Source organism: Demequina sp. NBRC 110056 (assembly GCF_002090155.1).
Lineage (GTDB): Bacteria > Actinomycetota > Actinomycetes > Actinomycetales > Demequinaceae > Demequina.
The window spans coordinates 282293-338839 of the sequence record NZ_BBRM01000004.1 but is presented as its reverse complement, the minus strand read 5'-3'; the positions used below and the strand labels follow the sequence as shown (position 1 = coordinate 338839).

The 56547-nt window shown below is 71.2% G+C and carries 55 protein-coding genes (2 of these 55 only partly in view); 35 read left to right on the top strand and 20 right to left on the bottom strand.

The genetic code is table 11. From position 1 onward, the window contains the following. Window positions 1-1453 carry the 3' portion of a glycosyltransferase family 8 protein gene (locus B7K25_RS07950; protein WP_084105184.1) on the top strand. Its footprint begins 1220 nt before the window's first position, so 1453 of the gene's 2673 nt are visible here — the last part of the coding sequence; the start codon falls outside the window, past its left edge; the stop codon is at window positions 1451-1453. Window positions 1454-1474: 21 nt separating this feature from the next. Here B7K25_RS07950 and B7K25_RS07945 read toward each other — a convergent pair whose 3' ends face one another. Beyond that, window positions 1475-2134: a TrkA family potassium uptake protein gene (locus tag B7K25_RS07945; protein ID WP_084105183.1), complete on the bottom strand. Its 660-nt coding sequence runs from the start codon at window positions 2132-2134 to the stop codon at window positions 1475-1477. Beyond that, window positions 2127-3500 (bottom strand): TrkH family potassium uptake protein, encoded by a 1374-nt coding sequence (locus tag B7K25_RS07940; protein ID WP_144018926.1) that lies wholly within the window; start codon window positions 3498-3500, stop codon window positions 2127-2129. Before B7K25_RS07940 ends, B7K25_RS07945 begins: the two co-directional genes overlap by 8 nt. Before the next feature lie 175 nt (window positions 3501-3675). On the opposite strand from B7K25_RS07940, the gene B7K25_RS07935 reads away from it, so the two are divergent. After that, window positions 3676-3915, top strand: a complete 240-nt coding sequence (locus tag B7K25_RS07935) for a helix-turn-helix domain-containing protein (protein ID WP_084105181.1) — start codon at window positions 3676-3678, stop codon at window positions 3913-3915. 67 nt (window positions 3916-3982) lie between these two features. After that, window positions 3983-4081, top strand: coding sequence for a 30S ribosomal protein bS22 (locus B7K25_RS07930; RefSeq protein ID WP_005504750.1), 99 nt, complete (start codon window positions 3983-3985; stop codon window positions 4079-4081). A gap of 127 nt (window positions 4082-4208) precedes the next feature. Here the strand turns inward: B7K25_RS07930 and B7K25_RS07925 are convergent, their stop codons facing one another. Continuing rightward, window positions 4209-5036, bottom strand: coding sequence for an HAD family phosphatase (locus B7K25_RS07925; protein WP_084105180.1), 828 nt, complete (start codon window positions 5034-5036; stop codon window positions 4209-4211). A gap of 50 nt (window positions 5037-5086) precedes the next feature. Here B7K25_RS07925 and B7K25_RS07920 point away from each other — a divergent pair, with 50 nt between their 5' ends. Genes B7K25_RS07920 through B7K25_RS07890 form a run of 7 tightly spaced genes read left to right on the top strand, consistent with a single transcriptional unit; the run spans window position 5087 to window position 11143 of the window. Then, window positions 5087-5323: a glutaredoxin family protein gene (locus B7K25_RS07920; protein WP_084105179.1), complete on the top strand. Its 237-nt coding sequence runs from the start codon at window positions 5087-5089 to the stop codon at window positions 5321-5323. Window positions 5324-5344: 21 nt separating this feature from the next. Continuing rightward, on the top strand, window positions 5345-5965 hold the full coding sequence (locus B7K25_RS07915) for a histidine phosphatase family protein (protein WP_084105178.1): 621 nt from the start codon (window positions 5345-5347) through the stop codon (window positions 5963-5965). Beyond that, on the top strand, window positions 5962-6570 hold the full coding sequence (locus B7K25_RS07910) for a TlpA disulfide reductase family protein (protein WP_084105177.1): 609 nt from the start codon (window positions 5962-5964) through the stop codon (window positions 6568-6570). Before B7K25_RS07915 ends, B7K25_RS07910 begins: the two co-directional genes overlap by 4 nt. Next, window positions 6570-7343 (top strand): cytochrome c biogenesis CcdA family protein, encoded by a 774-nt coding sequence (locus tag B7K25_RS07905; RefSeq protein ID WP_084105176.1) that lies wholly within the window; start codon window positions 6570-6572, stop codon window positions 7341-7343. The genes B7K25_RS07910 and B7K25_RS07905 overlap by 1 nt, the downstream gene beginning before the upstream one ends. Continuing rightward, on the top strand, window positions 7343-9034 hold the full coding sequence (locus B7K25_RS07900; RefSeq protein ID WP_084105175.1) for a cytochrome c biogenesis protein ResB: 1692 nt from the start codon (window positions 7343-7345) through the stop codon (window positions 9032-9034). The genes B7K25_RS07905 and B7K25_RS07900 overlap by 1 nt, the downstream gene beginning before the upstream one ends. Further along, the gene (ccsB, locus tag B7K25_RS07895; protein WP_084105174.1) at window positions 9031-9996 is read left to right on the top strand and encodes a c-type cytochrome biogenesis protein CcsB; all 966 of its coding nucleotides are present in this window, start codon (window positions 9031-9033) and stop codon (window positions 9994-9996) included. The genes B7K25_RS07900 and ccsB overlap by 4 nt, the downstream gene beginning before the upstream one ends. A 19-nt stretch (window positions 9997-10015) precedes the next feature. Beyond that, window positions 10016-11143 (top strand): glycosyltransferase family 4 protein, encoded by a 1128-nt coding sequence (locus B7K25_RS07890; RefSeq protein ID WP_084105173.1) that lies wholly within the window; start codon window positions 10016-10018, stop codon window positions 11141-11143. A gap of 67 nt (window positions 11144-11210) precedes the next feature. On the opposite strand, the gene B7K25_RS07885 is transcribed toward B7K25_RS07890, so the two are convergent. Then, window positions 11211-11504: a PLD nuclease N-terminal domain-containing protein gene (locus B7K25_RS07885; RefSeq protein ID WP_084105172.1), complete on the bottom strand. Its 294-nt coding sequence runs from the start codon at window positions 11502-11504 to the stop codon at window positions 11211-11213. Between the two features lie 32 nt (window positions 11505-11536). Between B7K25_RS07885 and B7K25_RS07880 the strand changes: the two genes are divergently transcribed. After that, the gene (locus tag B7K25_RS07880; protein WP_084105171.1) at window positions 11537-11809 is read left to right on the top strand and encodes a DUF4229 domain-containing protein; all 273 of its coding nucleotides are present in this window, start codon (window positions 11537-11539) and stop codon (window positions 11807-11809) included. Here the strand turns inward: B7K25_RS07880 and B7K25_RS07875 are convergent. Both B7K25_RS07875 and B7K25_RS07870 read right to left on the bottom strand, forming a co-directional pair. Further along, window positions 11806-12702 (bottom strand): 1,4-dihydroxy-2-naphthoate polyprenyltransferase, encoded by an 897-nt coding sequence (locus B7K25_RS07875; RefSeq protein ID WP_084105170.1) that lies wholly within the window; start codon window positions 12700-12702, stop codon window positions 11806-11808. The two genes, B7K25_RS07880 and B7K25_RS07875, sit on opposite strands and share 4 nt — an antisense overlap. Then, a complete protein-coding gene (locus B7K25_RS07870) occupies window positions 12699-13730 on the bottom strand; it encodes an AMP-binding protein (protein ID WP_084105169.1) in 1032 nt (343 codons plus the stop codon). The genes B7K25_RS07875 and B7K25_RS07870 overlap by 4 nt, the downstream gene beginning before the upstream one ends. 32 nt (window positions 13731-13762) lie before the next feature. Here B7K25_RS07870 and B7K25_RS07865 point away from each other — a divergent pair, with 32 nt between their 5' ends. After that, a complete protein-coding gene (locus tag B7K25_RS07865) occupies window positions 13763-14845 on the top strand; it encodes a DUF3048 domain-containing protein (protein WP_159450160.1) in 1083 nt (360 codons plus the stop codon). Between the two features lie 121 nt (window positions 14846-14966). On the opposite strand, the gene B7K25_RS07860 is transcribed toward B7K25_RS07865, so the two are convergent. Then, a complete protein-coding gene (locus B7K25_RS07860; RefSeq protein WP_084105167.1) occupies window positions 14967-15899 on the bottom strand; it encodes a 1,4-dihydroxy-2-naphthoyl-CoA synthase in 933 nt (310 codons plus the stop codon). Window positions 15900-16203: 304 nt separating this feature from the next. On the opposite strand from B7K25_RS07860, the gene B7K25_RS07855 reads away from it, so the two are divergent. Continuing rightward, on the top strand, window positions 16204-17112 hold the full coding sequence (locus B7K25_RS07855) for an o-succinylbenzoate synthase (RefSeq protein WP_084105166.1): 909 nt from the start codon (window positions 16204-16206) through the stop codon (window positions 17110-17112). Beyond that, window positions 17109-18776 (top strand): 2-succinyl-5-enolpyruvyl-6-hydroxy-3-cyclohexene-1-carboxylic-acid synthase, encoded by a 1668-nt coding sequence (gene menD / locus B7K25_RS07850; RefSeq protein WP_084105165.1) that lies wholly within the window; start codon window positions 17109-17111, stop codon window positions 18774-18776. The genes B7K25_RS07855 and menD overlap by 4 nt, the downstream gene beginning before the upstream one ends. A gap of 112 nt (window positions 18777-18888) precedes the next feature. On the opposite strand, the gene B7K25_RS07845 is transcribed toward menD, so the two are convergent. After that, window positions 18889-19542 (bottom strand): bifunctional 2-polyprenyl-6-hydroxyphenol methylase/3-demethylubiquinol 3-O-methyltransferase UbiG, encoded by a 654-nt coding sequence (locus tag B7K25_RS07845; protein ID WP_144018925.1) that lies wholly within the window; start codon window positions 19540-19542, stop codon window positions 18889-18891. A 92-nt stretch (window positions 19543-19634) separates the two neighbouring features. Beyond that, complete coding sequence (locus B7K25_RS07840) at window positions 19635-20900, bottom strand: isochorismate synthase (RefSeq protein ID WP_234988124.1); 1266 nt, start codon at window positions 20898-20900, stop codon at window positions 19635-19637. A gap of 154 nt (window positions 20901-21054) precedes the next feature. Here B7K25_RS07840 and B7K25_RS07835 point away from each other — a divergent pair, with 154 nt between their 5' ends. After that, window positions 21055-21972, top strand: a complete 918-nt coding sequence (locus B7K25_RS07835; protein ID WP_084105164.1) for an aldo/keto reductase — start codon at window positions 21055-21057, stop codon at window positions 21970-21972. Between the two features lie 67 nt (window positions 21973-22039). Here B7K25_RS07835 and B7K25_RS07830 read toward each other — a convergent pair whose 3' ends face one another. Genes B7K25_RS07830 through B7K25_RS07820 form a run of 3 tightly spaced genes read right to left on the bottom strand, consistent with a single transcriptional unit; the run spans window position 22040 to window position 24508 of the window. Beyond that, complete coding sequence (locus tag B7K25_RS07830) at window positions 22040-22927, bottom strand: aldo/keto reductase (protein ID WP_084105278.1); 888 nt, start codon at window positions 22925-22927, stop codon at window positions 22040-22042. A gap of 53 nt (window positions 22928-22980) precedes the next feature. Next, entirely contained in the window at window positions 22981-23949 is a 969-nt protein-coding gene (locus B7K25_RS07825; protein ID WP_084105163.1) for an aldo/keto reductase, read from the bottom strand. Between the two features lie 49 nt (window positions 23950-23998). Further along, the gene (locus tag B7K25_RS07820; protein ID WP_234988123.1) at window positions 23999-24508 is read right to left on the bottom strand and encodes a flavodoxin; all 510 of its coding nucleotides are present in this window, start codon (window positions 24506-24508) and stop codon (window positions 23999-24001) included. A 465-nt stretch (window positions 24509-24973) separates the two neighbouring features. Between B7K25_RS07820 and B7K25_RS07815 the strand changes: the two genes are divergently transcribed. Further along, window positions 24974-26107, top strand: a complete 1134-nt coding sequence (locus B7K25_RS07815) for a sorbosone dehydrogenase family protein (protein ID WP_234988122.1) — start codon at window positions 24974-24976, stop codon at window positions 26105-26107. A gap of 11 nt (window positions 26108-26118) precedes the next feature. After that, on the top strand, window positions 26119-26499 hold the full coding sequence (locus B7K25_RS07810; protein WP_084105160.1) for a nuclear transport factor 2 family protein: 381 nt from the start codon (window positions 26119-26121) through the stop codon (window positions 26497-26499). Between the two features lie 12 nt (window positions 26500-26511). Here B7K25_RS07810 and B7K25_RS07805 read toward each other — a convergent pair whose 3' ends face one another. The 3 genes from B7K25_RS07805 to B7K25_RS07795 all read right to left on the bottom strand — a co-directional run bounded on the left by B7K25_RS07805 (window position 26512) and on the right by B7K25_RS07795 (window position 30285). Further along, a complete protein-coding gene (locus tag B7K25_RS07805; RefSeq protein WP_084105159.1) occupies window positions 26512-27921 on the bottom strand; it encodes a sorbosone dehydrogenase family protein in 1410 nt (469 codons plus the stop codon). An 81-nt stretch (window positions 27922-28002) separates the two neighbouring features. After that, entirely contained in the window at window positions 28003-28830 is an 828-nt protein-coding gene (locus tag B7K25_RS07800) for an SDR family oxidoreductase (RefSeq protein WP_084105158.1), read from the bottom strand. Window positions 28831-28878: 48 nt separating this feature from the next. Next, window positions 28879-30285 (bottom strand): MFS transporter, encoded by a 1407-nt coding sequence (locus tag B7K25_RS07795; RefSeq protein WP_234988121.1) that lies wholly within the window; start codon window positions 30283-30285, stop codon window positions 28879-28881. 232 nt (window positions 30286-30517) lie between these two features. Between B7K25_RS07795 and B7K25_RS07790 the strand changes: the two genes are divergently transcribed. Next, window positions 30518-31423, top strand: coding sequence for a helix-turn-helix transcriptional regulator (locus tag B7K25_RS07790; RefSeq protein WP_084105276.1), 906 nt, complete (start codon window positions 30518-30520; stop codon window positions 31421-31423). A gap of 78 nt (window positions 31424-31501) precedes the next feature. Here B7K25_RS07790 and B7K25_RS07785 read toward each other — a convergent pair whose 3' ends face one another. Next, window positions 31502-32755, bottom strand: a complete 1254-nt coding sequence (locus tag B7K25_RS07785; RefSeq protein WP_084105156.1) for a D-arabinono-1,4-lactone oxidase — start codon at window positions 32753-32755, stop codon at window positions 31502-31504. Between the two features lie 198 nt (window positions 32756-32953). Between B7K25_RS07785 and B7K25_RS07780 the strand changes: the two genes are divergently transcribed. Genes B7K25_RS07780 through B7K25_RS07705 form a run of 16 tightly spaced genes read left to right on the top strand, consistent with a single transcriptional unit; the run spans window position 32954 to window position 50861 of the window. Then, complete coding sequence (locus B7K25_RS07780; protein ID WP_234988120.1) at window positions 32954-34237, top strand: geranylgeranyl reductase family protein; 1284 nt, start codon at window positions 32954-32956, stop codon at window positions 34235-34237. 49 nt (window positions 34238-34286) lie between these two features. Next, entirely contained in the window at window positions 34287-34649 is a 363-nt protein-coding gene (locus B7K25_RS07775; RefSeq protein ID WP_084105154.1) for an NADH-quinone oxidoreductase subunit A, read from the top strand. Window positions 34650-34655: 6 nt separating this feature from the next. Then, window positions 34656-35207 (top strand): NADH-quinone oxidoreductase subunit B, encoded by a 552-nt coding sequence (locus B7K25_RS07770; RefSeq protein ID WP_084105153.1) that lies wholly within the window; start codon window positions 34656-34658, stop codon window positions 35205-35207. 14 nt (window positions 35208-35221) lie between these two features. Next, the gene (locus B7K25_RS07765; protein ID WP_084105274.1) at window positions 35222-35899 is read left to right on the top strand and encodes an NADH-quinone oxidoreductase subunit C; all 678 of its coding nucleotides are present in this window, start codon (window positions 35222-35224) and stop codon (window positions 35897-35899) included. Continuing rightward, the gene (locus tag B7K25_RS07760; RefSeq protein WP_084105152.1) at window positions 35896-37239 is read left to right on the top strand and encodes an NADH-quinone oxidoreductase subunit D; all 1344 of its coding nucleotides are present in this window, start codon (window positions 35896-35898) and stop codon (window positions 37237-37239) included. The genes B7K25_RS07765 and B7K25_RS07760 overlap by 4 nt, the downstream gene beginning before the upstream one ends. After that, window positions 37236-37889 carry an NADH-quinone oxidoreductase subunit NuoE gene (nuoE, locus tag B7K25_RS07755; RefSeq protein ID WP_084105151.1) on the top strand — a complete coding sequence of 218 codons (654 nt, stop codon included), beginning with the start codon at window positions 37236-37238 and terminating at the stop codon, window positions 37887-37889. Before B7K25_RS07760 ends, nuoE begins: the two co-directional genes overlap by 4 nt. Then, window positions 37886-39211 (top strand): NADH-quinone oxidoreductase subunit NuoF, encoded by a 1326-nt coding sequence (gene nuoF, locus B7K25_RS07750; RefSeq protein WP_084105150.1) that lies wholly within the window; start codon window positions 37886-37888, stop codon window positions 39209-39211. Before nuoE ends, nuoF begins: the two co-directional genes overlap by 4 nt. After that, entirely contained in the window at window positions 39208-41718 is a 2511-nt protein-coding gene (locus tag B7K25_RS07745) for an NADH-quinone oxidoreductase subunit G (protein WP_084105149.1), read from the top strand. Before nuoF ends, B7K25_RS07745 begins: the two co-directional genes overlap by 4 nt. After that, the gene (gene nuoH, locus B7K25_RS07740; RefSeq protein WP_371328293.1) at window positions 41718-43067 is read left to right on the top strand and encodes an NADH-quinone oxidoreductase subunit NuoH; all 1350 of its coding nucleotides are present in this window, start codon (window positions 41718-41720) and stop codon (window positions 43065-43067) included. Before B7K25_RS07745 ends, nuoH begins: the two co-directional genes overlap by 1 nt. Continuing rightward, window positions 43064-43843 (top strand): NADH-quinone oxidoreductase subunit NuoI, encoded by a 780-nt coding sequence (nuoI, locus tag B7K25_RS07735; protein WP_084105148.1) that lies wholly within the window; start codon window positions 43064-43066, stop codon window positions 43841-43843. The genes nuoH and nuoI overlap by 4 nt, the downstream gene beginning before the upstream one ends. Further along, a complete protein-coding gene (locus B7K25_RS07730; RefSeq protein WP_144018924.1) occupies window positions 43836-44600 on the top strand; it encodes an NADH-quinone oxidoreductase subunit J in 765 nt (254 codons plus the stop codon). Before nuoI ends, B7K25_RS07730 begins: the two co-directional genes overlap by 8 nt. Continuing rightward, a complete protein-coding gene (gene nuoK / locus B7K25_RS07725; protein ID WP_084105146.1) occupies window positions 44597-44896 on the top strand; it encodes an NADH-quinone oxidoreductase subunit NuoK in 300 nt (99 codons plus the stop codon). Before B7K25_RS07730 ends, nuoK begins: the two co-directional genes overlap by 4 nt. A 4-nt stretch (window positions 44897-44900) precedes the next feature. Further along, the gene (gene nuoL, locus B7K25_RS07720; RefSeq protein WP_084105145.1) at window positions 44901-46781 is read left to right on the top strand and encodes an NADH-quinone oxidoreductase subunit L; all 1881 of its coding nucleotides are present in this window, start codon (window positions 44901-44903) and stop codon (window positions 46779-46781) included. Window positions 46782-46784: 3 nt separating this feature from the next. Beyond that, the gene (locus B7K25_RS07715) at window positions 46785-48281 is read left to right on the top strand and encodes an NADH-quinone oxidoreductase subunit M (protein ID WP_084105144.1); all 1497 of its coding nucleotides are present in this window, start codon (window positions 46785-46787) and stop codon (window positions 48279-48281) included. Then, window positions 48278-49858, top strand: coding sequence for an NADH-quinone oxidoreductase subunit NuoN (gene nuoN, locus B7K25_RS07710; protein ID WP_084105143.1), 1581 nt, complete (start codon window positions 48278-48280; stop codon window positions 49856-49858). The genes B7K25_RS07715 and nuoN overlap by 4 nt, the downstream gene beginning before the upstream one ends. A gap of 4 nt (window positions 49859-49862) precedes the next feature. Beyond that, window positions 49863-50861: a polyprenyl synthetase family protein gene (locus tag B7K25_RS07705; RefSeq protein WP_084105142.1), complete on the top strand. Its 999-nt coding sequence runs from the start codon at window positions 49863-49865 to the stop codon at window positions 50859-50861. Between the two features lie 203 nt (window positions 50862-51064). Here B7K25_RS07705 and rarD read toward each other — a convergent pair whose 3' ends face one another. From rarD to B7K25_RS07685, 4 genes are all read right to left on the bottom strand, one after another. Further along, complete coding sequence (rarD, locus tag B7K25_RS07700; protein ID WP_084105141.1) at window positions 51065-52003, bottom strand: EamA family transporter RarD; 939 nt, start codon at window positions 52001-52003, stop codon at window positions 51065-51067. Between the two features lie 125 nt (window positions 52004-52128). Beyond that, window positions 52129-52866: a phosphoadenylyl-sulfate reductase gene (locus B7K25_RS07695; RefSeq protein WP_084105140.1), complete on the bottom strand. Its 738-nt coding sequence runs from the start codon at window positions 52864-52866 to the stop codon at window positions 52129-52131. Further along, window positions 52863-54554, bottom strand: a complete 1692-nt coding sequence (locus B7K25_RS07690; protein ID WP_234988134.1) for a nitrite/sulfite reductase — start codon at window positions 54552-54554, stop codon at window positions 52863-52865. The genes B7K25_RS07695 and B7K25_RS07690 overlap by 4 nt, the downstream gene beginning before the upstream one ends. A gap of 320 nt (window positions 54555-54874) precedes the next feature. Further along, window positions 54875-55945 carry a phosphatidylserine/phosphatidylglycerophosphate/cardiolipin synthase family protein gene (locus B7K25_RS07685; protein WP_159450159.1) on the bottom strand — a complete coding sequence of 357 codons (1071 nt, stop codon included), beginning with the start codon at window positions 55943-55945 and terminating at the stop codon, window positions 54875-54877. 215 nt (window positions 55946-56160) lie between these two features. Between B7K25_RS07685 and B7K25_RS07680 the strand changes: the two genes are divergently transcribed. Continuing rightward, window positions 56161-56547: the 5' portion of an FAD-dependent oxidoreductase gene (locus tag B7K25_RS07680; protein ID WP_234988119.1), read on the top strand. It continues 996 nt past the right edge of the window; the window shows 387 of its 1383 coding nt (coding positions 1-387); its start codon is at window positions 56161-56163; the stop codon falls past the right edge of the window.

Genomic DNA, 56547 nt, shown 5'->3' with positions numbered 1-56547 from the left:
CCGCGACTGGACCACCGTGTACCGCCTGCGAGACGTGGGCGTCAGCGCCTTCTTCTCGGGCTGCGTGACGACCACGGTCGGCCAGGTCATCCCGCCGGCGGCCGGGCGCGGCGCGAACCGCCTCGCGCTCGTCGAGACAGCGCTGGACGCCGACAGGTACGCGGGGTGGAAGGTCGACGAGTTCACCCAGGTGGGCCCGCAGGTGCGCGACTTCTCTCTCGTGGAGGGCCTCGAGGACGCCCGGACCATGCTCGCGGGCTACGCGCCGTACGACGCCGTCGCGACCTCGCGGCTGCACTGCTACCTGCCCGCCCGCTCGATGGGCCTGCCCGTCGACTTCCGCCCCAAGAACCGTGCGGACGTGCGGTTCGAGGGCTTGCTCGACCTCAGCGACGACGAGCTCGCGGCCATCCGCGGCAGGATCGAAGGGCTCCTCGAGGTCCTGCTGCGCTCCATCCTGTCCGGCGCCTCCCGCGACGAGGTGCGCCGCCTCTGGGTCGAGCTCACGGCGGACGAGGTGGCCCGAGCCGAGCGCTACTGCACGACCTACGAGCCCGCCCCGGCGTCGTCCATCGACGTGCCCGCCGCCGTGGCGCGCCTGCGAGACACTCGAGTGCGCATCGGCCGCGTGCCAGCTGACCCAGCCACGGAGGTGCACGTGGCGCTCGCGCTCGACCAAAACCTCGAGCACGAGCTGCCGGTCGTGCTCCAGTCGGTCCTCGACCACACCGACCGCGACGTGACGTGCCATGTCATGACCCGAGGGCTCGGGCAGCCGTACCGCGACCGTCTCGCCGGCCTCTTCCCGGCCCTCGCGTTCGAGTTCTACGACTTCGACGCGATCGACTACGGCGCGGACGTCAACCTGCTCAAGCACATCTCGGTGTCCACGATGGACCGGCTGTTCCTGCCGGAGATCCTCGCGGACGTCGATCGCGTCGTCTACCTCGACATCGACATCCTGGTGCAGGCCGATGTGGGCGAGCTGTGGGACGCCGAACTGGGCGACAACGCGTTCGCGGCCAAGCGCACCCGCCTGCGGACGTGGGCGAACCTGGTGAAGCCCATCACGCGCGCGTCCCTGCGGTTCGAGCCGGAGAAGGCGTGGGACGTGCGGCGCAGGATCCACGACGAGTCGGTGCTGACCGCACGGACGTTCAACGCGGGCATCCTCGTCATCAACCTCGCCCTGATGCGCGCCGAGGACTTCACCGCGACGCACCTGTTCCTCGTCGAGTCGTGCGCCATGAACGATCAGGACGTGTTCAACATCTACTCGCGCGACAGGGTCGTCGAGCTCGACACGCGCTGGAACACGGTGCCGAGCCAGGACTTCGAGCCGGAGCCGTGGATCATCCACTGGGCGGGGCCGGCCAAGCCCTGGAACGACCACTACGTGCCGTTCAAGGAGCGGTTCGAGGCGACGCGTCGGGCGGTGGAGGCTCGCGGCTGACGGCCGCCGTCGAGAGCAGAGCTACGGCCGGTTGGCGAACCTCATGACGAGGTCCTCGTCGCCGCCGATGACCAGTACGTCGTCGGGGTGGATGACCGTCGCCTTGCGGCCGTACTCGAACTCGCCGTCGGGCGACATGACGCCGATCACCTGGACGCCGTACTTGTCGCGCAGCTGCAGGTCCGCGAGGGAGAAGTTGTGGGTCTCCTTGGGTGGGCGCATCTTGATGATCGAGAACGACTCGTCGATCTCGATGTAGTCGAGCATCCGGCCGCCAACCTGGTGGGCGACGCGGTAGCCGGACTCGGACTCGGGCAGCACCACGTGGTGCGCGCCGATGCGCTTGAGGATCTTGCCGTGCTCCTCGGAGATGGCCTTGGCCCAGATCTCGGGGACCTGCGCGTCGACGAGGTTGGCGGTGATGAGCACCGACGCCTCGAGCGAGGTGCCGACGCCGACGACGGCGGCGGAGAAGTCCTGGACGCCGGCCTGCTCGAGCGCGAGCGGGTCCGACGCGTCGGCCTCGACCACGGGGAACAGCTTCGAGTACCGCTCGACGAGCGCGGGGTCGCGCTCGATCGCGAGGACCTCCTGGTCCATGCCGTCGAGGGAGTTGGCCAGGGCGGAGCCGAAGCGCCCGAGTCCGACGACGAGGACGCCCGTGGCGGTGGAGTTAGCCAATGATCGGCCTTTCTGACGGGTAGCGGATGACGCGCCGCTGCTTGTTCAACGCTAGCGCCGCCGCGATCGTGAGCGAGCCGACGCGGCCCAGGTACATCATGACGATGAGGGTGGTCTTCGCGTCGGCGGGCAGCGATCCCGTGATGCCGGTCGACAGGCCGCAGGTGGCGTAGGCGGACACCACCTCGTAGAGAGAGCGGTCCAGCGGGATGTTGGTCTGCGCCATGAAGATGCCGGTGCCGATGATGATGATGAACAGCGAGATGAGGGTGATGGCGACGGCGCCGCGCAGCACCTCGGTGCCGATGCGCTTGCCGAAGGCCTCCATGTCGCGCCGGCCGCGCGCCTCCGCCCAGATGGCGAGGAGCAGCACGGCGAGGGTCGTGACGCGGATGCCGCCCGCGGTCGACCCGGAGCCGCCACCGATGAACATCAGCACGTCTTCGAGCAGCCAGGTCTGCTCGCGTGCCTGGCTCAGGTCGAAGGTGTTGAAGCCGCCGGAGCGCTGGTTGATGGACTGGAAGAAGATGTTGCCGATGGTCTTGGCGGACGAGTGGTCGCCGAGGGTCGCGGGGTTGGACCACTCGAAGATCGCGAGCAGCCCGGCGGAGATCACGGCGAGGATCGACACCATGACGAGCGTCAGCTTGGTGTGCAGCGACCAGGTGCGCGGCTTGCGCCAGCCGCGCACGAGGTTGAGGTAGACCGGGTAGCCGAGGCCGCCGATGAAGACGCCGAGGCCGATGGGGACGAGCATCCAGAAGTCGCCGGCGTAGGGGATGAGGCCCACGGGGTCGGGGGTGAAGCCCGCGTTGTTGAACGCCGAGATGGCATAGAACGCGGAGTAGCCGAACGACTTGGGGACGCCGTAGTCCAGGGTCAGGAAGCGCGGCAGCAGCACGAGGAAGATGACGATCTCGACCGTGAAGGACACGACGACGACCGTCTTGAGGAGCGACCGCAGGTCGCCGAGCCCGGCCGCGCGGGCCTCGCCGGCGGCGAGCAGGCGCTGGGTGAGCCCCAGACGGCGCGACACGGCCAGCCCCACGAGGGAGGCGAGCGTCATGATCCCGAGGCCGCCCACCTTGATGCCGGTGGCGATGATCGTGAGCCCCCACGGCGACCAGTACGTGCCCGTGTCGACCGTGACGAGGCCGGTCACGCAGACCGCGGAGGTGGCGGTGAAGAGCGCGTCGATGAAGGGCGCGCGGACGCCCTCGGTGGTCGCCGCGGGCAGCGACAGCAGGCCGGTGAACAGCAGGATCACCAGGGCGAAGCTGCCGAGCGCGAGGCGCGCGGGGGACAGCAGGACGGTGCGGTCGAACCAGTCGCCGGCGGCGGCTCGCGCCTCGCGCAGCGTGTCCATGCGACTCCTCATCCTCTGCCGCTTCCCGGGCAGGCCGTGGGGGGCGAACGGGTCCGCCTTCTCTCATCATCGGCAGGTTTCCCACACTTCACAACTGTCACTTCTGCCACTACAGTTGTGGAAGCGGACGGCCGATAGTTCTGCCGAACGCACACTGAGGGAGAACGGACACCACATGGCAGACAACGGCGCGTCGCGCACCACGTTTCTCACCGTGGCTGAGGTGGCGCAGATGCTGCGTGTCTCCCGCATGACCGTGTACCGCTGGGTTCACGCTGGCGACATGCCCGCCGTGCGCTTCGGTCGCTCCTTCCGCGTCCCCGCCGCGGCGGTCGAGACGTTCATGGAGCAGGCCGAGCTCCAGGGTGGTTTCCCGGCTCAGGATGACGACCGGCGCTCCGGCACGGTAGGATAGGTCGCTGTCTGTCGCGTCCAGCGCGCACTGGACGCCGTAGCACCATCGTCTATCCGAGGTAGGTTCCGTGGGTTCCGTCATCAAGAAGCGTCGCAAGCGTATGTCGAAGAAGAAGCACCGCAAGCTCCTTCGCAAGACGCGCCACCAGCGCCGCAACAAGAAGTAGCGTCCCGCCGGGTTCCCGGCCGCACGCACGCACACGCCCGTGTCACCTGATGGTGGCGCGGGCGTCGTCGCGTCTGGGGGAGTGCCGAGCCCGCGCATCGGCGCCGATGCGCTCGCAGGGTCAGCGGTCAGGCGTCGCGGCGCAGCAGGGTGCGCCAGATCGACCTGCCGCACGCGCGCAGCCCGCGGAACACCGCGAGCACGGCCCAGACCGTGCCGGTGACGGATGCCTTGACCACTCCGCGGCGGCCGGACTTGCGGCGCTTGCGGAACTCGCGGACGGGCCAACCGGCGTGCGCGGCGTGGCGGCGCAGCCGGGTGTCGGGATTGATCGCGCAGGGGTTGCCGACGGACTCGAGCATGGGTCCGTCGTTCATCGAGTCGCCGTAGGCGTAGGACCTCGACAGGTCGAGGCCGCGCTCCTCGGCGAGCTTCTCTACCGCCGCGGCCTTGGCCTCGCGGTGCAGCATGTCGCCCACGAGGCGGCCGGTGTAGTAGCCGCCCTCCTGCTCGGCGACGGTCCCCAACGCGCCCGTGACGCCCAGGCGACGCGCGATGACCCGACCGACCTCCACCGGCGTCGCGGTGACGAGCCACACCTCGTGCCCATCCGCGAGGTGCTCATCGATGATCGCCTTGGTGCCCGGGAAGATCCGCAGCGCCAGGACCTCGTCGTAGACCTCCTCGCCGACCGCGTTCATCTCCGCCGCCGACCAGCCCTTGATGATCGACAGGCCCTCGCTGCGCAGGTCGTCGATCTGCTCCTTCGACTCGCCGAACATCGTGTACTTCGCCTGCTCCCAGCCGAAGCGCAGGATGTCCCGCTTGCGCAGGTAGCCGCGCTGATGCAGGCCGCGCGCGATGTGGTACGCCGACGCGCCGCGGACGATCGTGTTGTCCACGTCGAAGAACGCGGCGATGCGCGTCGCGCCGCCGGCGTTGTCGGGGCCTGTCACCTGGCCAGCCTAGCGACCTCGGCTGAGAGCTCCGCACGTATCCTGGCCGCATGCCGGCCCGCGTCTCCCTCATCACCCGCGAGGGCTGCCACCTGTGCGCCGATGCGCGCGCCGTGGTCACCTCGGTGTGCGCCGATGCGGTGGTCGAGTGGCGGGAGGTCGACGTGGAGGCGAACGCTCGGCTGCTCGAGCGGTTCGGCGAGGAGGTGCCCGTCGTCATCGTCGACGACCAGGTCGTGGGCTTCTGGACCATCGACCCGGACAGGCTCCGTTCCGCTCTCGCGTGAGCCTGGGCGACAATAGACGCCATGCCCACGGTCCACCTGCTGCGTCACGGCCATGTCCACAACCCGGACAAGGTGCTGTACGGGCGCCTGCCTGAGTTCCGGTTGTCCGATGCCGGCCAGGCGATGGCGCAGGCCGTCGCCGACGACCTGGTGGCCCGAGACGTGCCCATCGGGCGCGTGATCGCGTCGCCGCTGCTGCGCGCGCAGCAGACCGCCGCCCCCATCGCCGCGGCGTTCGGCCTCGACATCGACACCGAGGACCGCATCATCGAGGCGGGCAACGTGTTCGAGGGCGAGCCGCTGCCCTCGGGCGCCAAGGACCTGCTGCGACCGCGCGACCTGTGGCGCATGCGCAACCCGTGGAAGCCCTCGTGGGGCGAGCCGTACGTCGAGCAGCGCGAGCGCATGTGGGCCGCGATCGGCGAGGCTGCGGCGGCGACCCCTGACGCGGACACCGTGATGGTGAGCCACCAGCTCCCCATCTGGGTCGCGCGGTTGTCGTACGAGCAGCGCCGCTACCTTCACGACCCGCGTTCGCGCGAGTGTGGACTCGCCTCGCTCACGAGTTTCCGCTTCGAGGGCGGAGAGCCCGTCGCCATGACCTACCGCGAGCCCGCCGCGCACATCGAGGTGCCCGCGTGAGGCGAGGTGCCCGGCTGGTGGTGTTCGCCGCCATCGTCATCGCCGTCGTGCTGTGGCTCGTGGCGTGCGCGCCCGGCGACGCCGCCCAGTCCCCGGGGTACGTCTCCGGCGACGGCACGGTCACCGAGTGGGCGGTGGGAGAGCGTGGCGAGCCCGTCGAGCTGACCGGGACCTCGTTCGAGGACGAGCCGGTCGACGTCGCCGACTTCCGCGGCCAGGCCGTGCTGCTCAACACCTGGTACGCCGCCTGCCCTCCCTGCCGCGCCGAGGCGCCGGACCTCGTCGCCGCCGACGAGCGCGACGACGTCCAGGTCATCGGCATCAACAGCCGGGACGATGCGGCCACCGCTCTGGCCTTCGACCGCACCTTCTCCGTGGGCTACCCGAGCATCGACGACGGCGACGGCAAGGCGACCGCGCAGCTGCAGGGCCTCGTGTCGATCAACGCGGTCCCCACCTCGCTCATCCTCGACGCCGAGGGCCGGGTCGCGGCGCGCATCGTCGGCTCTGTCGAGCCGTCGACGCTCACCGCGCTGCTCGACGCGGCAGCTTCGAGTGCTGTGGCCTCCGGGGGCGCCGCGCCTGACGCCGAGGCCGCCGGCTGATGCCCGGCGCGCTCGCGACCGGCCTCGGCTCCGACTTCGCCTCCCAGATCCTCACCGGCTCGCTGCTGGCCGCGATCCCGATCGCGCTGCTCGCCGGCCTGGTGAGCTTCGCGTCGCCGTGCGTCGTGCCGCTCGTGCCCGGCTACCTCGGCTACGTCTCGGGGATGGCCGGCGCCGATGCGGGGGGCAAGGCCTCGCGGCCTCGCCTGGTCCTGGGGGTGCTCCTGTTCATCCTGGGCTTCTCCGCGGTGTTCGTCACCCTCAGCATCGTCGTGACGGCGGCCGGCGCGCAGTACCGCGAGCAGCTCGACATCGTCACCCGCGTGCTGGGCGTGCTGGTGATCCTGCTCGGCCTCGCCTTCATGGGCGCGGTGCCGTTCCTGCAGAACGAGCGCCGGCTCCACGTCAGCCCCAAGGCCGGCCTCGCGGGCGCGCCGCTGCTGGGCATCGTCTTCGGTCTGGGGTGGGCGCCGTGCCTGGGCCCGACTCTGGGCGCGGTCCTCACGCTGGGCCTCAACGAGGGCACCGTGGCCCGCGGGTCTCTGCTCGCCGTCATGTACTGCCTGGGGCTGGGCCTGCCGTTCCTCGCGCTCGCGGTCTGGTTCGAGCGCTCGAAGCCGGTGCTCGCGTGGCTGCGCAAGCACCGCCGCGGCCTGCAGCTGTTCGGCGGCGCCATGCTCATCGTGCTCGGCATGCTGCTCGTGACCGGCCTGTGGTCCGAGCTGACGAACCACCTGCAGGGCTGGATCGACGGGTTCTGGGTGGCCGTCTGATGGCGCGCGTGAAGATCGACAACTACGCGTACGCGAACGTCCCGCGGCTGGGGTTCGTGGGATGGCTGCGATGGATCTGGCGCCAGGTCACGTCGATGCGCGTCGCGCTGATCCTGCTGATCCTGCTGGCGCTCGCGTCGATCCCCGGCTCGGTGCTGCCGCAGTGGCCGCAGGACGCGGCGAACACCCAGGGCTTCATCGACGAGAACCCCTTCTGGGGGCCGCTGCTCGACCGCCTGGGCTTCCTCGACGTCTTCGGGTCGGCGTGGTTCACGGCCATCTACCTGCTGCTGTTCGCCTCCCTCATCGGCTGCATCATCCCCCGCTGCCTCGTGTACTGGCGCGAGCTGCGGGCCCCCGTGCCCCCCGCCCCGACCCGGCTCGACCGCTACGAGCCCGTGACCGCATCGGCCCCCCAGGGTGCCCGGGTGGTCATGCGGAACGCCGAGTTCGCCCTGAGCCCCGAAGTGTCCCCGCGGTCGGGGGAGCGCGGCGGCCGCCAGTCGCGGCGCCTGGTGCACCGCCCTCGCCTCTGGCGCTGGTTCGCGGACTACCTCATCCGCGTCGACGAGCGCGAGCGCCGCGGCGACGACGCTGACAGCGAGCTCGCGCTGTCCGCCCACAAGGGCCACGTCCGCGAGCTCGGCAACCTCATCTTCCACGTCTCGCTCGTCGCGATCCTCATCGCGATGGCGACGGGCTCGATGCTGACGTACCGCGGCCAGGCCCTCATCGTCGTGGGCGACACCTTCACCAACGCCGTGGTGGCGTACGACTCGTACGAGTCGGGCGCGCTGTTCAGCGAGGACCAGCTCGAGCCGTGGACCCTGACGCTCGACGACTTCGAGGCCGAGTTCGACCTCGTGGGCCTGCCCACCGAGTTCACCGCGTACGCGACGCTCACGGAGCCCGGCCAGGAGCCTCGGCAGGTCGAGACCCAGGTGAACCGCCCCATCCAGGTCGAGGGCGCGAAGATCTACCTCCAGGGCAACGGGTACGCCCCGGTGTTCACCATCACGGACGCCGACGGCAACGTCGCCTTCGAAGGCGCCGTGCCGTTCCTGCCGCAGGACGACGTCTACACGTCGACCGGCGTCATCAAGGTGCCGGACGTCACGAGCGGCGAGCAGCTGGGCTTCACCGCGACGCTCCTGCCCACGGCCGTGGTCGACGGCGACACCGCCCAGTCGCTGCACCCCTCGCCGGCCAACCCCGTCATCTACCTGCAGGCCTACACGGGCGACCTGGGGCTCGACGACGGCGTCCCGCAGAACGTGTACGAGCTCGACGAGTCCCAGCTCAGCCCCGTCCGCGGCGACGACGGCCAGCCCCTCGTGGTCGAGATGCAGCTGGGGGACACCATCGAGCTGCCGGACGGCCTCGGCACCGTGACGTGGGAGGAGCTGCCGCGCTTCGCGGCGTTCGACCTGCGCCGCGACCCTACGCTGCCGTGGCTTCTCGGCTCGGCCATCGCCGCGCTCGTGGGCCTGTCCATGAGCCTTTTCGCGCCGCGTCGGCGCATCTGGCTGGTCGCACCGCTGAAGCCGCACGCGGGCCGGAAGACTACAGTGGTGGAGGCTGCGGCGTGGGCCCCCGCCCACGACACGGCCGTCCGCGAGGAGCTCGAGCGCGTGCTCGTCGCGGCCACCGGACGACTCACGGAAGCCGCCCCCACCCCGGAGGAACGATGAACGCCCAGGAGCTCAGCTGGCTCGCGCTGTGGGGCGCCGTCGCGCTGTACGCGATCGCGATGGTCGCCTCCTCGATCCACCTCGCACGCGTCGCGGACGCCAAGGTCGCCGCCAAGACCCGGGCCAAGGCCGCCGTCGCGGCCGGGGGAGTCGCGGACGAGAGGCCGGCACCCGCATCGGCGCTCCGTGCTGGCTCCGAGCCCGAGGTGCGCGTCCGCTCCCGAGCCGCCGGCATCGCCAAGTCGACGACCCTCGTGGGGGCCATCCTCAACGGCATCGGCGTTGTCGCGCGCGGCATCGAGGCCGGCCACGCGCCGTGGTCGACCATGTACGAGTACACGATCACCGGCACCTTCGTCGCCGTGGTGGTGTTCCTCATCGTGCAGAGTCGGCGCGACGTGTCCTACCTCGCGCCGGGCGTCACGGGGTTCGCGACCATCGCGCTCGGCATCGGCATGACCGTGCTGTACGAGGCCTCGACGGGCCTGCGCCCCGCGCTGCAGAGCTTCTGGCTCGTCGTCCACGTCTCGATCGCGATCATCGCCACGGGCGTCCTGATCGTCGGCGCGGTCGCGACCGTCCTGCAGCTCATGCGCGACTACCGCGACTCCGGCACCGCGTGGCTCCAGCGCTTCCGCTGGATCGAGGCCGTGCCCGAGCCCGCGAAGCTCGAGGCGCTCGCCTTCCGCCTGCACGCCGTGGGCTTCGTGCTGTGGACCTTCACGGTCATGGCCGGCGCGGTCTGGGCCGAGCACTCGTGGGGCCGGTACTGGGGCTGGGACCCCAAGGAGGTCTGGTCCTTCGTCATCTGGGTGATCTACGCCGCATACCTGCACGCGCGCACCACCCAGGGGTGGGCGGGGCGCCGCAGCGCCGTGCTCGCGCTCATCGGCTTTGTCGCGCTCATCATGAACTTCACCGTGGTGAACATCTTCTTCCAGGGCATGCACACGTACGCGTGACGCCCGGTCAGTTGCCTGCATGAAGATCGCGATGGTGCTGGACGACTCGATCGACCGTCCGGACGGGGTGCAGCAGTACGTCCTGACGCTCGGCGCGTTCCTGTCGCGCGCGGGCCACGAGGTGCACTACGTGTGCTCGTCGGCCACCCGCGACGACGTCACCGTCCACTCCCTCGCGCGCAACGTCGGCGTCACCTTCAACGGCAACGGCCTGCGCATCCCGCTGCCGACCTCGCGCGCGATGCTGCGGGACTTTCTCGAGCGCGAGCGCTACGACGTCATCCACGTCCAGATCCCGCACTCGCCGCTGTTCGCCTCGCGCGTGGTCGACGAGGCCCGCCGCGTCCAGGCCCGCACCGTGCGGATCGTCGGCACCTTCCACATCCTCCCCGACGGCGCGGTGAGCGAGTACGGCACCCGGCTGCTGGGCCGCTGGCAGCGGCGCAACCTCGCGAAGTTCGACGCGTTCTGCGCGGTGTCGCCGCCCGCCCGGGAGTTCGCCGCGCGGGCGTTCGGGATCTCCGCAGAGGTGATCCCGTGTCCCGTGGACGTGGACCGCTTCGCTGCCGAGGCCGCGGCGCGGCCGCGCGTGCGCGGCGCCGACGGCCGGCTCGTCGTGTCCTTCCTGGGGCGGCTCGTCGAGCGCAAGGGCGCCGTCGAGCTCGTCCGAGCGCTCGGCGCGGCGGTCGCTCCCGACGCGCTGTCACGCATCGAGGTGAGGATCGGCGGCAAGGGACCCCTCGCCGATGCGCTCGCTGGGGACATCTCCCGGCTGGGCCTGGGGGACCGGGTCGAGCTGCTCGGGTTCGTCGCGGAGGAGGACAAGGCCGCGTTCTACGCCGATGCCGACATCGCGGTGTTCCCGGCGACGGGCGGCGAGAGCTTCGGGATCGTGCTGGTGGAGGCGATGGCCTCCGGCGCCGGCGTGGTGCTCGCGGGGGCCAACCCGGGCTACCTGTCCGTGATCGGCGACCTGCCTGAGGTCAGCGTCGACGCGCGCGACACTGCCGCGTTCGGGGCCGCGCTGACGCGGCTCATCGAGGACGCCTCACTGCGGGCCGAGCTGCACGCCGAGCAGGCCGCGCGGGTGCGCCGCTTCGACGTCGCCGCCGTCGGCGAGCAGGTGCTGACGCTCTACGGCGCCTGACGCGTCGGTCAACCTCCGGCGTGCGCCGGGGTCGCCACGCGCGCGGAGAGCCTTGCTCGAGGGAGTCTCAGGCCTCGCCGCTGCTCTTGCGGCGCCGCTCCTGCTCCCGTAGCCACCGCAGGTAGTCGGGGTCGTCATCGGGGGCGATCGGCCCGGCGCTGCGCGGTCGCGTGCCGCCCGAGCGGCGCGAGAACTTCAAGAACAGCCACACGCCCGCGCCGAGGTACGGGAACAGCAGGATGATCGCGACCCACGCCCAGCGGGGCAGGCCGTAGGGGTCCTGGTCGGGGTGCTGGACGGCGTCGGCGATGCAGTAGACGGTGACGGCGATGTAGGCGCCAATGAACAGGACCCGGAGCATGGCTTCACTCTAACGCCGCGTACCCTGGTGCCATGAAGATCGTCGCCTACTGGGCCGCCCGCACCGGCATCTTCCTTGCCGTGCTCGCCGCGCTGGCCCTGGTCGGGTGGTTCGACATCATCGCCGTGATCGCCGCGCTCGTCATCGCGTGGCTCGTGTCCTATCTCGCGCTGCCCGGGCTGCGCCGAGACGCGCAGGGCCAGATGGCGCGGGCGATGGACGCGTCGCAGCGCGGCATCAAGGCCGCCGACGCCGAGGAGGACGCGGAGATCTCCGCGGACAGCCGCGGCGAGACGTCCCGCTAGATCGCGATCCCGAGGGCCAGCAGCAGGCCGTAGACGAGGCCCACGGCGGAGAGCCCGGCGAACACGGTCTTGAGCGTCGCCGGAGGCGCGCCGGCCTTCTCCTGCATCGCGCCGTCGACGCGCACCGCGATGGCGAAGTACAGGCTCGGCAGCGCGACGACGGTGGACAGCAGCGCCCACGGGTGCGCGAACGACACGAGGATCGAGCACAGCACCGGCAGCAGCACGACGGCCGCGAACAGCTGGCGCACGCGGAACGACCCGAGCTTCACCGCGAGCGTGCGCTTGCCGGCCGCGGTGTCCGTCTCGAGGTCGCGGATGTTGTTGACCATGAGCATCGCGACCGCGTAGAGCCCGACGCCCGTCGCCGCCGGCACCGCCCACCACGTGATCGTGCCCGACAGCACGTACATGGTGCCGAGCGTCGCGACGAGCCCGAAGAACACGAACACGCTCACCTCGCCCCAGCCGTCGTATCCGTAGGGACGGTTCGAGCCGGTGTAGGTCCACGCCGCCGCGATGGCGAGCGCTCCGACCGCGAGGAGCCAGTAGGTGCCGGTGGCGACCACGAGGAAGAGGCCGGCGAGGGCGCCGACGGCGAAGCTCACGATCGCCGCTGCCTTGACGGCCGACGGCGTGGCCTTGCCCGTCGCCACGAGGCGGTCGGGGCCGATGCGGTCGACGTCGGTGCCGCGGACGCCGTCGGAGTAGTCGTTCGCGTAGTTCGAGCCGATCTGCAGGGACAGCGCCACGACCAGCGCGATGAGCGCGAAGCTCACCTCGACGGAGCCGAGCGCCGCAGCGCTCGCGGTGCCGACGGCGACCGGCGAGATCGCGGTCCACAGCGTGCGCGGGCGGGCGCCGGCGATCCAGTCGGACGCGGACGTTGTCATGGTGCCTCCTCGGCGGCGCGCGCGGCGATCGCGCGCGCGGTGCTGCGATCGATCTTGCCAGCCGCGGTGCGTGGCACGGCATCCACCGCGAGGACGAACCGCGGTCGCTCGTGCGCCGGTACGGACGCCGAAGCGGCCGCCACCGCGTCCTCGACCTCGCCCGGGGCGGTCGCGGCGACCACGAGGGCGGCGACCCGCTCGCCCCACTCCCCGTCCGGCACCCCGACGACGACCGCATCGGCGATCCCCGCGTGGGAGAGCAGGGCGCGCTCGACGGCCGCGGGGTGGACGTTGAACCCGCCCGTGATGATGACGTCGTCCGCGCGGCCCAGCACCGTCAGCCGCTCGCCGTCCCAGCGGCCGAGGTCCGAGGTGCGGAACCATCTCTCGCGCTCGCGGTCGACGAAGGCGGAGTCGTCGCCGTCGGCGTAGCCCGCCGCGAGGGTCGGCCCCGCGAGCACGATGCGGCCGTCGCCGTCGACGCCCACGCCTACCCCGTCGAGCGGCACCCCGTCGTAGACGCACCCCCCGCACGTCTCCGTCATGCCGTACGTCTCGACCGCGTTGCTCGGAAGCGTCATGCCGGGAGGCGCGCCCCCGACGAGCACCGCGTCGAAGCCGGCGAGCGCATCGGCGCCCCGAGCGTCGGCGAGCAGGCGACGCACCTGGGTGGGCACGAGCGACACGTACCGCCTGCCGGGCGGCATCGCCGCCGCCGCGGCCGCGAACCGTTCCGTCGTGAAGGGGCCGTGGGGCACCGCGGCGAGGTGCGCATCGGCCCTCGCCGCCCTCACTCGCACCATCGCCCCGGCGACGCGCGAGTCGGGCAGCGCGAGCAGCCAATGGCCGGGGCCGCCGAGGCGGCCGAGCGTGGCATCGGCGGAGGCGATGAGCGCCTCCCGGGGCAGCAGCACCTCGCGGGGATCGCCCGTCGATCCCGAGGTCGGGGCGGTGATGCCCGCGGCGCGACCGGCGAGCGCCGCGTCGACGGCGGCGGCCGGTCCGCCGGCGAGCCGCGCGTACTCCATGGACTCAGCCTAGGACGCCTAGAATGGCGCGCATGAGAACCCAGCGCGTCGCGTCTGTGTCCGCCCTCGCCGCTCTCACTCTGGCGCTCGCCGCGTGCGCGTCGCCCGACGTCGAGTCCGGCCCCGCGACGACGCAGAGCGTCGACCCCACCCCGTCGCGCTCCGCGGCTCCGGCGCCGCCCGACGACCCGATGCCCGACGTGGTCTGGCCGCTCACCGGCGTCGACGCCGAGGGGGCCGACCCGGCCGACCTCGAGCGAGCCGCGCTGTCGATCAAGATCGAGAACACCCCGCAGGCGCGACCTCAGTCCAACCTGCAGTACGCGGACATCGTGTTCGAGGAGCAGGTCGAGTACGGCATCTCCCGCTTCGTCGCCGTGTTCCAGTCGGACATCCCCGAGACGGTCGGGCCCATCCGCTCGATGCGTCCGATGGACAAGAACATCATGGGGTCGATGGGTGGGCCCCTGATCTTCTCGGGCGCGCAGCGCGGCTTCATCAACGACGCCGCGTCCTCGGGCCAGCAGCTCATCGCCCAGGACACGGGCGGCTACGGTTTCTTCCGCGTCAACACCAAGCCGGCGCCGCACAACCTCCACGGCACCATGGCGGACTTCTACGAGCAGACCGACGCGACGGCGCCCGCGACGCAGTTCACCTACGCGTACCCGCCGGACGAGTCGAACGTCGTCGAGGAGGGCACGACCACCACGGCGATCGACATCAACGCCTCGCCGCGCATGCAGCCCGGCTGGGAGTGGAATGCCGGCGATGGCGTGTGGGAGCGCACCGAGTCGGGATCGGCGCACGTGACCGCCGACGGCACCCAGCTGTACGCGAGCAACATCGTGGTTCTGTGGACCGACCTGCGCAACAACTCCTCGGGCGGCGGCTCGGCCGTGCCCGAGACGATCGTCGTGACGGACGAGGGCACCGGCTACGTGGCCGTCGGCGACAAGTACATCCCCATCACCTGGTCGAAGGCCGGGCAGTTCGACCCCTACATCCTGGAGACCGAGTCCGGCGAGGCCGTCGAGCTGACCCCGGGCAAGACCTGGGTCGAGCTGGTGCCGCAGTCCGGCGGAGCAGGCAAGGGCACGGTCAGCTTCTCCTAGCAGCAGCGCTGGCACCACTTCTCCCGCACCTTAGCGTCCTAATGGTGCGTGGCTGTCGCTTCTGGGTGGCGCGCGTCACCTACTGGTGGCTGAGCGTCGCCCGGCCCCGCGAGGGCGCTGCTCAGTAGGCGTACGGGAAGCGCGTCCAGTCCGGGTCGCGCTTGGCGAGGAACGCGTCGCGACCCTCCTGCGCCTCGTCCGTCATGTACGCCATGCGCGTGGCCTCGCCTGCGAACACCTGCTGGCCGGCGAGCCCGTCGTCGGCCAGGTTGAAGGCGAACTTCAGCATGCGGATCGCCTGCGGCGACTTCGCCGCGACCAGCCGCGCGTACTCGAGCGCGGTGGGCTCGAGGCGGTCGTGCGGGACAGCCTGGTTGACCGCGCCCCAGCGCTCAGCGTCCTCGGCCGAGTACTCGCGGGCCAGGAAGAAGATCTCCCGCGCGCGCTTGTCGCCCACCTGGCGCGCGAGCAGCGCCGAGCCGTAGCCCGCGTCGAACGATCCGACGTTCGCGTCGGTCTGCTTGAAGCGCGCGTGCTCGATCGAGGCCAGGGACAGGTCCGCGACCACGTGCAGGCTGTGGCCGCCACCGGCCGCCCAGCCGTTGACGGCCGCGATCGTCACCTTGGGCATGGTGCGCATGAGGCGCTGCACCTCGAGGATGTGCAGGCGCCCGCCGTAAGCCGGGGCGTCCTCGGCGGAGCCCTCGTACAGGTACCCGTCCTTGCCCCGGATGCGCTGGTCGCCGCCCGAGCAGAACGCCCAGACTCCGTCCTTGTCGGCCGGGCCGTTGCCGGTGAGGATCACCGCGGCGACGTCGGGCGTCTGACGCGCGTGGTCGAGCGCGCGGTAGAGCTCGTCGACGGTCTGCGGACGGAAGGCGTTGCGGACCTCGGGGCGGTTGAAGCCGATGCGCACGGCAGGGAGGTCTCGCTCCTCACCTGAATCGCGCGACACCCACCGGTGATAGGTGATGTCGCCGTCGGCGAAGCCGTCGATCGCGCGCCACTGTCGCGCGTCGAACGTGTCGGAGACCTGGGCCGGAATCTCGCTCATGGCGTCAGCGTAACCGGGGAGCGGTCGGCGGAAGGGTGCGACTGCCATCCACCATCGGGTGACGCGAGCCGCGCAGAAACGACGCTCACGCACCATCACCGCGCTCAGGTGGGGCTGGCGGGTGGAACGCGGGCACGCAGCGAGCGGAGGTGCGTGGAGCTGGCGGGTGGCGCAGCGTGCGGAGTACGGGCACGCGTGGAGCTGGCGGGTGCGGCAGGCGCGTGCGGGTGCGGGCACGCAGGGCGCGGCCCTGCGGCGAGCAGGCGCGCCTTCGCGACCCCGCGTGGGGTCGTAGGCTGAGGCCATGGAGTTCCGGCCCTTCACCGTCGAGCTCCGCACCCGCTTCCGCGGCCTGACCAGCAGGTCCGGCGTGCTGATCCGTGGCACCGGCCCCGACGGAGCCGAGCACTGGGGCGAGCACAGCCCCTTCGCCGACTACGACGCCGAGCGCGCCGGCCGTTGGTGGACGGCGGCGATGGAGGCCGCCCGCGGTGGCTGGCCCGAGCCGGTGCGCGAGGACGTCGCCGTCAACAGCATCGTGCCTCAGGTCGACCCCGACGCGGCCCGCGACTACGCCACGGCCGGCGGCGCGACCACCGCCAAGGTCAAGGTTGCGGGAGGCGCGGCGCTCGCGGAGGACGAGGCCCGTGTCGAGGCCGTGGCGGACGCCCTCGGACCCTTCGGCGCGCTGCGCATCGACGTCAACGGCGGCTGGGAGGTCGACGAGGCCGTGCGTGCCATCGAGGCCCTCGAGCGCGCCGCCCGACGCGGCGGCCTCGCCGGAATCGAGTACGTCGAGCAGCCGTGCGCCACCGTCGACGAGCTCGCCGAGCTGCGTCGCCGCATCGACACCCCGATCGCCGCTGACGAGGCGATCCGCATCCCCGGCAACCCCGACGCGGTGCTCGCGGCCGACGCCGCGGACGTCATCATCCTCAAGGCGCAGCCGCTCGGCGGCGTGCGCCGCTGCCTCGAGATCGCCGATCAGGTCGAGCCGCGCCCGATCGTCGTCGCAAGCGCCCTCGAGTCCTCGGTGGGCCTCGCGGCGGGCGTCGCGCTCGCGTGCGCGCTGCCGATCGAGCCGCTCGCGTGCGGCCTGGGCACCGGTGCGCTGCTCGAGACCGACACCGTGCGCGAGACCCTCGTCCCGTCCGGCGGGCGCATCGGCCACGTGACGTTCTCGGGCCCTGACCGCCTGGAGGTGATCGCGTGAGCGCGAACCCGTCCGCCGCGTTCGCGAGGGAGCTCGTCGCGTCGCTCGCCGCTCGTGGCGTCGAGGACTTCGTGCTGTGCCCGGGCTCGCGCTCGGGCCCGATCGCGCACGCGCTCGCGGACGCCGGCGGCGACAGCCCGCCGCTCGGGGCGCCGCGCGTGAACCTCCACGTCCGCATCGACGAGCGCGCGGCCGCCTTCCTGGCGCTCGGCATCGCCCGCGGTCGCGCGGTCACCGGGTCCCCCCGCCCCGTCGCGATCGTGACGACGTCAGGCACCGCGGTCGGCAACCTCATGCCGGCCGTCATGGAGGCCCACCACGCGGGCGTACCGCTGGTGCTGCTGACGGCCGACCGCCCGGGCGAGCTCCGCGGCGTGGGTGCCAACCAGACCACGGACCAGGTGGGCATCTTCGGCACCTTCGTGCGCTGGAGCGCCGATGCGGTCGCGCCTCGCGACGGCGACGCGCCTGGCAGGGCGGCCGGGCTGGCCTACCGCGCCGTGGCGGTCGCGCTGGGCGACCCCGCGCGCGACGACATGACGGGCACCCCCGGTCCCGTCCACCTCGACCTCGAGTTCCGCGACCCCCTCGGCGCTGATGGTGGCGTCTGGCACGATCCGCCGGCCGTCGACCCGACGCCGTCGCTGGGTTCGCGCACCGTCGCGCACGAGCCCGCGCCGCCTGCGCTCCCGGGTGTCGAGCGCGGCGTCGTGATCGCCGGCGACGGCGCCGGCGAGGCGGCACGAGCGGTGGCCGAGGCTCACGGATGGCCGCTGCTCGCGGAGCCGACCTCCGGCGCCCGGGCCGGTGACGCGTGCGTCGCGGGCTACCTCCCGTTGCTGCGCTCGCCCGAGGGGCAGGCCCTCGCGGATCAGGTCCACCAGGTGGTCGTCATCGGACGCCCTACCCTGACGCGGCCGGTGCAGCAGCTCATCGCCCGAGCCCCGGCGCTCTACGTCGCCGCCCACGGCGCGCGCTGGCGCGAGGCGCCCCGCCACGCGGACCGCGTGCTGCGATCCGTGCCCGCATCCTGGTCCGCCCGCGACGATGGCCAGCTGGAGCTCGGAGACTCGGCGTGGCTCGCGCGGTGGCACGCCGCGTCCGCCGCGGTGACCGAGGAGGAGCGCCCGTGGGGCAAGCGCGCCATCGCGCGCACGTTCCTCGCTTCGCTGAGCCCGCGGTCGATCGCGCTGCTCGGCTCGTCCGGGCCCATCCGGGCCGTTGACGCGATCGCTCCCGCGTGGGCCCCGGAGGAAGCTCCGGTGCTGCTCGCCAACCGCGGTCTCGCGGGCATCGACGGCACCGTGTCGACGGCGGTGGGGCTCGCGCTCGCGGCGGGCCAGCCGGTCGCGGCGCTCATGGGCGACGTGACCTTCCTGCATGACGTCGGCGGGCTGCTGGTCGGGCCGCGCGAGCACCGGCCGCGGCTGCGGATCGTCGTGGTCAACGACGGCGGCGGCACCATCTTCGCCGGACTCGAGCACTCGCAGGCTGACGCCCGCAACGTCGAGCGCGTCTTCACGACGCCGCACGGCGCTGATCTCGGGTCGCTCTGCGCCGGCTACGGCGTCGGGCACACCGTGGTCCGCGGCGCCGATGCGCTCTCCCGGGCCCTCGCGGCCCCGCCGGTGGGCATCGAGGTCGTCGAGGCGCGCCTGCGCTGACACGCGAGGCACCCGCGGGCGCGGCGTGGCAGGGCACGGCAGGCTCGGCGACGCGGCGGCTCAGCCGGCCTCGTGCCCGGACGTCGGCCGCGCAGATCTGCGGCCGTGCGGCTCAGCCGTGGCGCCGAGCCGCGAGCACCGAGTCCCGCCAGAGTCGCTCGTGACCATCGGCGGCGCGCGTGGTGCGCTCGCGGATGGTCGCGGACACCTCCCACGCATCCCGATCGAGGGCGTCGGCCACCGTCGCGGCGTCGAAGGCTGCGTCGCGCAGGTCGGGATGGTCGGCGGCGTGGGGGTCAGTGGGGTGGTGGCCGATGACGAGCAGCATCCCGCCCGGCGCCACCGCGGGCGCCAGCGTCTCGACGAGCCACCGGCTGCCCTGCTCGGGGTGGGTGTAGAGCGAGGTCACGAGGTTGAAGCCGCCCGCGCCCTCGATGACGTCCTCGACCGGCGCATCGGTGAACGTGATGTGCTGGGCGACGCCCGCATCGGCCGCCAGCACGGCGGCGCGCTCGAGCGCCGTCGCGGACAGATCCACGGCCGTGACGAGCCACCCCTGCCCGGCCAGCCACACCGCATCGGCGCCCTCGCCGCAGCCCACCTCGAGAGCTGTGCCGGGCTCGGCCAGGTGCTCGATCTCGTCGACGAGCGGCTGGTTGGGCTGCCCGGACCACACTGCCGGCCTGGACTGGTAGCGCTCCTCCCACGACGAGCGGCTGAAGTCGTGCATGGGCTCGACGGCGGTGTGGGCGTGGGACTGGGACATGTTCGCCTCCACGGGGTGACGTGCTGCCTGGTGACGCTCGACCTGACATCTCCCACTGTGCCAGCATCCACCGACATTGGGGAGGGGCAACGTCAGACGCGGGAGGACAGGGCCCGGCGCATCGGCTCGAGCTTCGCCTCCGACTCCGCCCACTCGGCGTCTGGCTCGCTCGCCGCGACGATGCCGCAGCCGGCGAACAGACGCAGGCGCGTGGGGTCCTCCGCGGACAGCTCCGCGGAGCGCAGGCCGATGCACCACTCGCCGTCGCCCGCCGCGTTGATCCATCCGACCGGGCCGGCGTAGCGGCCACGGTCCAGGCCCTCGAGCTCGTCGATGACGCGCGCTGCCGTGAGCGTGGGCGTCCCGCACACCGCGGCGCTCGGGTGCAGCTCGCGCAGCAGCTCGAGCGCGCTGGCGTTGTGGCTCAGCACGCCCGTCACGTCGGTCGCGAGATGCATGACGTTGGGCAGGTGCAGGACGGACGGCTCCTCGGGGACGTTGACGGATCCGCAGTGGGACTCGAGCACCTGGGTCACCGAGCGGACTGCGTACTCGTGCTCCTCGCGGTCCTTCGAGGAGCGTGCGAGGGCGGCGGCGTGCGCGAGGTCCGCGACCTCGTCGCCCGTCGGCCGGATGGTGCCGGCGAGGACGCGCGACGTCACCAGTCCGTGATCGACGCGCGCGAGCAGCTCGGGCGTGGCGCCGACGAGGCCGTCGACGTGGAAGGTCCAGCAGCTCGGGTAGTCGGCGGCGAGCGTCGTGAGCAGCGAGCGCACGTCCACCGGGCCCTCGGCACGCGCCTCGACGGCACGGGCGAGCACGACCTTCTCGAGCTCCCCGGCGCCGATGCGCTCGACGGCCTGGGCGACCGCGCTCGACCAGGCCTCGCGGTCGCCGGCGTCGATCGTCACCGCGGGGACGGGCGGAACCTGGGTGTCGTGGGCGGCCACGTCGCCGAAGGCGGGCATCGCCGCGTGGCCGTCCTCGGAGATGACGGTGAGCCAGGCCTCGTCGCCGCGCAGGCCGACGACGTAGCGGGGCACCACGAGGGAGCCGCCCGCCGCCGAGCCGTCAGCGAAGGCGAAGGAGCCGAACGCGATCAGCCCGGTCCCGGCGCGGTGGACGTCGTCTCGGACGACGGCGTGCCGGGTGACCCGGCGCCACCAGGCGTCGGCCTGGTCGATCCGTCCGGCGCCCGCGGAGTCGAAGCGTGCGACCTCTCCCCAGGCGACCATGCCCTCGCCGCGGCGGATCCACGAGATCCCTGGCACCGGCATCGTCGCCAGCAGGTCCTCGGGGGGATCGATCGCGACGGTCCGGACGGTCAGCGGCCCGGGGGTCGCGGCTTGCACGCTCACCCGGCAAGACTACGTCGCTCCTGGCTCGCGCTTCGCCGCCGCCGGAGGCGCATCGCGGATCACGTGTGGAGACCCGCCCGCCGACGGATGTTCCCCGCGAGGGGGTGAGCATCGCTCCCTGCCTCGACCGCGGCGGGACTCGTACGGTGGAACCATGACCACCGAGAACACGATCCCGAATCTCACGCTCAACAACGGCGTCGTCTTGCCCGCGCTCGGCTATGGCGTCTTCCAGACCCCGCCCCACGAGACCGCGAAGGTCGTCGCGACCGCGCTCGAGACCGGCTACCGGCACATCGACACGGCCGCGTCCTACTTCAACGAGGCCGGCGTCGGCGAGGGGCTGCGCGCCTCCGGCGTCGGCCGCGAGGACGTGTTCGTCGAGACCAAGGTTTGGGTCAGCGACTTCGGCTACGAGGAGACCCTGCACGCCTACGTCAAGGCGGTCGCGAAGCTGGGTCTCGACTACCTGGACCTGCTGATCCTGCACCAGCCGCTGGCCACGATGTTCGACCGGACCATCGGCGCCTACCGCGCGCTCGAGCAGCTCTACGCCGACGGCAAGGTGCGCGCGATCGGCGTGTCCAACTTCCAGCTCGAGGACTTCGACAACCTGGCCGACGCGACCGAGATCGTGCCGGCCGTCAACCAGATCGAGCTGCACCCGTACGCCCAGCAGAAGCCGCTGCAGCAGCGCCACGCGGAGCTCGGCATCCTCACCCAGGCCTGGTCGCCCATCGGCGGCATCACCTTCTACCCCGGCTTCATGTCCGGCGAGACGGATGACACCCAGCGCAGCACCCTGGAGGACCCGGTGATCGGCGAGATCGGCTCAGGGCACGGCAAGACGCCCGCGCAGGTCATGCTCCGCTGGCACGTCCAGCAGGGACGCTCGGCGATCCCCAAGTCCGTCAACCCGGGCCGCATCGCGGAGAACTTTGACATCTTCGACTTCTCGCTCACGGACGACGAGCTCGACCGGATCGACGCCCTCGACACCGGCGCGAGCGCGTGGATGGCATCGGCCGAGATGGACGAGCGCTTCGTGAGCTTCGAGATCCCCGAGGCCTGATCAGCGCGCCTGACCTTGACGCCCGACTCCCCCGGCAGCCCGTGCGCGGCCGGGGGCGTTCGACGTCTCAGGAGTAGCTCTCGCGGCCCGTGCCGCGGGCGCCGCGCACCCTGATCCGGTCGGCGGTGCTCGTGAGCTCGCCGAGAACCTCCGGATCCACGTCGAGCGTCGCCGCGGCGACGTTCTCCTCCAGACGGCCGATGCGCCGGGTGCCGGGGATCGGGACGATCCACGGCCTCTGTGCCAGCACCCAGGCGAGGGCGAGCTGGCCCGGGGTCACGCCGACGCGCTGCGCGAGCTCCACGACGGCGTCGGCGAGCGGCGCGTTCGCCGCAAGCGCGTCTGTGGTGAACCGCGGGAAGAACGAGCGCACATCGCCGCGCCCGAACTGCTGTCCGGGCCGCACGGTGCCGGTGAGGAAGCCCTGGCCGAGCGGGCTCCACGGCACGAAGCCGATGCCGAGCTCGTCCACCGTGTCGAAGACCGCGCCCTCAGACTCCCGCGCCCACAGCGAGTACTCGTTCTGCACCGCCGCGAGTGGCATCACCGCGTGCGCCCGCCGGATGGTCGCGGCGCCCACCTCGGACAGGCCGAAGGCACCGACCTTGCCCTCGCGAGCGAGGTCGGCGACCGTCCCGGCCACGTCCTCCACCGCGAGCCCCTCGCCGAGCCGATGCGCGTACAGCAGGTCGATCCTGTCGGTGCGGAGCCGTCGCAGTGAGCCCTCCACCGAGGAGCGGATGTCGCGCTCCGAGCCGGCGCGCCAGAACTTGGTCGCGATGACCACCTGGTTGCGCACGGGCTCGAGGGCCTCGCCCACGAGCTCCTCGTTGGTGTGCGGCCCGTAGATCTCCGCGGTGTCGAACATCGTGACGCCCAGGTCGACGGCGCGGCGCATCAGCGTGATGGCGTCAGCGCGTGGTGGCGGCGTCCCGTAGTTCGCGCTCAGCCCCATGCAGCCCAGCCCGATGGGCGCGACGGTGAGCGCGCCGAGCCTGCGGGTGGCCGTCACCGGTCGATGTGCTTCTGCATCGCGGGGAGGTAGCGGTCGCCCGTGATCTGCAGCGGCGTCGCGACCTCGTCGATCTCGGCAAGGTCGTCGGCCGTGAGATCGACGTCGGCCCCACCAGCGTTCTCCTCGAGCCGCTCCACGCGTCGCGTGCCGGGGATCGGCACCGCCCACGGCTCGGCCGCGAGGATCCACGCCAGCGCGACCTGGCCGGGGGTCGCGCCGCGGCGCTCGGCGACGCGAGACAGCAGATCGACCAGACCCTGGCTGGACTCGATCATCTCCGGCGTGAAGCGCGGGAAGGCCTTGCGCCAGTCGTCCTCGCTCAGCGCTCCGGAGACGGAGCCCGTGAGGAAGCCCTTGCCCAGCGGGCTGAAGGGCACGAACCCGATGCCGAGCTCGCGAAGGGTCGGCAGGATCTCCTGCTCGGGCTCGCGCCACCACAGCGAGTACTCGCTCTGGAGCGCCGTGAGCGGCTGCACGGCGTGCGCGCGGCGGATGGTGTCCACGCCCGCCTCCGACAGGCCGAAGTGGCCGACCTTGCCCTCCTCGATGAGGCCCTTGACGACTCCCGCGACATCCTCGATGGGAACGTCGGGGTCGACCCGGTGCTGATACAGCAGGTCGATGTGGTCGGTGCCCAGGCGCCGCAGCGAGCCCTCCACCGCGGCGCGGATGTGGTCAGGGCTGCTGTCGAGCTCGCCGTGTCGCTCGCCGGTGTCGGGGTCGATCGCGAAGCCGAACTTGGTCGCGATCACGACCTGGTCGCGCACGGGGGCGAGCACGCGCCCGACCAGCTCCTCGTTCGTGAGCGGCCCGTACGCCTCGGCCGAGTCGAACAGGGTGATCCCGCTGTCGACGGCGGCCCGGATGACGTCCGGCGCGGTGTCGGGGTCCCGCAGCATCATGCAGCCTAGGCCGATCGCCGAGACCTCCAGTCCGCTCGTTCCCAGCTGACGTGTCTTCATGATCTCTCCTTCGTCGAGGTGGTCCTGCCAGCCAAACCCAGTGCCGCGGTCACAGCATCCCGACAGCGGACAGCCACGACCGCACGCTCGACAGCGCATCGGCCGCCTCCTCGCCGCGAATCGCGAGCCCCTGTCCCAGCGTCGCGTCCGGGCACAGCCGCGCGTAGTCGTCGAGCACGCTGCCGAAGCCGCTCACCGCATAGGTCACGAACGGCAGCACGGTGACGCCGGCGAAGGCGTCCATGCCGTCGATGAACGTGCGCATGATCATCGGCTCCTGCATGGCCCACACGGGGCTGCCCAACAGCACGACGTCGTGGACGCCGACCGGAGGCAGGGAACGCGCGATCGCCGGTCGTGCATCGGCCTGGACCTCGGCCCAGTTGCGTTCGACGGTCGGCTCGTACCCGAACGGGTACGGCTCGGCTGCTTCGATGCGATACGTGTCGACGTCGACCAGGTCCGCGATCATCCCCGCGACGAGGTCGGTGTTGCCGACCTCGAGCACGCGCCTGCCTCCGTTCCAGTAGTTCTCACCCGCGCGCGAGAACGAGGCCATCAGGACTCGGCGGTGATCCTGCTCCGGCTGGTCGGAGGGCGTGTCCGCGGGCTCGGCGCTGGTCGTTCGGGATGGCTGCGTCTGGGATGGCAGCGTCTGGGGTGGCGGTGGCGTCGAGCCGGGCGTGAGCGCCCGAGCAGACGGCGAGGTCCGTGACGGCGGCGTGGTGGGTGCACAGGCAGCAAGGATGCCCGCGGCACCCGCTCCCAGTCCCGCGCGCAGAAGCGCGCGGCGGGCGAAGCGGCCAGTCGCCATCGGGCCTCCCTTCGCCTGGCGTGACGGCGCGCTCGCGCCGGCGGCTCTCTCCTCTCGACGGTACGTCCGGTCCGCGGGGCGAGGGAGGCAGCACCGTGGCCCCCTTCAGGCCACGGGGGTAGTGGCGCGGCCTGGCGAAGCCTCGCGCTCGGCACATAGCGTCGAGGGATGGTGAGATCTCGGCGCGGGAGTTCCTGGGCAGCGGCGGCAGTGGCCACGGCCATCGTGACGACGGGCTGCACGGGCCGGGACGGCGACGACCCTGCGCCATCCGCCGTCGCGAGCGCCGCGACCTCCGCGCCGCCAGCGACGACGTCGCCGTCCGCGAGCGCATCGGCCCTGCCCAGCCCTGCCCCGTCAGTCGATGTCGCCGAGGTGACGCCCGCGGGCGACCCCGTCGACGTCGTGACGGGCCTCGCCAATCCCTGGTCGGTGGTCTTCCTCGGCGAGGCGCCGTTAGTGAGCGAGCGCAACTCCGGGCGTGTGCTCGAGATCACGGCTGAAGGATCCGTGCGCGAGGTGGGCACCGTGGGCGGTCTCGACCCGAGCGTGTCCGAGGGCGGCCTGCTGGGACTCGCGCTCGACGACGCGGGCCGCCTGTACGCCTTCTCGACGGGCGTGGACGGCAACCGCGTGCAGCGCTTCGAGCTCGATGGACGGCCGGGATCGCTGTCGCTGGGCGAGCCGGAGACGCTGATCGACGGAATCCCCGCGGGCCGGACGCACAACGGTGGGCGCATCGCCTTCGGTCCGGACGGCATGCTGTACGCGGCCGTGGGCGACAACGACGACCGCGAGCAGGCCCAGGAAGTGGACTCGCTCGCAGGGAAGATCCTGCGCATGACGCCTGACGGAGAGGTGCCGGCGGACAACCCCTTCCCCGACTCGTACGTCTACAGCTACGGCCACCGCAACGTCCAGGGACTCGCCTGGGCGGCAGACGGGACCATGTTCGCGAGCGAGTTCGGGCAGGACACCTGGGACGAGCTCAACATCATCGAGCCGGGCGCGAACTACGGGTGGCCGGTCGCCGAGGGGGACTCCGGGGGCGAGTACACGGACCCGGTGCAGCAGTGGACGCCCGCGGAGGCGAGCCCCAGCGGCATCGCCATCGTCGGAGGCACCATCATGATCGCGAATCTTCGTGGCGAGGTGCTGCGCACGGTCCCGGTCGCGCGTCCGGCGGAGCACGAGGACCACTACCAGGGCGCCGTCGGCCGCCTTCGCGCGGTGGCCGAGGGTCCCGACGGGCGACTGTGGATGGTGACCGGCAACACGGGCTCGTACTTCGGCGAGCCGCGAGACGGGGACGACCGCGTCGCGACGGTCGCGCTCGAGAGGTGAGGCGAGCGGACATGTCCCAGCAGGCGCAGGGCGACGAGGCGGCGGTGCGCGCCGTGTACGAGCGCCAATGCGAGGCGCTGATCGCGCGCCGCGTGGACGTGCTCGAGTCGCTGCTCGCCGACGGCTTCGTGGCCACCCACATCGGCGGCGCCCGTCAGGACAAGGCGGACTGGCTCAACCAGATCGCGGGCGGCCAGATGCAGTACCACCGGGTGGAGGACCGGTCCGTGGTGGTCGAGCTCGACGGCGACGCCGCGGTCCTGCGCGCGCGCAGCCTGGTCACCGCCACGATCTGGGGGTCGCGCGGGACGTGGCCGCTCCGCGTCGAGATGTCGCTCGTGCGTACTGCGGATTCGTGGCGGATCGTGAGCTCGCGCGCCGACCTGTCCTGACCGAGGCGCGGCTCAGGAGCCGGGCGTGAGCCGGTAGACCAGCCCTGCCTCGTCGTCCGTCACGTACAGCGATCCGTCCCCGCCGGGCACCGCGGTGACTGCCCGACCCCACCGCGAGCCGTCGTCGCTCTGGAACCCAGTGACCATCTCCACGGGCGCCTCGAGGGCCTGGGCCTCGGAGTTCCACGCGCTGAACGCGACGTACGGCGGTCGCGGAGGCTCGCGGTTCCACGACCCGTGCGCCGTGACGAGCGCGCCGCTGCCCAGGCTCGACTCGAGGGCCGTGCCCGCGGTGAACGCGAGTCCGAGCGGAGCGGAGTGGGACGGCAGGCCCACCATGGTGTTCGGGATGCTCGAGCAGTCGAGCTCCTGCTCGTCCGGGTTGTTCTCGGGGTCTGGCACGAACGGCAGGTCGGTGCCGTCGGCGCTGTCGCGAGTGTCGGGCACGCACAGGGGCCAGCCGAGGTCGATCCCAGGCATCACGCGGGTGAGTTGCTCGATGGGGTTCTCGTTGACGTAGTCGCGAACCACGTCGCCGTACTGGCCGGTGTCGTCCTGGAACGGGTACGGCTGGTTGTCCGCGTGATTCACCGCGACGAACAGGGTGTCGTCCGGCGCGATGTCGAGGGCGAAGCCGTTGCGCACACCGGAGGCGACGAGCTCAGGGCCGGAGCCATCGAGTCCGACGCTCCAGACCGTGCCCCGCTCGGGGTCGGCGTCCCGATCGGCGGGATCGCGGTTCTCGGCCGAGCCGAGGCTGTAGTAGACGACGTCGTCGTGGACGGTGATGCCCTTCGATCCATGGCCGTCGGTGGGCAGGCCGTCGATGAGCACCCGTTCGTTCGACACGGAGCCGTCGGCATAGTCCCACATGACGATGCGGTCGCTCTCGCCGACGACGAGCACATCGGCGCCCTCGTACTCGGTGAACTCCACGCCCTGGGGGTTGCTCAGCCCGTCGAGCAGAGTCACCTGATCGGGCGCGGCGCCCGGCGACGTGGGTGTGAGCAGCGTGACGACGCCCGCGCGGCCCGAGGACACCACGAGCCTGTCATCCGGCGCCCATGCGGCGAGTCGCGCCCTTGGCACGTCGGCCCAGACCTCCGCGCTCCATCCTTGCGGGATGCTCACGTCGCGTCCCTCGGCGGAACCGGCATCGGTGCCATCGGCGGTCGTGAGCGTGACCGGTGCCAGCTCTCCGGGCCCGGCGGGCGGCGCGGGCTCGTCGCTCGGGGAGGGCGTCGCCGCCTCCGGGCTGGCTGGCGCGGCGGAGGTCGGTGCCGATGCTGTCGCGCCCAGGCCCGTGTCCGGCGGCTCGGGCTCGCCCGAGCAGGCGGTTAGCCCCGCGAGCATCGCACCCGTGGCGAATGCGATGCTCGCGCGGCGCGGTGCGGTCGTTCCAGTCGCTGATGTCGCTGCCATCTGTCGACTGTAGGCACGCCCCGCCGGCGTGAGACAGGCAGCGTCAGTGCCTGGCTCGGGCCGGATGGGGTGGCTTCAACATCAGCCCAGCTGGCCGGCCTTCATCGCAGCGATCACGCCGCCGTCCATCAGGATGTCGGCACCGGTGATGAAGCCGCCGGTCTGGTCGAACAGGAAGGCCGCGAGGTCGCCGACCTCGGAGGGAGTGCCCATCCGGCCTGCGGCCGACGTCGCGATCATCGCCTGGTATCCCTCGGCCATGGGGCCGTTCATCTCGTCGCGAGCGAGGGGCGTGGAGATGATGCCCGGGCTCAGGCAGTTGACGCGCGCGCCGCGCGCGCCCCACGGGACTGCCGCAGCCAGCACGCGCAGCGCGTTGGCGCGCTTCGCGAGCGTGTACGCCGCGCCGGAGTCGCCCACCGCCCCTGCCTCGAGCTGCGGCAGCGCCGCGAGCTCCGCGGTCGGCGTGTAGGCCAGGGCGTGCTCGAGCTCGCTGGGGAACCCCGGGCCCATGTGGCCGGCCATGCTCGCGATGACGATGCCCGAGCCGCCTGCCGACACCACGCGCCCGAACTCCTCGAGCACGTAGGCCGTGCCGAGCAGGTCGACCTCGATGACGCGCTCGGTGCTCGCCTGGACGGGCGAGACGCCCGCGGCGTGCACCAGGCGCGTGACCGGGCCCAGAGCGGCTGCGGCGTCAGCCAGCGCCGCGACGGCGTCGGGGTCGGATACGTCCGTCACGTGCGTGTGGACGTCGTAGCCCTCGCCCTGCAGCAGCTCGGCTGTCGCCGCGAGCTGCGCCTCGTTGTAGTCGGCGAGCAGCAGCTGTCGGCCCACCGCCGCGCGGCGTGCGGCCGCGAGCCCGATGCTTCCGGTGCCGATGAGCACGGCCACCTCGTTCGTCTTCATGGTTGTCTCCTGGTGTCGAGGTCGTTGTCGATTGTGCAGTTCTGGCGGTCAGTGCGCGACCGGTGCAAGTTCCGACTCGTGCTGGTCGTCCTGGGTGCCGGCGACGTCGGGCCGGGCGTTGACGAGCAGCAGCGCAGCCGCGACCGCGCCGAGCATGAGCACCCCGGCGACGCAGAACGCGACGGTGTAGCCCGTCATGGTGGCGACCTCGCCGCCGCCATCCACCGCAGCGGTGACGCTCGCGGCGATGGTGGCGAGCATCGCCGTTCCGATCGCGCCGCCGATCTGTTGAGAGGTGTTCACCATCGCCGAGGCGATGCCGGCGTCGCTGGGCTCGACGCCGAACGTCCCGAGCGCCGTGGCAGCGACACCCGCGGTGCCCGTGCCGAGGCCGAGCAGCATCAGCCCCGGCAGGATGGCCCAGTACGGGCTGTCCGTGCCGAGCAGGGCGAAGCTGCCGAACCCGGCGGCGGCGACGAGGTAGCCGGAGGCCATCACCACGCGCGGCGCGACGCGCGTCGCGAGGCGCGCGCCCACCTGGGTCGAGCCGATCGCGAGGCACACGGTGAGTGGGATGAATGCGAGGCCCGCCTGCATCGGGCTGTAGCCGAGCGTCTCTTGGAAGTAGTAGGTCATGATGAGGAACTGACCGAACATGGCCATGATCGCGAACGCCGTCGCGAGGTAGGCGCCGCCTCGGTTGCGGTCCGTGACGACGCGCAGGGGAAGCAGCGGGTTCCGGATCCGCGACTCGACGACGACGAAGGCCACCAGCAGGACGGCCGCGACGGCGAACATTGTGAGCGTGAGTGGAGCGCCCCAACCCTGGATCTCGGCGCGAGTGAAGCCGTACACCAGCGACACCAGTCCGCCGGTCGCGAGCACGGCGCCGAGGAGGTCGATGCGCGCCACGCCGTCCCCGCGGCCGGTCCGCGGCACGACCGCAGGTGCGACGATGATGAGCGGGATCGCGATCACGACGTTCACGAGCAGCGTCCACCGCCAGGTGGTCCACTCCGTGAGCATGCCTCCCAGCAGCAGGCCCACGGCGCCTCCGCCTGCGGCCACCGCGCTGAAGACGCCGAACGCGGTCGCGCGGTCGCGCCCGCTCGGGAAGGTCAGCGTCAGGAGTGACAGGATCGACGGTGCGAGCAGCGCCGCGAAGACTCCCTGGAGGGCGCGTGCGGCAATGAGCATCTCACCATTCACGGCGGCTCCACCGATCGCCGAGGCGATCGCGAAGCCGATGAGTCCGATCATGAGCATGGTGCGACGGCCGAAGCGATCGGCGACGCGGCCCGCGACCAGCAGCAGGCCGCCGAAGGCCAACCCGTACGCAGTGACGACCCACTGGCGTGCAACGTCGGACAGGCCGAGCGCCTGCTGGGCGTCAGGCAGTGCGATGTTCACGACAGAGCCGTCGAGGACGATCATGAGCTGGGCGATGGAGACCACAGCGAGAGTGGCCCACCGGCGAGCCGGGGCGGACGATGACACACGTGAGGACATGGGGGACTTCCTTGGGGAGGCGACGCCGGGCGTCGGGATGGACTCGCGACCGGCACTGCGGCCCGGAGGCGAACGTTGGTCTCACTCTCGCGCGTCCGCCCGCGCTGTGACAGACCGGGCTGAGCCAGGGAGCGCGACTGCCTGGCAAGCGGATCGTCCGAGGGTCATGATGGAGGTCATGAACTCCTCGACCCCTTCGAGCCCTGGCACCGAGTTGGGCGTCTTCCTGCGCAGTCGCCGCGATCGCCTCACCCCGGAGGACGTCGGCCTCGTCCGTGGGGCCGGTGTCCGCCGTACTCCGGGCCTGAGGCGCGAAGAGCTGGCGGCTCTCGCGGGGATCAGCATCGACTACTACATCCGACTCGAGCGCGGCACCGAACGCCATCCCAGCGTCGCGGTCGTCGAGTCGTTGGCCCGCGCGCTCGACCTCAACGAGGATGAGCGGCATCACCTTCAGCGTCTGGCTGTCCAGTCGGAGCGACGGGACCTCGTCAGTCGGGTGAGCTCACGGCGCCCCGTCGGCCTAGGCGTGACGTTGTTGCTGGAGAGGTTGCGGCCGTTTCCCGCCTATGTCACCAACCGGATCGGGGACGTGCTCGCATGGAACCCCGGAGGACTGGGAATGCTGCCAGGTATCGAGGACTGGCCCGCAGCGAAGCGAAACGAGGCGAGGTTCGCCTTCCTTCATCCGGGCGCGAAGGCGCTCTACGGAGATTGGACCGGGCAGCTCACCGGCGTCGTGTCTGGGCTTCGGACGCTTGCCGCGACTGAGCCTGACGCGGCGGATCTGCGCGAGCTCGTGGGGGAGCTGCTCGTCAAGAGCCCTGAGTTCGCGGGCATGTGGGAGCGCTACGACGTCGCTCCTCCGACGACGGGCCACAAGCGGTTGCACCACCCGGTGGTCGGTGACATGCGCGTCGGATACCAGGCGATGAGGCTCGAGGGCCCCGACGGACTCGGCATGCTCTCGTACTACGCAGAGCCCGGGAGCCCTGAGCACGATCAGTTCGTGCTGCTCGACAGCATGGCGCCCACGGACTCGGTCGCAGCGAGCTCCCTCGAGAGTGAGTCCGAGCCTTCCTGAGAGTCGCCTCGCAGTCTGGCGTGGGCCGACTCCCCGGCGAAGCGCAGCGAGCCTCGTCGAGGGGGTAGAAGTTCTCGCTCACCGCACCCCGAGCCGGCGCAGGTGCGCGTTGGCGAACCTGCCGGCGGGGTCGAGCGCCTCGAACTGTGCCCGAGCGTCGGCGAGCCGGGGCGTGACGGCGGCGACCGCATCGGCCGTCATGGTGTGGACCTTGCCCCAGTGCGGGCGGGCGCCGAAGGGCTCGAGGGCCGCCTCGATGCGGGGCGTGAGCCCGGCGACGGCCTCGGGCTGGTTGCGCCAGGTGAAGTGGATCGCGAGGGTGTCGCGCTCGTAGGCGCCCGACAGCCACAGCTCGTCGGCGGCGACAGTGCGCAGCTCGGTGATGAGCAGGTGAGGCGCGATGTCATCGGCGAGCGCCCGGACGGAACGGAGCGCGTCGGCGCCATCGGCGAGCGCGACGAAGTACTCGGTCTGGATCTCGTCGCCATTCGAGGGGGTCGAGTCGAGGCGGAAGTGGGGGAGCCGCTCGAGCCACGGGCCCTCGAGCCCGCCCTTGACGGTGAGGTTGGACGGATCGACGCCCACCAGCCCGGCCTCCTCGGCGCGTTCGAACCGGGCGCCGAGCCAGCTGGCCTCGGGCGCGTCCCCGACCCCGATGCGCGTCTTGCGCCAGACCTGCTGGACGGTGTCCTCCGCCCACATCGTGAAGGCGCTCACCGAGTAGCCCGCGCCCATCACTGCGGGCAGGTCGTCGAGGAGGACGCCCCACGGCAGGTCGCGGTAGACGTCCTGCCGGACGCGGTAGCTCGGCTGGATGTCGAGGGTCAGGCGGACGACGATGCCATACGCGCCGAGCCCCACCACGAGGCCCTCGAAGCCCGGATCGCCGCGCCGCGCGGTGCGCAGCCCTCCGGAGGCGTCGACGTAGGCGAGCGCCGCGACGGCGTCCGACAGGCAGCCGTTCGTGACTCCCGAGCCGTGGGTGCCCGTCGCGACCGCGCCGCCGACGGAGATGTGGGGAAGCGAGCCCATGTTGTGCAGTGCCCAGCCGCGGCCCTCGAGCCACCCGGCGAGGATGCCGTAGCGCGTGCCGGCTCCGACCGTCACCGTGCGGGCGGCCTCGTCGAGCACCGGGTCAGGGTCGATGCCCGTGACGGTGACGAGGGTGCCCGTGGTGTCGGCGAGATCGTTGAAGCTGTGGCGCGTGCCGAGGGCCCTGATCGGGCCCGCGGTGGACGCGACCGCCTCGCGAACCTCGTCGATGGTGGCGGCCTCGACGAGGCCCTCCGCGCCAAAGGTGTGGGTACCCGCCCAGGTGGCTCCGATGCTCATGCGCCGAGCCTAGGCGTGGGCCGTCGGATCGCGCTCCTCCGCGTCCCGCCGCGGCGGCGAAGCGCCCGGGGAATGCGCCCCGAGGCGCCGTCGGGAGCGGCGGAGACTATTTACGCAACACTGAAGTTGCCTTTTTTGTGCGGGGAGGGGCGATTTTCTCGTTCGTGACCACCCGCTCACAACGACTAGGCTTGTGGCGTGAAAAGCACCGCCGATGTCATTGTCGTGGGCGCCGGCCCCGGCGGCTCGGCGGCCGCTCGCTACCTCGCGAGCGAGGGCTTCGACGTCATCGCACTCGAGAAGTCTCGCTTCCCGCGCGAGAAGGTCTGCGGCGACGGGCTCACCCCGCGCGCCGTGCGCGAGCTCGAGCTCATCGGCCTGCCCACGCCTCGAGAAGACGGCTGGATCCCCAACTGGGGGCTGCGCATGGTGGGAGGCGGACACCGCCTCGAGTTCCCGTGGCACGAGCAGGACTCGTTCCCCAGCTACGGCCTGTCACTTCCGCGCGCGAGCTTCGACCACAAGCTCGCCGAGCACGCCCGTGCCGCGGGTGCCGATGTCCGCGAGGGCTGGTTCGTCACCGGCGCCGTGCGGGACGAGCGCACCGGTCGCATCACCGGAGTCACCGCCCGCGAGACGGACGAGAAGGGCCGCAAGACGGGTGACGAGGTCACCTACTCCGCGCCGCTCGTCATCGCCGCCGACGGCGTGAGCGCCCGCATCGCGCTGGGCCTGGGTCTCGAACGCATGGACAACCGCCCCATGGGCGTCGCGGTGCGCACGTACTTCGAGACCGCTCGTCACGACGAGGAGTGGATGGAGGGCCACCTCACCATCTGGAGCGGCGAGCCCGAGCGCTCGGACCTGCTCCCGGGCTACGGCTGGATCTTCCCCCTCGGCGACGGCACCGCCAACGTCGGCCTCGGCACCCTGAGCCCCAACGGGAGCCCCTCGAAGCTCGACCACCGCGCGCTGTTCGACAACTGGGTGCGCCACGGCACGGAAGGCTGGGGCTTCGACGCGGACGCTCCGGTCGCCAAGGTGCAGGGCGCCGCGATCCCTATGGCCTTCAATCGTCAGCCGCACTATGTGCCCGGCATGATGCTCATCGGCGACTCGGGCGGCATGGTCAACCCGTTCAACGGCGAGGGGATCGCCTACGCGATGCAGGCCGCTCGCCGCGCCGCCGAGCAGGCCGTCGCCTGGCGCGAGGCGTCGACGGACGAGGCGAAGGAGGCCGCGCTCGCGGCCTACGCGACGCGCATGAAGGACGACCTGGGCGGCTACTTCAGCCTGGGCCGCGTGTTCGCGCAGCTCATCTCCAAGCCGGCCGTCATGCGGGCGTGCACCCGGTACGGTCTCCCGCGGCCGGTCATCATGCAGTTCACGCATAAACTCTTGGCAGACGTCTACGAGCCGCGGGGTGGAGACTGGGCCGACAGACTGATGTCAACCCTCACCCGGATCGCGCCCGCAGCATGAGGCGCGGCCGGACGACGAACGACCGAATGAACAACAGGGGAGCGAACCAGTGAATCCGTACGTGCCGATCGTGGTGATGGTGTGCCTCGCCGCGGCCATGGCCGTCGCCGGCCTGGTGGTGAGCTCGCTCGTGGGCGGACCCAAGCGCTACAACTCGGCCAAGGTCGACAAGTACGAGTCCGGCCTGCAGCCGACCCCCGGCGCCATCGGCGGCGGACGCATCCCCATCAAGTACTACCTGGTCGCGATGACCTTCATCATCTTCGACATCGAGGTGGTGTTCCTGTATCCGTGGGCCGTCGCGCACGACGCGCTCGGCTGGTTCGGGCTCATCGCGACCATGACCTTCCTCGCCCTCATCACGATCCCCTTCGTGTACGAGTGGCGCCGCGGCGGATTCGAGTGGGACTGATCTGACATGGGTATTGAAGAGAGCGCACCTCCGTTCATGCTGGGAGCCGTCGAGGACTTCGTCGGCTGGGCCCGCGCGGGCTCCCTGTGGCCGGCGACCTTCGGCCTCGCGTGCTGCGCGATCGAGATGATGGGAACCGGCACGTCGCGGTTCGACATCTCGCGCCTGGGCTCCGAGGTCTTCCGTGGCTCGCCGCGTCAGGCGGACATGATGATCGTGGCCGGCCGCGTATCGAACAAGATGGCGCCGATCCTGCGCCAGGTGTACGACCAGATGCCCGAGCCCAAGTGGGTGCTGTCGATGGGCGTGTGCGCGTCCTCCGGCGGCATGTTCAACAACTACGCGATCGTCCAGGGCGTCGACCACGTCGTGCCGGTCGACATCTACCTCCCGGGCTGCCCGCCGCGTCCCGAGATGCTCATCAACGCGCTCATCGAGCTCCAGGACCAGGTGCGTAACCGCCCCATGGGCGCCAACCGCCGCGAGATTGCCGCGGCAGCGGAGCGCGCCGCCCTCGAGGCGACGCCCACGTCGGACATGAAGGGGCTGCTGCGGTGAGCGACGGAACCGACATGCAGGCGAGCGCTCCCGAAGGCCGCCAGCCGCTCACGCTCATCAACGTGCGCGAGGGGCTCTTCGGCGCCAAGGGCGACACGTCCGGCTTCGACCGCTTCGTCGACCGCGTCCAGATGCCGGGCGCGGCCGAGCGCCCGTACGGCGAGTGGTTCGACGGCGTGGTGGACATCCTCACGGAGCTGCTCGGCGACGCCGCGGACGAGGCCATCGAGTACGTCGTGGTCGACCGCGGCGAGCTGACGCTGTACATCGCCCGCGAGCACCTGCTCGACGTATGCCGCCACCTGCGCGACGACCAGGACCTGCGCTTCGAGATGTGCCTGGGCGTGTCCGGCGTGCACTACCCGGCCGACACGGGTCGCGAGCTGCACGCGGTGTTCCCGCTGCAGTCCATCACCCACAACCGCCGCCTGCGTCTCGAGGTCGCCGTCGCGGACGGCGACGCCCGCATGCCGTCGGTCACGTCGGTGTACCCGATGAACAACTGGCACGAGCGCGAGACCTGGGACTTCTTCGGCATCGTGTTCGAGGGCCACCCGTCGCTCGCCCGCATCGAGATGCCGGACGACTGGGTCGGCCACCCGCAGCGCAAGGACTACCCGCTCGGCGGCATCCCCGTCGAGTACAAGGGCGCAGAGATCCCCTCGCCCGACGAGCGGAGGCAGTACCGATGAGCACCCAGACCGCGCACGCGACCGGGGCCTTCGTCGAGGACCCTGACGCCCCCGAGTACACCGTCTACGGCGGCGACTGGTCCGAGGTCCTGGACGAGGCCAAGCGCCTCGGCCAGCAGCGCATCGTCGTCAACATGGGCCCCCAGCACCCGTCGACGCACGGCGTGCTGCGCGTGATGCTCGAGATCGAGGGCGAGACGGTCACGGAGACCCGTGCCGGCATCGGCTACCTCCACACGGGCATCGAGAAGAACATGGAGTTCCGGACGTGGACGCAGGGCGTCACGTTCTGCACCCGCATGGACTACGTCGCCTCCATGAGCCAGGAGCTCGTCTACTGCCTCGGCATCGAGAAGCTGCTGGGCATCACCGACGACATCCCCGAGCGCGCGTCGATCCTGCGCGTCCTCATGGCGGAGCTGACCCGCATCGGATCGCACCTCGTCGCGGTCGGCACCGGCGGCAACGAGCTGGGCGCGACCACCATCATGACGACGGCCTTCATCGGCCGCGAGGACACGTTCCGCGTCATCGAGGCGATCACCGGCCTGCGCACCAACAACGCCTACATCCGTCCCGGCGGCGTCGCCCAGGGACTGCCGGACAACGGCATCGCGATGATCCGCGAGATGATCCCGCTGGTGCGTCAGCGCCTCGACGAGCTCATCGCGCTCCAGCTGAAGAACCCCATCCTCCAGGGCCGACTCAAGGGCGTGGCCGAGCTCAACCTGTCCGCGTGCATGGCGCTCGGCATCACGGGCCCGATCCTGCGCGCGACGGGCCTTCCCTACGACCTGCGCAAGTCCGACCCGTACTGCGGGTACGAGACCTACGACTTCCAGGTCCCCACCAGCACCGAGCAGGACGCCTGGTCGCGCATGGTGCTGCGCATGGAGGAGTGCTACGAGTCGCTCAAGATCGTCGAGCAGTGCGCCGACCGCCTCGAGCAGCTGGGCGACGGTCCGGTGATGGTCGCCGACAAGAAGATCGCGTGGCCGGCGCAGCTGGCCCTCGGCCCCGACGGCCAGGGCAACTCGCTCGACCACATCCGCCACATCATGGGCGAGTCCATGGAGGCCCTCATCCACCACTTCAAGCTGGTGACCGAGGGCTTCGACGTGCCGGCCGGCCAGGTGTACCAGGCCATCGAGGGCCCCAAGGGCCTGCTCGGCGTGCACCTGGTCTCCGACGGCGGCACCAAGCCGTGGCGCGCGCACTTCCGCGACCCCGGCTTCAACAACCTGCAGGCGCTGGGCATCATGTGCGAGGGCGGCCAGGTCGCCGACGTCGTGGTCGCCATCGCCTCGATCGACATGGTCCTGGGAGGCGTCGACCGATGACCTACGACGCAGACGCGCTCGCACAGCTCGAGCAGGACGCGGCCGAGATCCTCGGCCGCTATCCCGTCAAGCGCTCCGCCCTGCTGCCGCTGCTGCACCTCGTGCAGTCGGTGGACGGCTACGTCAGCCCCGACGGCATCGCGTTCTGCGCGAACCAGGTCGACCTGACCAGCGCCGAGGTGAGCGCCGTCGCGACGTTCTACACCCAGTACAAGCGCCGCCCCAACGGCGAGTACCAGGTGGGAGTCTGCACCAACACGCTGTGCGCGATCATGGGCGGCGACGAGATCTGGCGACAGGTCTCCGAGCGCTGCGGCATCGGCCACGACGAGACGACCGCCGACGGCAAGATCACTCTCGAGCGCCTCGAGTGCAACGCCGCGTGCGACTACGCGCCGGTGATGATGGTGAACTGGGAGTTCTTCGACAACATGACGCCCGACCGCGCGCTGCGCGTGGTGGACGACATCCTCGAGGGCCGCGACGTGGTGCCCACGCGCGGGCCCGCCAAGGTCGCGCCGTTCAAGGAGGTCTCGCGCGTGCTCGCGGGCTTCGAGGACGGCCGCGCCGACGAGGACCAGGGCCTGGGCGAACCCACGGTGGTGGGGCTCAAGGTCGCCCGCGAGCAGGGCTGGGAGGACGCGAAGTGACCGATCTGACGCCCGTCCTGAGCGCGACCTGGGACGCCGAGCAGTCCTGGAAGCTCGGCACGTACGAGAACGCCGGCGGCTACGGCGCCCTCAAGAAGGCGCTGGGCATGCCGCCCGCCGACATCATCCAGGCCGTCAAGGACTCCGGCCTCCGCGGCCGCGGAGGCGCGGGCTTCCCCACGGGCATGAAGTGGGGCTTCCTGCCGCCCGACGACGGCAAGCCGCGCTACCTCGTGGTGAACGCCGATGAGTCCGAGCCCGGCACCTGCAAGGACATCCCGACCATGCTGTCGGCGCCGCACATCCTCGTCGAGGGCGTCGCGATCACGTCCTTCGCCATCGGCTGCAACCACGCCTTCATCTACCTGCGCGGCGAGGTGGTCCACGTGTACCGCCGCCTGCTGCAGGCCGTCCGCGAGGCGTACGCCGCCGGGCACCTCGGCAAGAACATCCACGGCTCCGGCTACGACCTCGACGTCACGGTGCACGCCGGCGCCGGCGCCTACATCTGTGGCGAGGAGACGGCGCTGCTGGACTCCCTCGAGGGACGGCGCGGCCAGCCCCGCCTGAAGCCGCCGTTCCCGGCCGTCGAGGGCCTGTACGCGCGCCCGACGGTCGTCAACAACGTCGAGTCGATCTCGTCCGTGCCGGCCATCATCGACCGCGGCGTCGAGTGGTTCACCTCCCTGGGCACCGAGCGCTCGAAGGGCATGGGACTGTTCTCGCTGTCCGGCCACGTCGAGCGCCCCGGCCAGTACGAGGCTCCCCTGGGCATCACCCTGCGCGAGCTCATCGACATGGCCGGTGGCATGCGCGGCGGCAAGGAGCTGAAGTTCTGGACGCCGGGTGGCTCGTCCACGCCGCTGTTCACCGCGGAGCACCTCGACACCCCGCTCGACTACGAGTCGGTCGGTGCGGCAGGCTCCATGCTCGGCACCCGCGCGCTGCAGATCTTCGACGAGACCACCTGCGTGGTCCGCGCGGTCACCCGCTGGACCGAATTCTACAAGCATGAGTCCTGCGGCAAGTGCACGCCGTGCCGCGAGGGCACGTTCTGGCTGTCGCAGATCCTCGAGCGCCTCGAGGACGGGCACGGCACCGACGCGGACATCCAGCAGCTGCTGGACACCTGCGAGTCGATCCTCGGGCGCGCCTTCTGCGCGCTCGGCGACGGCGCGACCAGCTGTATCACCAGCTCCGTGAAGCTCTTCCGCGAGGAGTACGAGCAGCACGTGAGCGAGAGGCGATGCCCGTTCGACCACGCCGCATCGGCGCTGTTCGAATACGAGACTTCCCAGGCGACCGAGGAGGCGCACGCATGACCTCGACCGCGGACAAGGCCACCGCCGAGGCCGTCGAGACCGTCACCCTCACCATCGACGGCAAGGAGGTGACGGTCCCCAAGGGCACCCTCATCATCCGCGCCGCCGAGCAGGTGGGCATCAACATCCCGCGCTTCTGCGACCACCCGTTGCTGAAGCCGGCCGGCGCGTGCCGCCAGTGCCTCGTGGATGTCGCCGCGCCGGACCGCGAGGGCAACGTGCGTCCGTTCCCCAAGCCGCAGGCGTCGTGCACGATGACGGCGATGGACGGCATGATCGTCAACACCCAGGACACGTCCGACGACGCCAAGAAGGCGCAGGAGGGCGTGATGGAGCTGCTGCTCATCAACCACCCGCTCGACTGCCCGGTGTGCGACAAAGGCGGCGAGTGCCCGCTGCAGAACCAGGCGCTGAGCCACGGCCGGCCCGAGTCGCGATTCATCGACGTGAAGCGCGTGTTCGAGAAGCCGCTGCCCCTCAGCTCCGAGATCCTCCTGGACCGCGAGCGCTGCATCCTGTGCCAGCGCTGCACGCGATTCTCGAAGGAGATCGCCGGAGACGCGTTCATCGACCTGCAGAACCGCGGAGCGATGCAGCAGATCGGCACCTTCAACGAGGAGGTGCTCGAGTTCGACGGGTACGAGCCCATCGGCGTCGCGGCCGAGGACGAGTCGGGCAAGGCGTTCTCGTCCTACTACTCGGGCAACACCGTCCAGATCTGCCCCGTGGGCGCGCTCACCAGCGCGGCCTACCGCTTCCGCTCGCGCCCGTTCGACCTGGTGTCCAGCGCGGGCATCTCCGAGCACGACTCGTCGGGTGCCGCGCTGCGCACCGACCACCGCCGCGGCAAGATCCTGCGCCGCCTCTCGGACAACGACCCCGTCGTCAACGAGGAGTGGATCACCGACAAGGACCGCTTCGCGTTCGCGTGGCAGAACCTGTCGGACCGCCTCGAGCGTCCGCTCGTGCGTGGCGAGGATGGCGAGCTGCACGAGGCCTCGTGGCCCGACGCCATCGCGCGTGCGGCCGAGGGCCTGCGCGCAGCCGCGGGTCGCACCGGCACGCCCGCCGACAAGAAGGCGAAGGGCGTGGGAGTCCTGCCCGGCGGCCGCGTCACCCTCGAGGACGCCTACGCGTACCAGAAGTTCGCCCGCGTGGCGCTCGGCACCAACGACGTGGACGTGCGCACCCGCGCCGCGTCCGACGAGGAGCAGGCGTTCCTCGGCTCGTCCGTCGCCGGCACCGGTCTGGGCGTGACGTTCGCGGACCTCGAGAAGGCGCCGACCGTCCTGCTCGTCGGCTTCGAGCCCGAGGATGAGGGCGGCGTGGTCTTCCTGCGCCTGCGCAAGTCCGTCGGCCGTCAGCGCGTCCTCACCGTCGCACCGTTCCTGTCCCGCGGCGCCGAGAAGCTGTCCGCGAGCCTCATCGAGACCGCCCCCGGCGGCGAGGGCGCCGCCCTCGCCGCGATCAAGTCCGGCTCGGACAGCGCCGATGCGCTGGCTGAGCAGGGCGCGGTCATCGTCCTGGGCGAGCGTCTCGCCTCGGTTCCGGGCGCCCTCGCCGAGGCCCTGCGCCTCGCCAAGCGCACGGGCGCCCGCCTCGCCTGGATCCCGCGTCGCGCCGGAGAGCGCGGCGCCGTGGAGGCCGGCGCTCTGCCCGGCCTGCTGCCCGGCGGTCGTGACGCGGCTGTCGACGCCGCTCGCGCGACGGTCGCCCAGGCGTGGGGCGTGGACGCCCTGCCGGGGACCGCGGGACGCGACGCCGCCGGCATCATCGCCGCGGCGGCTGCCGGCGACCTGTCCGGCCTCGTCGTGGGAGGCGTGACGCCGTCCGACCTGACGTCGGACCTGCGCGCCGCGCTCGAGCGGGTCGACTTCGTGGTCTCCCTCGAGGTCCGTCGCACCGAGGTCTCCGACCACGCCGACGTGGTGCTCCCCGTCGCGCCGCCGTCGGAGAAGCCCGGCACCTTCGTCAACTGGGAGGGTCGCCTGCGCGGCTTCGCCACGGCGATCCGCACCGACGCCATCTCGGACCACCGCGCTCTGGACTTCCTGGGCCGCGAGCTCGGCCTCGACCTCAAGGTCGGGACGGTCGCGGACGTCAACGAGCAGCTCGCCGAGCTCGGCGCCGCCGGCAAGGGCGAGCGTGTCAAGGCGCCCACCGCGAAGCCTGCCAAGGCCGCCAGCGCGTCCGGCGACCAGCTCGTGCTCGCCTCGTGGCACCTGCTCGTGGACGAGGGCGCCTTGCAGGACGGCGAGCCCTACCTCGCCGGCACCGGCCGCACAGCGGTCGCCCGCGTGTCGAGCGCCACTGCCGAGCGCATCGGCGTCAAGGACGGCGTCGTGACCGTGTCGGTCGACCGCCGCGGTGAGATCGAGCTGCCCGTCGTCGTCACCGACATGGTCGACGGTGTGGTCTGGCTTCCCGCCAAGTCCCCGGGCTCGTGGGTCGCGCAGGAGCTGGGCGTCGAGCCCGGTGCCCTCGTCACCGTCAAGGGAGGCATCTGATGCACGGCCTGAGCATGCTCGCCGCGGAGGCGGTGGATCCCGCCGACCTCACCGTGACGGAGGCGCTGGCGAACGACTCCATCTGGATCTCGATCATCAAGGCCGTCATCATCCTGGTCTTCCTGCTCACCTCGGTGCTCTTCGCCGTGTGGTTCGAGCGCCGCGTGATCGGTCGCCTCCAGCAGCGTCCCGGCCCCAACCGCCACGGTCCGTTCGGCCTGTTCCAGTCCGTGATGGACGCCATGAAGCTCCTGTTCAAGGAGGACATCACCGTCCGCGCGGCGGACAAGGTGCTGTACATCGTGGCGCCGGCGATCTCGGTGTTCTGCGCGTTCCTGATCTTCTCCGTGATCCCGTTCGGCCCGGTGACGCACATCCCCGGCACCGACATCCACACGCCGCTGCAGCTGACGGACTTCCCCGTCGCGGTCCTCTTCATCCTCGCGTGCGCCGCGCTCGGCGTGTACGGCATCGTGCTCGGTGGCTGGGCCTCGGGCTCGACCTACCCGCTCATGGGTGCGATCCGCTCGACGGCCCAGGTGATCTCGTACGAGCTCGCGATGGGCCTCGCGCTCGTCACCGTCTTCCTGCTCGCCGGCACCATGTCGACCAGCGGGATCGTGGAGTCGCAGACCGACCGCTGGTGGATCTGGCCGCTGTTCCCCGCCTTCGTGCTGTATGTCATCTCCATGGTCGGCGAGACCAACCGTCTGCCCTTCGACCTTCCTGAGGCCGAGGGCGAGCTGGTCGCCGGCTTCATGACCGAGTACTCGTCCATGAAGTTCGCGTGGTTCTTCCTCGCGGAGTACATGAACATGATCAACGTGTCCGCGGTCGCGGCGACGCTGTTCATGGGCGGCTGGCGGGCGCCGTGGCCCACCTCGTGGCCGGGCGCCGAGTTCCTCAACTCGGGGATCTTCCCGCCGATCTGGCTCATCATCAAGATCTGGCTGCTGATGTTCGTGTTCGTGTGGATCCGCGGCTCGCTGCTGCGCTTCCGCTACGACCAGTTCATGAAGTTCGGATGGAAGATCCTCATCCCCGTGGGCCTCGGCTGGCTCGTGTTCTTCGCCGTCGGCCGCCAGGCCTTCGAGAGCTGGGGCCGCGACCTCAACGTGTTCGACGCCGTCGCCGGGCTCGTGGCGATCCTGCTCACCATCGCGGTGATCAGCTTCGTCAAGGGCGAGCCCGAGCCGGAGGTCGAACCCGAGCCCGAGGAGCTGGACGCCTTCGCGGGCGGCTACCCCGTGCCCCCGCTGCCCCACCAGTCCCTGCCCGCGTCGCCCCGGTCCGGCAGGACCGTCGAGGCGCGCACCGGCGCCGCCGATCCTGAAGGAGAGCCCGCATGAGCGAGCACGACGACGTCTGGAAGGTGAATCGCGAGCGCGACGGCGAGCCGCAGCGCTTCGAGTCGAACTTCCCCGAGTACGGGCCCATCGCGAAGACCTTCGCGCCGGTGGCCGGCTTCGGCGTGACCCTGCGGAACTTCTTCCGCCCCACGGTCACCGAGCAGTACCCGGACAAGAAGACCCCGCCGATGCCGCGCTACCACGGCCGTCACCAGCTCAACCGTTACGCGGACGGGCTCGAGAAGTGCATCGGCTGCGAGCTGTGCGCCTGGGCGTGCCCGGCCGACGCGATCTACGTCGAGGCCGACTCGAACACCGAGGACGCACAGTTCTCTCCGGGTGAGCGCTACGGCCGCGTCTACCAGATCAACTACCTGCGGTGCATCTTCTGCGGCCTGTGCATCGAGGCGTGCCCCACGCGCGCTCTCACGATGACCAACGAGTACGAGCTGGCCGGTCCCACTCGCGAGGGCCTCATCTACGAGAAGCAGGATCTGCTCGCTCCGCTCGCGGAGGGCCAGCTCGCCGCGCCTCACCCGATGGTGCCCGGCACGGTCGACGACGACTACTACAAGGGCGACGTCACCAAGGCCGTGAAGAGCCAGGTCGACTGGGTGCGGGAGAACCGCCCCGAGGACCCGACGCTGCCCGAGAACCGGCCAGTCGGGGAGGGCCACGTGCCACACGCTGCCGCGTCGGGCGGGGCGAAGCCGAACCCGGTCGCCGAGGGCCACAAGCTCCAGCAGCAGACTGGCATGGGAGGCTACGGTGGTTAGCCCCGTCCTGTTCTGGGTGGTCGCGCTCCTCACCGTGATCCCGTCGCTCGCGCTGCTGTTCGCCCGCAAGGCCGTGCACATCGCGATGTCGATCGTGTGCGTGATGGTCGGCCTCGCCGCCGCGTACGTCGGGCTGGGGGCGCCGTTCCTCGGCGTCGTCCAGATCGTCGTCTACACCGGCGCGGTCATGATGCTGTTCCTGTTCGTCCTCATGCTCGTCGGCGTCGACCAGCGCGAGGACCTCAAGGAGACCCTCAGGGGCCAGCGCTGGATCGCGCTGTTCACCGCCGGCGGCCTGGCCATCCTGCTGATCTCCGTGATCGGCCGCGTGTCCATCTCCCCCCAGGAGGAGCAGGTGGGCAACCCCGAGGACATCGCCCTCGTGCTGTTCGACCGCTACGTGCTGGTCATGGAGGTGCTGGGCGCGCTGCTCATCACCGCCGCGGTCGGCGCCCTCGTCATGACGCACACGCCGCGCCTGCTGCCGCGCAAGACGCAGGCGGAGGTGCATGCGGCTCGCGTGCTCGCCGGCGCGGACCCCGTCAACAAGCCCATGCCGGGCGTGTACGCGCGACACAACGCGCTCGACGTCCCCGCGCTCGACCCGGACGGCAACCCCATCGAGCACTCGGTGTCCCGCGTGCTCGAGGTGCGTGAGCAGATGTCCGACGGCGACGAGTTCCGCGCCCGCCTCGAGAGCACCGCGAACCCCGAGGATCACCAGAACCCGCAGGCCGAGGCGGAGGGGGAGAAGTGAACGCCATCAACTTCGTCTACCTCGCCGCGATCCTGTTCTCGATCGGTTCCGCCGCGGTGCTGCTGCGTCGCAACGCGATCGTCGCCTTCATGGGAGTCGAGCTCATGCTCAACGCGGCCAACCTCGCGCTGGTCGCCTTCTCCCGTCTCCACGGTCAGCTCGATGGCCAGATCATGGCGTTCTTCGTCATGGTCGTCGCCGCCGCCGAGGTGGTGGTGGGTCTCGCGATCATCATCGCGGTGTTCCGCGCCCGCCAGACCATCTCGCTCGACGAGCCCGCCGAGCTGAAGGGTTAATGGAATGACGTCACTGATCTGGCTGGCCATCGCCCTGCCGTTGGCCAGCGCCGCGATCCTCCTGTGCCTCGGGCGCAGGGCCGATGCGTGGGGCCACTGGATGGGCGTCGCCGCCTCGGGCGGGGCCTTCCTCGTCGGCCTGGGCGCGCTCATCGAGCTGCTCGGCAAGGCCGCGGAGGACCGCGCCGTCGACACGACCCTCTACACGTTCATCCCCGGCGGCGACCTGCACGTCGACGTCGGCCTGCTGGCCGACCCGCTGTCGATCACGTTCGTGCTCCTCATCACGTTCGTGGGCACGCTCATCCACGTCTACTCCGTGGCGTACATGGAGCACGACCCGGACCGGCGCCGGTTCTTCGCCTACCTCAACCTCTTCGTCGCGGCGATGCTGCTGCTGGTCCTCGCGGACTCGTACCTGCTGCTGTTCGTCGGCTGGGAGGGCGTGGGCCTCGCCTCCTACCTGCTCATCGGGTTCTGGAACCAGAAGCGGGAGTACGCGACCGCCGCCAACAAGGCGTTCTTCGTCAACCGCGTGGGCGACATCGGCCTCATCATCGCGATGGGCCTGATGTTCACCTCCTTCGGCGCGCTGGACTTCGCCACCGTCGCGGAGCAGGCGCCCAGCGCGACCACCGCGCAGCTCACGGCGATCGGCCTCATGCTGCTCGTCGCGGCGTGCGGAAAGTCCGCGCAGTTCCCGCTGCAGTCCTGGCTCGGGGACGCGATGGCCGGCCCCACGCCCGTGTCCGCGCTCATCCACGCCGCGACGATGGTGACGGCCGGCGTGTACCTCATCGTCCGCTCGGCGCCGATCTTCGACGGCGCGCCCGACGCCCGCGTGGTCGTCGCCGCCGTCGGCGCGATGACGCTGCTGCTCGGAGCGTTCATCGGCATGGCCAAGGACGACATCAAGAAGGCGCTCGCCGCCTCCACGATGTCGCAGATCGGCTACATGATGCTCGCCGCGGGCCTGGGCCCGATCGGCTACGCGTTCGCGATCTTCCACCTCGTCACCCACGGCTTCTTCAAGGCCGGCATGTTCCTGGGCGCCGGCTCGGTCATGCACGGCATGAAGGATCAGGTCGACATGCGGCGCTTCGGCGCCCTGCGCGGCGCGATGATCGTGACCTGGGTGACCTTCGGGCTCGGCTGGCTCGCGATCCTCGGCATCCCGCCGTTCTCCGGGTACTTCTCGAAGGACAAGATCATCGAGGCGGCGTTCGTGGGCGAGGGCTGGCAGCCCTGGGTCTTCGGCGGCGCGGCGCTCATCGGCGCCGGCCTGACGGCGTTCTACATGTCGCGCCTGTTCTTCATGACGTTCCACGGCAAGGCCCGCTGGACCGACGACCAGCACCCGCACGAGAGCCCGGCCCTCATGACGGTGCCGATGATCATCCTCGCGGTCGGCTCGGCGTTCCTCGGCCTGTTCCTCGCGGTCGGCGACCGCTTCACGCACTGGCTCGAGCCGGTGACGGGCCACGCCGAGCACCACGACCCCGTGCTGCCGATCCCCGTGCTGATCGCGGCGACGCTGACCCTCGTGGTCATCGGCGCCGGCATCGCGTGGGTCAAGTACGGCCGTGCAGACGTCCCGGAGGAGGCGCCCGCCGCCTCGCTCGCGACGCTCACCGCACGCAACGACTTCTTCCAGGACTCGGTCAACCGTGCGGTGTTCCAGCGCCCCGGTCAGCACCTCACCCGCACCCTGGTCTATCTGGACGCTGCCGTCGTCGACGGCGCCGTCAACAAGCAGGCTCGCGGGTGGGCCGGGCTGGGGGAGGCCTCGCGCCGCCTCCAGAACGGTCAGGTCCGCACCTATGCCGCGACGATGCTCGTGGGTCTCGTCATCCTGGCTGCCGTCATCGTGGTGGGGGGTCTCTAAACCGTGTTCCCGTTCCTGACCATCCTCGTCGCGCTCCCCGCCGTGGGCGCCGCCGTGCTGTGGGCTCTGCCTGCCTCGGCGCGCGGCCGCGCCCGGGAGATCGCGCTCGGCGTCACCGTCATCGAGATCGTGCTGTTCGCCGTCATGGCGCTGCAGTTCGACAAGGCCGATGCGGGCGCCTTCCAGTTCTCCGAGACCTACGCCTGGATCCCGCAGATCGGCACCAGCTGGGCGCTCGGCGTCAACGGCATCGGGCTGCTGCTGATCGCCCTGTCCGTGATCCTCACCCCGCTCGCGATCCTCGCGGCGTGGCGCGAGGACAAGGACGTCAAGGCTCGCCGCGACTACATGGCGCTGATCCTGCTGAGCCTCAGCTTCATGGTGGGCATCTTCGCCGCGCGCGACGTCTTCCTGTTCTACGTGCTGTTCGAGGCGATGCTCATCCCGCTGTACTTCATGATCGGGCGCTTCGGCGGCGTCCAGCGCCGCTACGCGGCTGTGAAGTTCCTGCTGTTCTCCCTCGCGGGCGGGCTCATCATGCTCGTCGCGGTCGTGGCCCTGTACTTCGCGGGCCCGGGAGGGGAGCAGGCGTTCCTCACCGACCAGCTCGCCGGGGCGCTCGAGCTCACGACGGCGCAGGAGCGGTTGATGTTCCTGGCGTTCTTCCTCGCGTTCGCGATCAAGGCGCCCATGGTGCCGGTGCACACCTGGCTGCCCGACGTCGCGGAGACCGCGCGCCCGGGCACCACGGCGCTGCTCGTCGCGGTGCTCGACAAGATCGGCACCTTCGGCATGATCTCGCTGTGCCTCGTGCTGTTCCCGGAGGCGGCGCAGTGGGCGGCGCCGGGCATCATCGTGTTCGCGGTGATCTCGGTGATCTACGGCGCCCTGCTCGCGATCGGTCAGCGGGACATGATGCGGCTCGTGGCGTTCACCTCGGTGAGCCACTTCGGCGTCATGATCCTCGGCATCTTCGCGTTCCAGCAGACCTCGGTCGAGGGCGCGGCGCTGTACATGTTCAACCACGGCCTGTCGACGGGAGCGCTGTTCCTGCTCGTCGGCTTCCTGGTGGCGCGCACCGGCACGGCCGACGTGGACGCCTACGGCGGCCTGCAGCGGGTGGTGCCGGTCTTCGCGGGCACGTTCCTCATCGTGGGCCTGTCCTCGCTGTCGCTGCCCGGCCTGTCGCCGTTCGTCTCCGAGATCATGGTCTTCGTCGGCGCCTACCCGGTGGCAGCCGTCGCCGTGATCATCTCCGCGGTGTCGGTCGTTCTCGCGGCCCTGTACATCCTGCGCACGTATCAGCGCGTGTTCACCGGCCCCGTCCGCGAGGACGGTCCGCAGGTGCGCGAGCTGTCGCTGCGCGAGCGGCTCGTCGCGTGGCCGCTCATCGCCCTGATGCTGCTGCTGGGCTTCGCGCCCGGCATCGCCATCGACTACCTGCGAGACCCGTCCGCTGACGTCGTCGCGCAGGTCACCATCGAGGAGGCCGGCGCGTGAACTTCGTGACCCCCGAGATCGCCTGGGCGCCGCTCGCGCCCATCATCATCGTGCTCGGCGCCGCGTCGATCGGCGTGCTCATCGAGGCCTTCGTCCGCACCCCCGCCACGCGCCGGTCGGTGCAGCTGGTGTTCGGGCTCGTGGCCCTGGTGGCCGCGCTCGGCACCGCCATCGCGCAGTGGGTCGCCCTCGACGGCGGCGGCACGGTGGTGCAGCAGTTCATGCTCACCGTCGACCGTCAGGCCCTCGCGTGGCAGACGCTCATCGTGGTGTTCGGCATCCTGGGCCTGATCCTGTTCGCGTCGCGCACGCGCGCCGGCGAGTCCGCCTTCACGCCGCTCGGCTCCACCGCGCCTGGCTCGATCGAGGAGACCCTCGCGCGCCGCCGCGGGTTCGAGGTGACCGAGGTCTTCCCGCTGCTGCTGTTCGCGGTGGGCGGCATGATGCTGTTCACGAGCGTGACGGACTACATCTTCCTGTTCGTCGCCCTCGAGGTGTTCTCGCTCGCGCTGTACATCATGGTCGCGCTCGCGCGTCGCCGCCGGCTCATGTCCCAGGAGGCGGCGCTCAAGTACTTCCTGCTCGGCGCGTTCTCGTCGGCGCTGTACCTGTTCGGCGTCGCGCTGATCTACGGCGCGACCACGCAGACCTCCTTCGCGGCCGTGGGCCGAGCGATCGACGTCATTAGCGGCCGCGACGCGCTGCTGCTGGCCGGTGTCGTGCTCGTGCTCGTCGGGCTCCTGTTCAAGATCGGCGCCGTGCCGTTCCACTCCTGGACGCCGGACGCCTACCAGGGTGCGCCCACGCCGGTCACCGCGTTCATGGGCGCCGCGACCAAGGCCGCGGCGACCGCGGCGCTCGTCCGCATCGTCTACACCTCGCTCTACCCGCTCGAGTGGGAGATGAGCTGGCTGTTCTGGGCGGTCGCGATCGCGTCGATGGCGCTCGGCACCGTGCTCGCGCTCGTGCAGACCAACGTCAAGCGCATGCTGGCGTACTCGTCCGTCGCGCACGCCGGCTTCATCCTCGTGGCGTTCGCGGGCTTCACGGAGGAGGCCGTCGCCGCGCTACCGTTCTACCTGCTCGCCTACGGCCTCGCGACCATCGGCGCGTTCGCCGTGGTGTCCCAGGTGCGCGAGCGCAGCGAGGACGGCGCGGTCGGCGCCGAGGCCGTGCGCCTCGGCCAGTGGGCCGGGCTGGGCAAGCGCTCGCCTCTGCTCGCGGGTGCGATGGCGCTGTTCCTGCTGTCGTTCGCGGGCATCCCGCTCACGGCGGGCTTCATCGGGAAGTTCGAGGTGTTCTCGGCCGCGGTCGCCGGCGGCGGCTGGCCGCTGGTGCTCATCGGCGTCATCGCCTCCGCCGTCGCGGCGTTCTTCTACGTGCGCCTCGTGGTGCTGATGTTCCTCACGGACATCCCCGAGGGCGCCGAGGACTCGATCGAGGTCGAGGACGGCCCGCTCGCGAAGCTCGTGATCGTCGTGACGGCCGCCGCGGTGCTCGTGCTCGGCATCCTGCCTGCCGGACTGCTCGACGTCTACGCCGACGCGGCTCAGTTCCTCGTCCTGCCGAACGGCTGATCCCATGACCCAGCTCCCGCTCGGCTCCCCGACGCTCGAGGCCGCGATCTCTCCGCGCCTCGCGCTCGTCGAGGAGCGCCTGCGGGATGCCGTCGCTCAGTCGGACCGCCTCGCGCACGCCACCTCGCGCCACCTCGTCGATGCGGGCGGCAAGCGCCTGCGCCCGATGCTGACGCTGCTCACGGCGCAGCTCGGGGACGGCGCCCGGCCCGAGGTCGTCGAGGCCGGGGTCGTGGTGGAGCTCACCCACCTCGCGACGCTCTACCACGACGACGTCATGGACTCCGCGCCCACGCGACGCGGGGCGCCGGCTGCCCACGAGGTGTGGGGCAACTCCGTCGCGATCCTCACGGGCGACCTGCTGTTCGCGCGCGCCTCGCGCGTGGTGGCCGGACTCGGCCCGGAGGCGGTGCGCATCCAGGCGCAGACCTTCGAGCGCCTGTGCCTCGGCCAGCTCCACGAGACCGTGGGACCAGGCCCCGAGGACAGCGCCGTCGACCACTACATCCAGGTGCTCGCCGACAAGACCGGCTCGCTCATCGCGACGTCGGCCCGCTTCGGCGCCATGTTCGCGGGCTGCCCGCCCTCGGTGGTGCAGCGGGTGACCGAGTACGGCGAGTTCGCCGGCGTGGCCTTCCAGCTCGCTGACGACGTGATCGACGTGCGCTCCGACGCGGCGACCACCGGCAAGACGCCCGGCACGGACCTGCGCGAGGGCGTGCCCACCATGCCCGTCCTGCTGCTGCGCGAGCGCGTCGCGTCCGGCGGTGCCACCGCCGAGGACGTCGAGCTGCTCGCCGACATCGACGGCGACCTCAGCTCGGACGAGGCCCTCGCGAGCGTCGTCGCTCGCCTCTCGGGTCACGAGGTGGTCGACGAGACCAGCCGCCTCGCACAGGAGTGGGCCCAGCGCGCCAAGTCCGCCGTCGAGGGCCTTCCCGAGGGCGAGGCGCGCGACGCGCTGCTCACCTTCGCGGACGCCCTCGTCGCCCGCGCCGCCTGACGCGGACGCACCCAAGCCAGCGAGCGCATCGGCGCTGCGGCGTCCCCCACGGACGGCCCGCACGCTGACAGCACGAACCAACCCCGAGGCGCCACGCCGCTCTGCGGGGCCGATGCGCTGCCCGGCTCGGGGTGTCGCGCCCAGCCTTGGTTCGAACTGTCAGGCGGGACGGAGGCAGCCGGGACGGGCGCGGTGGGCCGCGCTCAGACCGGCTCGGCCGGCTCCACGCGTGCCTCGCGGCGGCGCGGGCGCAGCCGCCACCCGTCGACGGTGAGGATCACCAGCGCGACCCACACGAGGGCGAAGCCGATACACCGCGACAACGGCATCGGCTCGCCGAAGTGCCACACCGCGAGGATGAACATCATGGTGGGCGCGATGTACTGCAGCAGCCCGGTGACGTAGAGCGGCAGGCGGCGCGCGCCGGCGGCGAACAGCAGCAGCGCCCCGGCGGTGAACAGGCCGGTGGACATCAGGAGCAGGTCGTGATCGACGCCCAGCCCGGGTGAGCCCCGCTCAAGGAACGTCTGCCGCCCCGTGTCGTGGATCCACCACAGCCCGACCAGGGCCGCCGGAGCGAGCACGAGCGTCTCGACGGTGAGGCCCGTGAGCGCGTCGATCGAGCCGCCCACCTGCTTCTTGATGAGGCCGTACAGCCCGAACGAGGTGGCCAGCGCGAGGGCGATCCACGGGAACTCGCCGAGCCCCACGCCGATCACGACGACGGCCACCGTCGCGATGCCGATCGCGACCACCTGCAGGCGCCGCAGCCGCTCGCCGAGGAAGACGACGCCGAGCGCGACCGTGAACAGCGGGTTGATGTAGTAGCCGAGCGCCGCGGAGTTCACGTGCTCGGTGACCGTCGCGTAGACGTAGATGAGCCAGTTGATCGCGATGAAGAAGGCCGCGAGTGCGAGGATCCCGAGCGTGCGCAGGTTCGTCAGCGCCGCGCGGACCCGCCGCCAGGCGCCCACCGCCGCGACGATGATCGCGCACACGAGCACCGACCACACGGCGCGGTGCGCAGTGATCTCGAGGGCCCCGGCCGGCTTGAGCGCGGCCATCAGCAGGGGGAAGGTCCCCCAGATCAGGTACGCGCCGGCGCCGAACGCGAGTCCCGATCGGCTCAGGGGTTCGCTCACCTCGGCATTGTGTCACCGGTGCGCGACCGCGAGAGGACGCCGGAGGGCCGATGCGCACTGGAGCCCCGATCGAGGTGCCAGTCAGTGGTGGGGTGGCACCGGCGCCGTGGCCGGAGCCATGACGCTCAGGCCGTGTGGATCCCGCACTCGGTCTTGCCCTGGCCCGACCAGCGGCCGGCGCGCGCGTCCTCGCCGGGGAGCACCTTGCGCGTGCAGGGCCCGCAGCCGATGCTCGGGTAGCCCTGGGCGACGAGAGGATTGCGCGGCAGGTCGTGGGTGACCTGGTAGCGCTCGACGTCCGCGTCGTCCCACAGGGCGAGCGGGTTGATCTTCACGAGGCCGTGCTTGGCATCCCAGCTGATGATGGGCATCTCGGAACGCGTGACGGCGTCGACGCGGCGCGCGCCGGTGACCCATGCGTCGTAGCCCTGCAGCGCGTTCGCGAGCGGGTCCACCTTGCGCATGAAGCAGCACAGGTTGGGGTCGCGCGCGAAGAGGTCCTTGCCGAACTCGGCGTCCTGCTCCGCCACCGTCTGGCGTGGCGTCACGTCCACGATCGTGATCGGGAAGCGTGCCGCGGACTCGTCGCGCGTGGCGAGGGTCTCGGGGAAGTGATAGCCGGTCTCGAGGAACAGCACGTCGACGCCCTCGAGGCGGGTGCCGAACAGGTGGGGAAGGATCGTGTCCTGCATCGACGACGCGACTCCCAGGCGCTTGCCGAAGGTCGCCACGGCCCAGTCCGCCACGTGCTCGGCGGAGGCCGTCTCGAGCAGCGAGTTGACCTGCGCGCACGTCTCCGCGTTCCACTCGCGCGGGTTGAGCGCGGTGAGCGCGAGGCTGCCCGGCAGCGCAGGGATGGTCATCGGATCAGTTCCTCTTCGGCTCGGAACGCCCAGTCAGCGAACGTCTCCTCGGGACCCGAGCGGTCCGCGAGGTAGTTGGTGGTAACGCGCTCGACGTACTCGGGCATTCCGAGCTGGGTGACCTTGTGGCCGCGGATCTTGCGTCCGAAGTCGTTGTCGTCCCCGCGGCCCAGGCGTCCGCCCAGGTGGACCTGGAAGCCGGGCACCTGCTCGCCCGAGTCCTCGTCGAGCACCAGCTGTCCCTTGAAGCCGATGTCCGCGATCTGGACGCGGGCGCACGAGTTGGGGCAACCGTTGACGTGCACCGTGATGGGGCTGTCGAGCGTGGGGAACTTGTCGTCGAGCACCTTCACGACCTCGCGCGCGGTCGCCTTGGTCTCGACGATCGCGAGCTTGCAGTACTCGATGCCGGTGCAGGCGATGACGTTGCGGTGGAACTCGCCGGGGTCCGACTCGAGCTCGAGGGCGCGCAGGCCGTTGACGACCTCGCTGACCTTGTCCTCGGGGACGTCGAGCACGAGGATCTTCTGCAGCGGCGTGAGGCGGATCCGGTCGGAGCCCACGGCCTCCGCGATGCGGGCGATCTCGATGAGCTTCTCGCCCGACACGCGGCCGGCGACGGGGGCGACGCCCACGTACCACTTGCCGTCCCTCTGCTGGTGGATCCCGACGTGGTCACCGCGGTCGCCGCGCTCGGCCTGCTTGGGGGCCGGCCCCTTGGGCAGCTCGTAGCCGAGGTAGTCCTTCTCGAGCACCTCGAGGAACTTCTCCGGACCCCAGGCCTTGAGCACGAACTTCAGGCGGGCGCGGGTGCGCAGGCGCCGGTAGCCGTGGTCGCGGAAGATCGACACGACGCCCTTCCAGACCTCGTGCGCGATCTCGGGCTTGACGAACACACCGAGGCGGTGGCCGAGGAACGGGTTGACCGACAACCCGCCGCCGACCCACAGGTCGTAGCCGATGCCCAGCTCGGGGTGCTCGACGGCGCAGAAGGCGATGTCCTGCACCTCGTGGAGGATGTCGGGCACGGGCTGGCCGGTGAACGCCGTCTTGAACTTGCGGGGCAGGTTCGAGAACTCGGGGGAGCCGATGTAGCGATCCATGATCTCGCGGATCTGCGGCGTCGGGTCGATGAGCTCGTCCTTCGAGACGCCCGCGACGGGGGAGCCGAGGATCACGCGAGGCACGTCACCGCATGCCTCGGTGCACAGCAGCCCCACCTCCTCGACGCGGCGGAAGATCTCGGGGACGTCCTCGATGCGGATCCAGTGCAGCTGGATGTTCTGGCGGTCGGAGACATCGGCGGTGTCACGGGCGAGGTCGCGCGAGATGAGCCCGATCTCCCGCGCCTGAGCCACCGACAGCTGGCCGCCGTCGGAGCGGATGCGCAGCATGAAGTACTCGTCGTCGAGCTGGTGCGGCTCGAGGATCGCGGTCTTGCCGCCGTCGATGCCCTGGCGGCGCTGCGTGTACAGGCCCCACCAGCGGAAGCGTCCGCGCAGGTCGCCCGGGGGGATCGACCAGAATCCCCACTTCGAGTACATCGACTCGATGCGCTGGCGCACCTCGAGGGGGTCGCCTGCGGCCTTCATCTCCTCGTTGGGGTTCAGCGGCGTGCGGTCACCCGCGGCCCACTGGCCGTCCTTCGAGGCCGTGTTCTTGCGCTGAGCGGCCTCGCGCGTGCGGATGAGGCGCGCCTCCTCGCGGTGGCGGCGGCGCTCCTCCGCCTCGGCGATCTCCTGGGGGGTGCGCGCATCCGCGGTGGTGGCATCGGTGTCGGTCACCGAGGTCTCCTCGACATCTTGGGAGGGCTCTCGGCCAGGTGAGCGCGACTGGTTCGCGCTCGTTGGCCGAGCGCCCAGGGGCTACGTGGGACGTATCCGTGGGCGGTCAGGCCGACAGACACATGGCACAGCAGACGCAGCACATCATCGATGCGCGGACGTTCTGCTTCGGGGCCATGCGCGCAAGTCTCTCACAGGACCGGGCGCATGCGGTAGCCCCGGACTCAGGTCGGCAGGAGGGCCGATGCGCTCGCTGGCTCCGTGCGCATCGCCACCTCGGTGCTGTGGAACGCCACGATCTGATCGATCACCGCCGGGTCGCGGGTCTCGAGGGCGATCTCGCGGGTGCCGAGCCGCACGCCCGCGGCGACGAAGTTGTGGGAGCCGGTGATCGCCACCCGGTCGCCGCCGTGGAGCGTGAACACGAGGGCCTTGGCGTGCACGTAGCGCCGGCGGCGGTAGCGCGAGCGATGGCCGGTCGCGAGCATCGAGCCGGCGATCAGCGAGCCGTTCGCGAAGGAGGCGCGGTGCGGCGCGTTGAACCAGAGGTCGTGGCCGCGAGCGGCCACGAGACGTCCGAGCGTCCCCGTGGGGCAGTACTGGGAGACGTGCAGCACGTGCTCCGAGCGGGCGGCCCAGGTGACGGCTGCGCGGTAGATGGCGGAGTCGCCGGGCAGCCCGCCGTCGATGAGCACTCGGCCGCAGTCGTGGTCGACGATCCGCGACGCCGACCGCCCGTGGGCCTCGCCCGCGATGCCGTCGTGGAGGTCGGCGAGCGCATCGGCCACCCGACCGTCCTCGAGCCGCAGCATGTAGTCGACGTTGCCGATGCCACGCGCGTCGAGGTTCACGCCGCCGAAGCTCCACGCGACGTCGTCGACCACGGTGAGCTTGGTGTGGGTGCGGCCGCGGAACATCAGGCCCCGTTCGGAGCCGAGCCACGTCATGCGCACCCCGGCGTCCTCGAGCTCGCGGGTCAGCGCCGCGGCGCTGCGTCGCCGCCTGCTGGGCGTCGCGGTACCCAGAAGGCTCGTCGCCCCGTCGGCGAAGGTGAACACGTCCGCGCTGACCCTGACGTCGACACCGCGCTGCGCGGCCGCGACCGCCGCGTCGAGCAGGGTGGCCGTCGCGGCGTCCCGCGCGATGGTCAAGGTGGTGAGGCGCACCCGGGTACGGGCACGCGAGATGGCCGCCGCCGCATCGGCGACGTAGTCCGCTGCGCGCTGGAGCGTGGGCGCGGGAGCGGGGCGCGACGGCGTCGCCGTCGCCGGGAAGGAGCGTGCGGTGAGCGTCACCCTTCGACTGTCGCACCGGCATGGAACCTTGTGCCGGGACCCGGGCCCCACGCCACCCACAATTCACGGGACGCTCACGGAACCGTCACGAGCGCATCGGCGCCCCGGGCGACGGTCCCAGGGGACATTGCGTGCGGAAGGTGTGTCTATACTCTGGTGCCGTTGCGCCCGGGAGGTTCGGGCGCGCCGCCTCCCACCGACGAAGTGAGACCCTCGTGACCACTGAACGACCGTTGCGCGTCGCCATCATCGGCGCCGGACCGGCCGGCACCTACGCCGCCGACATCCTGTCCAAGTCGGGCATCTCGACCTCGATCGACATCATCGAGCGCCTGCCCGCGCCGTTCGGCCTGGTGCGCTACGGCGTCGCCCCCGACCACCCGCGCATCAAGCAGATCATCGTCGCGCTCGCGAACGTCCTGGGCCGCGGCGACATCCGCCTGCTGGCCAACGTCAACGTCGGCACCGACCTCACCCTCGAGGACCTGCAGTCGCACTACGACGCGGTCATCTTCGCGACCGGCGCCTTCGAGGACTCCGACCTCAACATCCCTGGTATCGACCTCGAAGGTTCGTACGGCGCTGCCGACTTCGTGAGCTGG

Coding starts and splice junctions, on each gene's coding strand:
- B7K25_RS07870 (WP_084105169.1), bottom strand. CDS start 13,730: ATGGAGTACGCGCGGCTCGCCGGCGGACCGGCCGCCGCCGTCGACGCG.
- B7K25_RS07785 (WP_084105156.1), bottom strand. CDS start 32,755: ATGAGCATCGGAGCCACCTGGGCGGGTACCCACACCTTTGGCGCGGAG.
- B7K25_RS07695 (WP_084105140.1), bottom strand. CDS start 52,866: ATGACCATCCCTGCGCTGCCGGGCAGCCTCGCGCTCACCGCGCTCAAC.
- B7K25_RS07920 (WP_084105179.1), top strand. CDS start 5,087: ATGCCGGCCCGCGTCTCCCTCATCACCCGCGAGGGCTGCCACCTGTGC.
- B7K25_RS07760 (WP_084105152.1), top strand. CDS start 35,896: ATGAGCACCCAGACCGCGCACGCGACCGGGGCCTTCGTCGAGGACCCT.
- ccsB (WP_084105174.1), top strand. CDS start 9,031: ATGAACGCCCAGGAGCTCAGCTGGCTCGCGCTGTGGGGCGCCGTCGCG.
- B7K25_RS07885 (WP_084105172.1), bottom strand. CDS start 11,504: ATGCTCCGGGTCCTGTTCATTGGCGCCTACATCGCCGTCACCGTCTAC.
- B7K25_RS07810 (WP_084105160.1), top strand. CDS start 26,119: ATGTCCCAGCAGGCGCAGGGCGACGAGGCGGCGGTGCGCGCCGTGTAC.
- B7K25_RS07865 (WP_159450160.1), top strand. CDS start 13,763: ATGAGAACCCAGCGCGTCGCGTCTGTGTCCGCCCTCGCCGCTCTCACT.
- B7K25_RS07935 (WP_084105181.1), top strand. CDS start 3,676: ATGGCAGACAACGGCGCGTCGCGCACCACGTTTCTCACCGTGGCTGAG.
- B7K25_RS07835 (WP_084105164.1), top strand. CDS start 21,055: ATGACCACCGAGAACACGATCCCGAATCTCACGCTCAACAACGGCGTC.
- B7K25_RS07745 (WP_084105149.1), top strand. CDS start 39,208: ATGACCTCGACCGCGGACAAGGCCACCGCCGAGGCCGTCGAGACCGTC.
- B7K25_RS07880 (WP_084105171.1), top strand. CDS start 11,537: ATGAAGATCGTCGCCTACTGGGCCGCCCGCACCGGCATCTTCCTTGCC.
- B7K25_RS07940 (WP_144018926.1), bottom strand. CDS start 3,500: ATGGACACGCTGCGCGAGGCGCGAGCCGCCGCCGGCGACTGGTTCGAC.
- B7K25_RS07855 (WP_084105166.1), top strand. CDS start 16,204: ATGGAGTTCCGGCCCTTCACCGTCGAGCTCCGCACCCGCTTCCGCGGC.
- B7K25_RS07820 (WP_234988123.1), bottom strand. CDS start 24,508: ATGGCCTCGTTCTCGCGCGCGGGTGAGAACTACTGGAACGGAGGCAGG.
- B7K25_RS07875 (WP_084105170.1), bottom strand. CDS start 12,702: ATGACAACGTCCGCGTCCGACTGGATCGCCGGCGCCCGCCCGCGCACG.
- B7K25_RS07900 (WP_084105175.1), top strand. CDS start 7,343: ATGGCGCGCGTGAAGATCGACAACTACGCGTACGCGAACGTCCCGCGG.
- B7K25_RS07860 (WP_084105167.1), bottom strand. CDS start 15,899: ATGAGCGAGATTCCGGCCCAGGTCTCCGACACGTTCGACGCGCGACAG.
- B7K25_RS07800 (WP_084105158.1), bottom strand. CDS start 28,830: ATGAAGACGAACGAGGTGGCCGTGCTCATCGGCACCGGAAGCATCGGG.
- B7K25_RS07805 (WP_084105159.1), bottom strand. CDS start 27,921: ATGGCAGCGACATCAGCGACTGGAACGACCGCACCGCGCCGCGCGAGC.
- B7K25_RS07770 (WP_084105153.1), top strand. CDS start 34,656: ATGGGTATTGAAGAGAGCGCACCTCCGTTCATGCTGGGAGCCGTCGAG.
- B7K25_RS07845 (WP_144018925.1), bottom strand. CDS start 19,542: ATGTCCCAGTCCCACGCCCACACCGCCGTCGAGCCCATGCACGACTTC.
- nuoE (WP_084105151.1), top strand. CDS start 37,236: ATGACCTACGACGCAGACGCGCTCGCACAGCTCGAGCAGGACGCGGCC.
- nuoI (WP_084105148.1), top strand. CDS start 43,064: ATGAGCGAGCACGACGACGTCTGGAAGGTGAATCGCGAGCGCGACGGC.
- B7K25_RS07915 (WP_084105178.1), top strand. CDS start 5,345: ATGCCCACGGTCCACCTGCTGCGTCACGGCCATGTCCACAACCCGGAC.
- B7K25_RS07890 (WP_084105173.1), top strand. CDS start 10,016: ATGAAGATCGCGATGGTGCTGGACGACTCGATCGACCGTCCGGACGGG.
- B7K25_RS07905 (WP_084105176.1), top strand. CDS start 6,570: ATGCCCGGCGCGCTCGCGACCGGCCTCGGCTCCGACTTCGCCTCCCAG.
- B7K25_RS07705 (WP_084105142.1), top strand. CDS start 49,863: ATGACCCAGCTCCCGCTCGGCTCCCCGACGCTCGAGGCCGCGATCTCT.
- B7K25_RS07790 (WP_084105276.1), top strand. CDS start 30,518: ATGAACTCCTCGACCCCTTCGAGCCCTGGCACCGAGTTGGGCGTCTTC.
- B7K25_RS07765 (WP_084105274.1), top strand. CDS start 35,222: ATGCAGGCGAGCGCTCCCGAAGGCCGCCAGCCGCTCACGCTCATCAAC.
- nuoH (WP_371328293.1), top strand. CDS start 41,718: ATGCACGGCCTGAGCATGCTCGCCGCGGAGGCGGTGGATCCCGCCGAC.
- B7K25_RS07825 (WP_084105163.1), bottom strand. CDS start 23,949: ATGAAGACACGTCAGCTGGGAACGAGCGGACTGGAGGTCTCGGCGATC.
- B7K25_RS07830 (WP_084105278.1), bottom strand. CDS start 22,927: ATGGGGCTGAGCGCGAACTACGGGACGCCGCCACCACGCGCTGACGCC.
- nuoL (WP_084105145.1), top strand. CDS start 44,901: ATGACGTCACTGATCTGGCTGGCCATCGCCCTGCCGTTGGCCAGCGCC.